This window comes from Saccharibacillus sp. JS10 (genome assembly GCF_024436065.1).
GTDB lineage: Bacteria > Bacillota > Bacilli > Paenibacillales > Paenibacillaceae > Saccharibacillus.
This window is the reverse complement of sequence record NZ_JANFNS010000008.1, coordinates 1-57671: the sequence shown is the minus strand read 5'-3', so window position 1 is coordinate 57671 and position 57671 is coordinate 1. Positions and strand designations below refer to the sequence as shown.

The window sequence follows — 57671 nt, the reverse complement described above, 5'->3', positions numbered from 1 at the left end:
CGGTATGCGAACATTTGGCAAAAGCGATCTCGCGAGACGGCGAAGGCGCAACCAAGCTGGTCGAAGTCAAAGTGACAGGTGCAGCGCATATCGATTCGGCAAGAGCGATCGCGAAGACGGTCATCGGTTCAAGTCTGGTCAAAACAGCCGTGTACGGCGCCGATGCAAATTGGGGGCGTATTATCGCGGCAGTCGGCCGTGCAGGCGTTCCGGTCAATGTAGACACGGTAGATATCAAACTTGGAAACATTCCGGTATTGGCGGCTTCTCAGCCGATTCCTTTCGATGAAGACCAAGCTTTGGAGTATTTAAAAGGCGACGACGTATTGATTACGGTGGAGCTGAATATGGGTGCGGAGCAAGCGACAGCTTGGGGCTGCGATCTGACTTACGATTATGTGCGCATTAATGCGGCATACCGGACGTAACGGAGAAGGAGGAGACGAAGGTGACGGAATACATTCATGAAGTCAGCGGATCTTCCGCTTCGGCAGAGGGAGCGGTAAAAGCTTCATTCGTGATGAAATGCGGAGGTAGCACGCTCGCGGCGTTACCCGAAGCTTTTTTCAAAGATCTAGTGCAGCTACAGCAAAGCGGCATTAAACCGGTCATCGTACACGGCGGAGGCCCGGCGATCTCGGAAAACTTGGAGAAGCTCGGGATTCCGACAGAGTTCGTCAACGGATTGCGTCGCACGACCGAAGAAGTGCTGGACGTCGTAGAAATGGTGTTGGCAGGCACGATCAACAAATTGATTGTACGCCGCATTGAGTCCGCAGGCGGGCAAGCACTCGGTTTATCGGGTTCCGACGGTTCGCTGATTATTGCGCAGCCTGTTCCCAATGCCAACGAAGTGGGTCTGGTCGGTGACGTAACGCATGTCAAAGCCAGCCTGATTAACGGCGTGCTGGATCTGGGTTATATACCGATTATCGCGCCGCTTGGCGTGGATGAAGGTGGGCAACGTTACAATATCAACGCGGATACCGCAGCAGGAGCCGTCGCTTCATTCATCGGCGCTTCGCGTATGATTGTCGTGACAGACGTTCCAGGGATTTTGAAAAGTATCGATGGCGTCAAAACGGCGTTACCTTCGGTTTCTTTTGCCGATATTGAAGAAATGATCGCAAGCGGCGAAATCTACGGGGGGATGATCCCCAAAGTGCGCGCTGCGATGAAATGTATACACGGAGAAGTGCAAGAAGTCGTCATCGTAGACGGCAGCGAACCGAAAGTCTTGCCACGCTTGTTAGCCGGTGAATCGATCGGAACGGTCATTCGACGATAAAAGCAATAGAACTCGAACCTAACGTTCCGAGAGTCGTTCGTCTGTATTCGTTCGCTAATTCGAGAAAAAGGAAGGGGCGTGTAAGCATGATGCAAGAAGAAAGTGCTTTATTCCAAACGTATGCGAGAAACCCGTTAGCTCTTGTCAAAGGAGAAGGAAGCTGGCTCTGGGACGATCAAGGCAACAAATATCTCGACTTCATGAGCGGACTTGCCGTGACGAATCTGGGACATGCACCGAAAAAAGTATCCGAGAAGCTCAAAGAACAGATCGATACGCTGTGGCATACGTCGAATTTGTTCGTGATTCCCAAGCAAGAAGAAGCCGCGAAAAAAGTTGCCGAAGTGGCGCAAGCCGATGCGGTATTCTTCTGTAACAGTGGCGCGGAATCCAACGAAGCGGCAATCAAGCTGGCACGTCGCTATTTCCAAAAAGTCAAAGGCGAAGAACGTTACGAAATCATCACGCTAGGCAAATCGTTCCACGGGCGTACTCTTGCGACGCTGACGGCAACGGGCCAAGACAAAGTCAAAGAAGGTTTTTTGCCTCTTCCAGCTGGTTTTGTCACCGTGCCTCCGCATGATATTCAAGCGATCAAAGACGCAGTCAACGAACGTACCGCTGCCGTTATGATCGAGATGGTACAAGCCGAAGGCGGCGTATACCCGCTCGAGGCGGAGTATGCGAAGCAGATCGAACAACTTTGCCGCGACAAAGGCATTTTGCTGATCGTCGACGAAGTGCAGACCGGTATGGGACGCACAGGTGCTTGGTTCGCGCATCATCGTTACGGCATTAAGCCGGATATTTTCACCGTGGCAAAAGGGATTGCTTCGGGCTTCCCCGCAGGTGCGATGATCGGGCGCGCTTATCTCAAAGAAGCATTCACAGCGGGTAGCCATGCAACGACGTTCGGCGGTACGCCGCTTGCTTCGTCCGCGATTATCGCGACGATCGAAACGATGCAAGAAGACAATTTACCAGAAAGAGCCGCGCAAATCGGGGAACAATTGATGACGCAATTGCGCGATCGTCTGAGCGGCAATCCGTTCGTCAAAGAAGTACGCGGACTCGGTCTGTTAATCGGTATTGAATGTGAAGAACCGGTTGCCGATCTCGTAGCAGCAGGGCAAAAGCATGGTCTGCTATTCGTATCGGCTGGACCGAATGTCATTCGTTTACTGCCGAATTTGTACGTGACGGAAGAAGAAGTCAATCAAGCGGTTGATATTGTCGTATCGGTGATTGAAGAAAAAGTGCCGACACCAAGCCTATAATTGTTTTTACGATTTTCGAAGCGTTCGGCGAACCGGGCTGCGATTTCCGGTGCGCCTGCGCTTCTTTTTACGGATATATTTTATTCAAGGGGGTACAATCATGGATTTGACTCAACAGATACACGCAACATCGCTCAAAGGACGCGACCTTGTCGAGCTTACCGATTATACGACGGAAGAAATTCAGTATTTGCTCGATCTTGCGATTGAACTCAAACGCAAACAAAAATCAGGAGAAACCTTCCGCCCTCTCGCTGGAAAGACGCTGGGCATGATTTTTGAAAAGTCATCGACACGTACCCGCGTATCGTTCGAAGTCGGCATGTTCCAACTGGGCGGTCACGCTCTTTTCCTCAGCAAAAACGATATTCAGCTTGGACGCGGCGAAGCGATTCCGGATACGGCTGGCGTATTGTCGCGTTACTTGGACGGCATTATGATTCGGACGTTTGGACATGAAAATGTAACGGAGCTTGCGAAATACGCGGATATTCCGGTCATTAATGCACTCAGCGATCTCGGTCATCCTTGCCAAGTGCTTGCCGATCTGCAAACGATTCAAGAACATCGCGGCGCACTGCGTGGCAAAAAACTTGCCTATATCGGTGACGGTAACAATATGGCGCATTCGCTTTTACTCGGCGGCGTGAAAATGGGGATGGACGTGAGCATTGCCAGCCCGGAAGGTTATGAATCGGATGCCGATATCGTGCGTCAAGCGCATGAGATTGCAAATCAGACAGGTTCGAAAATTGCGATTGTGCGCGATGCGCGCGAAGCAATCGAAAATGCCGATGCGGTCTACACGGATGTATGGGCGAGCATGGGCTTTGAAGAAGAACAAAAAGTACGCGAGCTTGCGTTCAAAGATTATCAAGTGAACGAAGAACTGGTACAATATGCGAAAAGCGATTATCTATTTTTACATTGTCTTCCGGCGCATCGCGGCGAAGAAGTGAGTGCTGGCGTAATCGACGGCAAAAACAGTGTCATTTTCGACGAAGCGGAAAATCGTCTGCACGCGCAAAAAGCGGTTATGGCGACTTTAATGGCTTAACCTGTTATCTGTACAACTAAAAGAGCGGAGGAATTAAGACTTATGGCAAAAGAAAAAATCGTACTCGCGTATTCCGGTGGTCTGGATACATCGATCATTTTGAAATGGCTCAAAGAAACATATGACGCAGAAATTATCGCGTTCACAGCGGATATCGGACAAAAAGAAGAATTGGACGGTCTGGAAGAAAAAGCATTGGCAACCGGAGCTTCCAAGGTGTATATCGACGATCTGCAAGCCGAATTTGCTTCGGACTTTATTTTCCCGATGTTCCAATCCGGCGCCCTGTATGAAGGTCAATACCTGCTCGGTACAAGTATTGCGCGTCCTCTGATCGCAAAACGTATGGTCGAGATCGCACGCGCAGAAGGCGCTACGATGATCGCTCACGGCGCGACAGGCAAAGGGAATGACCAAGTTCGTTTTGAACTCGGCGTAGCCGCGCTGGCTCCAGATATTAAAGTCGTCGCTCCTTGGAGACTCGACACATTCCGCGATGCGTTCCCGGGACGTGCAGAAATGATCGAGTATGCCGAAAAACACGGTATTCCGGTTACGGCTTCTGCTGCAAAACCTTACTCGACCGACCGCAACTTGCTGCATATCAGCTATGAAAGCGGAGTGTTGGAAGATCCGTGGTTCGATCCAAGCGCACCGGAAAACAAAGAGATGTTCTTGCTCAGCGCCGATCCGGAAGATGCACCGAATGAGCCGGAAATGTTGGAAATCGAATTTGAAAAAGGCAACGCGGTCGCTCTGAACGGCGAAAAGTTGAGCCCGCTTCAAGTGATGGATAAATTGAACGAACTCGGCGGCAAACATGGTATCGGACGCGTCGATATGGTCGAGAACCGTTTTGTCGGCATGAAAAGCCGCGGCGTCTACGAGACTCCAGGCGGTACGATCTTGTTCACCGCTCACCGCAAAATGGAGTCGCTGACCATGGACCGCGAAGTCATGAACTTGCGCGATTCGCTGTTGACTCGCTACAGCACGCTCGTATACAACGGATTCTGGTTCGCGCCTGAGCGCCTTGCTTTGCAGGCTCTCGTAACGGAAAGTCAGAAAAACGTAACCGGTACCGTTCGCGTGAAATTATACAAAGGCAATGTCATCGGCGCTGGCGTAAAAAGCCCAGTCAGCCTGTACAACCCAGACATCGCGACCATGGAAGCCGACCCAAGCCAAGCTTACGACCAAAACGACGCAACCGGCTTTATCAGCCTGAATGCTCTCCGACTCAAAGTGAGCAAAGGCGTCGAGCAAAACAACCAGTAAACTAAGTTCTTAGATCAAAAAGGATAAAAGAGTACAAGTAAAAAGGGCAGGGTTCCGGGGGGTTTCGTTTCGATCGCGTGTTGCCATTGGGAAGCTGGATTATATTTCAAGGAAGCTTCCCCATTGCAAAGGCGAACGCTAACTCTTCTCCACCGAAACTCCCCTCCACCCTTTGCTCTCCGCCTTTATAGGCGGCTAGGGAAGAATACCCGGCTTCTCACTCAAGCCGGGTATTCAGAGCCAGCCCTTGCCCTTGCGTAGCCAAAGATCGCCCTTCCGGACAGGACGTCGGTCGGTCGAACAGAGCCAACGAAGTGGCTCGCCTTCGACCCCGGGTCTTAGCCAGACAGTAGCCGCGCAGCGCTACGCTTCTGGCTCCGGGTCTTGGTCGAACAGAGCCGGCGAAGCGGCTCGCCTTCGACCCCCGTCTGGATAAGGCGGGCGAAGCCGCCTGCTTCCAGCCCATCTTGAAGTCCCGTGCGCGCGTCGCATCAGGCAGCGAACAGCTGCCCGCAACCACCGCCGACCGCGCCGCAAGTCAGCCGCGGCTCGCCAACGGCAGAGCAAGCGCGGCGGCAGTCACCACCACACGACCACCAAATAAAACCAACCTCCCAAAAACCGCGACCGCAAGCTCTGCCCTTTACAGGTGTCCAGAGGGCAGTCGCCCTTTGGAGCCCTCCCTCGGGGAGGGTTTGGGAGGGGAGGAGGAACAGATGAGCAAATTATGGGGAGGCCGCTTCACCAAACCGACTGACCGTTTGGTAGAAGAGTATACGGCTTCGATCAATTTCGATAAAGCACTGGCGCAAGAAGATATCCAAGGAAGTTTGGCACACGTCGCCATGCTTGGCAAATGCGGCATCATTCCGCAAAAAGACGCCGATACCATCGCAGAAGGTCTAATCAAAGTCTTGCACAAGATCGAAGCCGGGCAAGTGGAGTTTTCGGTGTCCGATGAAGATATTCATATGAATATCGAAAAGCATCTGATCCAAGAAGTCGGCCCTGTCGGCGGTAAGCTACATACCGGTCGCAGTCGGAACGATCAGGTCGCAACCGATATGCACCTTTATTTGCGCAGCCGCGTTGTTGAACTCACCGGGCTTGTCCAAGCGGTTCAACAAGCACTGATCGAACAAGCGAAGCAGCATACGGATACCATCATCCCGGGTTACACGCATCTGCAACGTGCACAGCCAATTTTGTTCGCGCATCATTTGCTTGCGTATGTCTCCATGTTCCAACGTGACGCCGAGCGTCTGATGGACAGCTATAAACGCATTAACGTGTTGCCGCTAGGCGCTGGCGCGCTTGCCGGAACGACATTCCCGATTGACCGTCATTTCGTGGCGGAGCAACTTGGATTCGACGGCGTATATGAGAACAGTCTGGATGCTGTCAGCGATCGCGACTTTATTTTAGAATTTTTGTCCGGCGCTTCGATCTTGATGATGCACATGTCGCGTCTTTGCGAAGAGTTGGTTCTATGGAGCAGCACAGAGTTCGGCTTTGTCGAATTGGATGATGCGTTCTGCACAGGCAGCAGCATTATGCCGCAGAAAAAAAATCCTGACGTTGCAGAGCTGGTTCGCGGCAAAACAGGCAGAGTGTACGGCAATCTGATGGGATTGCTGACCGTACTCAAATCGCTTCCGCTTGCGTATAACAAAGATATGCAAGAAGACAAAGAAGGCATGTTCGATACGGTAGCGACGCTTGACGGCGCGCTGCGTCTGTTCGCTCCGATGATCGCAACGATGCAAGTACGGACAGGACGTATGCGCGAAGCGGTGAACAAAGACTTTTCCAACGCGACCGATATTGCAGACTTCTTGGTTGGCAAAGGGCTTCCGTTCCGCGATGCACACGAAGTGATCGGCAAAACCGTCTTGTACTGCATCGAAAACGGCAAATATTTGCTGGATCTGACACTGGATGAATTCAAAACATTCTCCGATCTGTTCGACGATGAGATTTACGCTGTGCTTCAACCGGAAAACGTGGTGAACGCGCGTAATGTATACGGCGGTACGGCAAAACCTCAAGTTGAAGCTGCGATTGAACGCGCGGAAACGACGCTTGAACGTACGACAGAATGGTTGGACACACGTCTATAATCGATAAACAGAGGATGCGTAGCATTTACTCTCTAATCGAAATACCAAGAAACCGTATTTTTTATACAAAAATACGGTTTCTTTTTTTTGGTATCTTTCCTTTTGAAACCCTAAAGTTCTTTGCAGAAACTTAGGAATCGAGTAAAATGGTTAAAAAGCGGTCAGTTTATTCCTCACCGCTCAATTCGCATTGGTGCAGACTGTGAGGCATAACCGTACTCATGTTCAAAGAATTGTTTATCAATTTCACGATTTTAGCGACGTTTTTATTTTTCGGTAATATCTTTTTGAATCAGTTTCGTAAATCATCGTTGTCTGAACGTTCAAGCGCTTGGTTACCGTGGTTTACAGGAGTGATGATGGGGTTTGCTGGCATCTTACTGATGGAATTTTCATTCCCGGTTAGCGAACATTCGATTATCGATTTGCGGCAGACTGCGATTATTATCGCGGTTTATGTAGCAGGGATTCCTGGTGGGTTAGTGGCGAGCATTATGATTGCTTTATTTCGTTTCTTTTTCTTTGGGAATATCGGCTTGCCTTCCTATATCGGAGCTTTCAATGCGTTGGCGACTTTTGCGTTAGTGATTTTTATTATCAAAAAACTTCAATTGGAACCGAAAAGATGGGCAGCTGCTTTTGCCGTACAGTTGTTGTTATTGTCGGTCAGTTTGTATATTACGCTAGGTTCAGCTATGCTTCGCATTTTGCCGATCTATGGCATTATTATTGCAGGAACTGGACTATTTACGTTCTTGATGTTGCGACATCTTCGAAATTCGAACCAATTGTTTGCGTTTATGGAAGATGCAGCGCACCGCGATTTTTTGACTGGGCTATATAACCCGAGAGCTTTTCATCTGCTATATGATCGTCGGATTTGGGCTGCACAAAAAAATGGAGAAGAGTTTAGCTTGATATTGCTCGATATCGACCATTTCAAAAAAGTTAATGATACATACGGGCATCCCGCCGGGGATCTGGTGCTGAAGCAGCTGGGTAATATTTTGGCTTCTTGTACGCCGATAGATGGATATGCAGCTCGAAACGGAGGAGAAGAGTTCGCCATGGTGATTGACCGACGCGACGAAGAATCCTTGACGCGAATCACGGAGCGAATCCGAATCTCTGTAGAAAGCCATGATTTTATGTTAGAAGATGGGACTACGCTCAAGATCACTATTTCTCTAGGGTATGGCATATCGAGCTTTGGCTCGGTTAAAACCCTATTCCGACGTGTGGATGATGCGCTTTATCACGCGAAAAAAAGCGGCAGGAACCGTGTATGCAAAGCTGGCACCGAAATCGATCCTTCTCACGAAGTCGTCTAAATCTTATTGGATAGCGTCGTACAAAAGCCGCGTCTCCTAGGTTTAGGAAGCGCGGCTTTTTAATTTAGGCAAAGTAATATCTTTTTATTTTTTAGAGTCGTCCAGAGGCAGCCATTCCAGCACATTTTGAATCATCTTGTCCCAATAGCCCCATTCATGCTCGCCTGGGCCTTCTTCATACGTAAAGTCTAGCCCGCTGCTTTCTGCTGCTTTTTTGAACGTCAGATTGTCTTTGTACAAGAAATCTTCGGTACCGCAACATTGATACAGCTTCGGCTTCGGCGTACTTGATTTCGATACGCGATCCAGCAGATACAGCAAATCATCTTCGCTACCCCGTACTTTTTGCTCGCCGAAAATCGTATGTAACAACCCTGATCGCGGATTATCCGGATTTTCGACCATCGCTGCGATATCGACCGCTCCTGAAAGGCTAGCTCCCGCAGCAAACAGATCCGGTCTACGCAGTGCTAACTTGAATGCTCCATATCCACCCATGGATAACCCTGCCGCAAAGTTGTCTTCGCGCTCAGCAGACAGTGGGAAAAAGGAACGTGCCAATTCCGGCAATTCTTCGCTAATAAACTCCCAATATTTTTCGCCATATGCCATATCCGTATAGAAACTACGATGAACCTGCGGCATCACGATCGCGATTCCGTAAGCAGCCGCATAACGTTCGATCGAAGTTCGGCGTACCCAGATCGTATCGTCATCGGACAACCCGTGCAGCAAGTATAAAGTTTTATGAGGTCCCGGACGTTTCACATTGCTCAAACCGATTTGTGAACGTGTTTGTTGCGGCAAAATTACATTCATCGACGTACTCAGACCTAACGATTCGGAAAAAAAGTTACAAGACAACAAAGCCATGTAGTATGTACCTCCTTCAGATAAGAATCTCAAGTTTTAAAGAAAACGCTTTATTTTACTTGTTTATCATACCACTTTCGATCCATTTCTTGGGATCTTTTTTATAGGAAGAATCAGAGGGTCGAAAGACCTAAATAAACATTGCTCCTGCCCTCTGGCAAACCTATAATGAAAGAAGTAAAAAAGACCGATATATAAGCGAATGCCGCCTTGACGGAACGTTTTTTGGATTCATTTTGTAGGCGCGACGGAAGGAGGAGGCTTTTTTGTTGAAGAGATTCAGAAAGTTAAGAAAAGAAGAAGGATTTACATTGATTGAAGTGCTGGCTGCTATGCTGATTTTATCGATTGTCGCATTGGCGTTTACCGCTTATTTTGGCAATGCGTTGACGTTCGCAAAAAGCAATCAGAATCAGACGATTATGTCGAATCTGGCGCGGAACGCGCTTGTTTATATGCAGAAGCAAAACTTCACGGAATTGCAAGCTTATTTCAACTCGGGAAGTGCGACAATCGTCAAAGCAGGAAACGGTGCGACTTTACCTCGCGTTGGGATTACTCCGGAGACTTTTGCGAGTTGTGGAAGTACTTCAGAAGTGGGCATGTGCAAGTACCGTGATATTTTTATAAACAAAGATTTACAGCCAATGATGGCAGTATTGCAACCGACCGTAAATGGAATTCAGTACCGTGTTGTGATCGAATATCAGAAAGATTTGAATCGTTCTATAGATACGGGAGGGAATTTGTTGCTGCCGATCAGTGCGACGGTGACTTCGGTAACACCAGGTGCGGCAGGGCCAGGAGCCAATGGGGTGACGGTGGAGGGCTATGTTAATGCGCAATCGATTCGTTAAAGCTTTGAAACGTGAAGATGGAGTGACGCTCATCGAGTTACTTGCCGTGCTCGCATTGATGTCTATTATTTTAGGTGTGATCTCGACGACGATCTTTTTCGGATTTCGTAGTTATAATCAAGTCTCGGTCGAAAATCGGCTACGTGAAGAAAGCGATGTCGTCATGTCTTCGATTATTACGGAATTGTATGCTTTTGCACCGGATCGGGTATATCCGCTTGCGAATGGAACCGGATTTGAGATGTACCATGTCGATGAGCTAGGCAACCAACAAGAGTCCGATAAAGTGGCTGTTGTCATCGCATCGAACGGGCAATTAGAGATTCGGCGAAACACAGTCTTGAATAGTGCCAGCCCACCTGTTGATCCGTATCAAGCGACCCGAATTAGCAACGGTAGCATTATTCAGAATTTATCGTCGATTACGATCGAAGGTCAGACTGCTGGCGGGTTTAACTACTATACGACGGGATTGATCAATATCAATTTGGTCATGTCACTCGGTTCCGGTACCAAACAATCGCAGCTTCAACTGGAAAGCCGATTCGGTTTTTAAATGAAAAAAGGTAGAAAGGGGAACCGATGTGTATGAGACGTTTCCGTGGAGAAAAAGGTTCTGCGCTCGTCATGGTCATGTTCATGATGCTGATTTTGACGTTGCTCGGCGTGGCTGTATTAAGCGCAGCCGTAGGCGGGGCAAGACGTACGTTAACCCGGGAAAATGATATTCAAAGTCTACAACTGACGCAGAAGACGTTAGATGAATCGGTTGCTTTCATAGCTGAAAAGTTAGATGGAAAACAACTGAAAACAGATGCTTTAGGATCGACGCTGCAAGGCGTTTTGACTCAAATTCCGGCTTTGAATGCAAGTAATTCCACAACAGGAACAGGAGTCAAAACAGAGTTGGCGTTGGCTTCGACCCGATTGTTGTCTGCAACAAGCACGGAAGATTTTAAAAACGACGTGTTAAAAGGAAATGCTTCATATACGGTTACGTTAGTTGCTCAAAGTGAGATTAACGGCGTCACACGTACATTGAAACAAAACGTCAAAGTCAGTCTTTATCCCGAATTTTTGAACTATGCGTTCGGTTCTGAAAAAGATCTGATCCTTAATGGATCGCCTACGATCAAAGGGAATATCTACGCTGGAGACACCCTTCGAATTAGTAACGTTGCCAATTACAAATATCGTAATCAAGATTTGCAAAAGCCAAGTTTGTTCCCACGAATGAAAGAACGTGCCAATACGATACAACCTTCACAACCTCTGAAGCCTTTAGCTTTTGTACAGTCGCTCGATAACTTCGTTATTTCGGAAAACGGCTATACGCCAAGACCGGTTAACCGAGGAGCAGATGGTGCGCCGGTAAGCGGGGACATTACCGTCGCGAACGTGCGTAAAGCACTGGATATCGATCTTAGCCAAGTACGGATTCGCAACAATCAGCAGTTTATCAAAGTCGATGTCGATCAATCGTTCCGCGACAAGATCGGGCAAGCTTTGGGAATTAGCGATTCAGTTGCAATTCCGGATTATGCGGCATACTTGAACGCTGTTCCGGGTGCGCTAAAAATGCCGATCAAGCCTGTAGAACCGACTAAGCCAATTGATCCTTTATCTAGTGATAAAGCGATACAAGATCAGTATACGGCTGCTTTAAAAGTTTACGAGAAAGCTTATACCGATTATATTCAAGTTCAATTGCCTAATTATCAGACCGCTTTGAATAAGCTAACTCAAGCGCTCACCAATATGACAGGGACAGTAGTATTCAACGGCGATTTGAATGTAGATGGAGATTGGTTAAAAGGTCTGATTCAGACGCGTCGCGATGCTTCGTCTTGGCTGATCGTCAACGGCAATCTAAACGTCAACAATACGCTAGATAATGCGCCGCTTACGTTACAAGGCAGCATTTTAGTGACTGGAGCTGTAAATCTAGGCGGTAAAATCAATGTAGATTCGACTCTGCTGACATTAGGAAACACGAAGATCCAAGATGCTACCATTATCGGAATTGACGGAGCAGATGGAGTCAAAAAAGAAATCGTGTTGATTTCGAAAGGTCCGATTCTATTGAACCGAGTCGATGCCTTTAGTAAAGCGAATGTAGCACAGACTCTACGCGGATTTTTCTACACCGATGCGAAAGCCGAATTGTACGGTGTAGGTTCGAACTTCGATTTACAAGGTGGATTTTTTGCCAAAGATAACTTAACAGTCAATGCAGTAGTTGGAAATTCCACTGAAGATGCAACACGTCAAAATATTGTATTTGACGATCAAGTGCTATCAAAAACAAGTCGCTTCACTGTCGATTACAATGACAAAGTATTTGAAAGTCAGGGAATGGCACTTCCGCGAGTGGATCAAGTCAGTGTTAAAGCGGACAAAATTGAATTGCTTTCTGATTCACAAGTTGCAAGATGAATTTCATTAGATGATTAACACCAAAAGCCTCTACCGCTTATTCAGCAGTAGAGGCTTTTTTCGTGCTTATGAAGCTTGTGGATTAGTAGCGGTCACCGTCTGCCGGAGCATTTGGATCAGCAGCTTTTGCCACGATAACTTTAGTCGTTGCCGAAATTGCAGGTGATGTCGGTGTTCGTTTATAGGTCACCGTTACTAAAACTTCGCTGCCTTCTTGAAGTCCATTAACAACACCGCTTGGACTCACGACCACGTTTGCTGGTGTCGCGCTTGTCCATACCAGTTGGCTTTGAATATCCGATACAGGAATCGAAATCGGGTTTACTCTCAGTGGTGCTCCAGCAATCAGATCGAATGGAACTCCTTTTTCAACTTTTACGGTAGGAGGAAGCAATAATGCAGTGACTACAGGCTTAACTGTTACGATTCGTTCGACGACGAAGTCACCAGCAGGTGTAGTCAGTGTAGCAGCAACTTTCACCTGACCCGGAGTCGTTCCAGTTAAGGTATTTGTATTACCGTTGTTTGTAGCTGTACCTAATGCGGCATAACTTCCTGTACCTACTCCAGTTCCATCTACATTCGTCACCGTCCATTTTACCGGTTGTTTGGTTCCGGGATAATTAATCGGCAGCAGAGACGAAGTCAGGTTAATGGAATCCCCTACATAGACGGTATCTGGTGCAGTCATTCCGAAATCGAGTACCCAGATTGTTTTGGTAACGGTACGTTCGATTGGGTTATCGCCAGCGGTTCGAACGGTTACACTTACAGTCACAGGCCCCGGCGCTACCCCCTGAAGTGTTGCAGTTTTCGAAGGGGCCGTTCCTGTAGGGCTTAATACTGCATTGCCATTTCCATCGGTAATCGTCCAAACCACGCTTCCGATATTCGCATTATCTGGTGCAATGACCGTACTCAGATCGATGGTTCCGCCTTTTTTGACGGTATCGGGTCCATTGACCACTACACTCGTGAGTGTATCGACAATACTAATTTCTTTGGTAGCGCGTAACACTCGAACAGTGTTTGTTCTTGTGTTCGTAATATTCGCAGTCGCTTCGACGAGTACCGTTCCGCTTCGAACACCTTTCACAAAGAGAGATGTCGGGTCGGTTTGCGGGCTTAATTGGACATTCGTGGGATTTGCGCTGATGACCGCCCAAGTTACGTTATCGACTCGCAAATTAGAACCGTTCACAGTCGCTTTGATATCTTGAATCGTTTGTCCTACATTGATCGATGAACTGCCGCCGATCGATAAGGCCGGAGCTTCGACTGTTACAGTAGCCGTTCCTTTAACTCCGCTACCATCCGAAGCAGTAGCTGTGATAATAGCGGTTCCGGCAGTTACGCCTGTCACGCTCACCGTAGCCGACTTGCCGCCTGTTGTACCGAGCGGATACGAAAGTTTTACCGAAGGATCGCTACTCGTCCAAGTCAGCAGCGGAGTCAGATCGGTCGTACCGTCCGTCATGAGTACGTTTGGCGACAATACGGTCGAATCGCCTACCCACAGTGCTTGATCGTTTAGACTGATGCTTTTTGTTTTCACAATCGCATTGAAATAGACATCTGGGAATTGCAGGTTGCGAATTTCGCCTGGTGTTGGAATTGGTGCAGCCCCTGCAAATCCTTTTTTACCAATATAGAAGTTTGAAGCGGTTAACGAATCGGCAACTAAAGTTCCTTGTACGTTATTTGCGCCTGTCACCGCAGCAAGAGGGGCAAGTACTGTACCTCCAATGTACTTCAAGTTCAACGTTGTTTGCTTATTCAAGTTGAAGATCAAAGGTACGTTGTTTAAAACCGATTCTGCATTACCTTGAACGACTTCTACATTGTTAATAATCGTGTTGGCAGCGAGAGTAGCGCTTGTACCTGTAACATTAATGACAGCGGTCGAGCCTGTAGGTACATTAACAACGAGTCTAGTCATGCTGTCTGTCTCAGTGCCGCTAATGGTAAAGACATTCGTTTTAGGGTCGGTACCCGTTAACGTCATCGTTCCATATTGGAAATTCTTCGTGCCATTTGCAGCCATTGCTGCGTAAGAATTAGACAGATTAATCATCGATGTTTTAACTGCCGCAAAATCGAAAGCTTGATCGACTTGTTGCTTCAACGTCGTTGCGTTTCGTTTTTGAGGAATGATTGTGATTGGACCCGAATAAGTTCCGCCGTAGAAGACATTGTTTCCATTTGCGCTTAAGTTTGTAGAGAACTTCAGATCGCCGACTACGCTAATATTCGGGATTGTTGTAAGATTAATTCCGTTTGCATCAAAGATCCCGCCTACCATCACTGTGCCATTAGTGATTGAACCGCCTGATACGGTGAAACCGCCTTTTGTAATCACGGTAGGAGTGTTGTTTGTTCCGCTAATACCACTTCCAGCGTTGAAGCTTGAGAACGTAGCATTGCCATTCATAGCAGTTCTACCTGTAGCTGTGAAACCGTCAACTTTTGTCGGAGTCGTTCCTAGCGTAATAAAGCTGTAGTCTTTTAAATATTGAATAGCTGCAGCATTTGTGTCAGTTGCGTGCACGTCTTCATAAGACAATCGAGCTTGATTCAAGTTATACGTTCCTTTTTTAGTCGGAACCGTGTCCAAATGGAAGGAGAATGTACTACCGGTATTCGGTACATAAGAACTTCCACTCAGCGTATACGTAATCTTGTCGAACGTTTTGCTTAGGGTATAACCCGTCGCTAATGTTCCTGTTTTCGTCATGCCAACCGGAAGCGTACCGGAAAGCTCCAGACCTGCCGGAAGTGTCTCATTGTAGACAACATTCGAAATTTCCAAAGTTTGCAGACCATTTTCGCCAGAACGAATTTCAGTTGCTGGAATAGATTGCGGCGTCACTTTGTAAGTCATACCAACCGTGCTTCCTGTCAAAAATTCAAAGTTCGCCGGAACCGTATCAAGCGTACGTTCCGTCAACAAGTTAGCCGCTACTTTTTGCACCGTCAGATCGATTGTTTTAACAGCGGTCGCGCCTTGTTTGTCACGTGCTGTAATTTCGATCTGAATCGTACCTTCGCGAAGAAGAAGCGGGTTTGCGAATTTCTCGGTGATCACAGAACCTTTCGGCACGCTTTTTTCCGCAATTGTCATATTGTCGACATACTGCCCGTTTACTTTGAATTTAACCGTCGAGTAGACGTTCAGGTCTTTCAAATCCAGATCGTCCACTTGATAACTAAATACAAGGTCTTTCAAGTAAGAAGGCTTGGTTGTTTCCGTCGCTGTCGGTGAAATAACCGTTACGCTAGGTGCATGGTTAGAACCGATAAAAGCACGGAACATCGTATTGACGAACAACTTTTGCTCCCATTCCGGGAAACGAGTATTGGTATGACCTGTACCGGAATACGTCACATTGCCTTTAGAGTACGTGTAGTAATGGTCATAACTATCGTCGCTATCTCGTTTGAATGTAGCATTGTCGCCATCTTCGCTCACGATATTGTACCAAGGTACGACGTTTGGATCTTCAAGATCCAACATATAATACTGATCGTGTGTTTGTGCAATTTGCCCAACATAACCGGTCGTAGGGGTTGCCGACAGATTGAATGGGAATTGCGTCAACATGCCGGTATTCACAACTTTAGTTTTAGTCGAGATGTTCGGCGCACCGATACCGAAGTTGGTATACAGCCCCGTTTGTCCAGTTGTAGCTTGGAAATTGCGAATCCACGGGTTGTACTGATTGCCGATCATCGTATCGTGCGTAAACATAACGGCTTGCCCGGTACGAATAAACGCATTCACGCCTGCCGCTGCTTCATCGCTCAAAGCACTTGATGTTTGCGAATTATAGTTGTCGACGAAACCGAAAATGATCATATCGTATCTACCGTTCAATTTTGCATACGAATTCTCATTGGTTGCCGTATTGAAATCTCGGAACAGAACCGGTGTGATTTGAATATTGTAATCATTAGTTCTTAAATAAGAAGGCGTCATATTTGTGTCTTTTAGCAAGCTGCTGTTGTCATTGCCTGGCATAACTTGAAGCACGCGGATTACCGTCTGCTGGTCGCGTACTCGGAAAGCACCTTCCGCATAATCGCTTAAGCCATTGGCGTTCAGCTCCAATTTCCAGTAAACCGGACCGGAGAACGTCTGAGGAAGCTTGTAGGTCAGCACGCCTTCACGAGCAGATAAGGTCGAACTGGCTACCATGTTTTCATCCGACAAAGCGAATACTTTATCTACGCTAGCGTAGAGTTTGGCGTTAACCGGAGTATTAAAATCTCGAATATTGTTCGCATCAAAAGTAAAGGTCAACGTATCGCCGGTCGTATAGATTCTAGGCGAAGCGCCCAAAAAGTCTTGCGGCTTTGTTTTAATCGCTACGCGCGGACGTTGTTTGTACAAAGCGTTGCCGTTTTTGATATTGGTTACTACCGTACTTAATTGAGTGTCACTTACAAACAACGTGTTGCTTGGACGGGGACTAGCAGAAAAGTATTTGTTATATAAAGCATACAAATTCCCTTGAGGATTTTGCTTTTGAGCAATCGCCGTATTGAAGATGACCGGAAGCCCTTTGAGGATGTACTTACTTTCGATTTCTCCAGATTTCAGTGCCGTGATATCGTTCAAAATATTCGTTGTTTCGTGCGCTTTACGCTGATCGTCAGAAGGTCCTGTAGAGAACGTAGGCGGTAATGCTTTGCTGTAAGCGCCATTGCCGAAATAAATCGCATCGTATTTGCCGTCAAGTTCGTCGCGCATCGCAACGAATGTCTTCATTCGCATCGTATCGACGACGACATTACTGGTTCCAGCCAAAGCCGTTTTGAGTGCGTAATTGCCGTTGTCGACAATTTCTAAAATTCTGATCTGGTAAGGAGGCTCGGTATCTGCCATCGCTTTCCACACACCGAAAGGCACACTTACCAAAATAAGTGCCACAATAATACTCCAAATACCGATGTGTTTCTTTTTCACTATGATTCCTCCTCGGCTCGCCGTTAAAATGAAAACAATTGATTTATTTTTGTAAAAGGTGGGATGTTCGTTAAACCTTGTGAAAGATGAAAATAAGGAGAGGTTTTTTTCGAATACGTTGTCAAAAGTTAAAGCGTATGGTATATAATCATTTTAGGTCATAAGGCGCATATTCTCAATACTAAATGCTTAGCCGCAAAAAATAAATTGTGCGAAACCATCAATATGCACAATTTTTCGATTTTTTTCTTAAAACCTCTAAAAAAACCCTCCCGATTCTACGATATATAACAAAGACACTTTAGGTCGCGGGTCTACTTTTTATAAACCATTTGACTTAGATGTTAAATCACCCTTATTCCTTTTTCGGTCGGAACGTGCAAAGTTTGAATCCTAAATTTCAATAATTAAAGGCGGAGATGAAGCGGAAATGGCAATTATCAAAAAAAGACTTGGCGACTTGCTCGTCGAGAACGGCATTATTTCCGAAGAACAATTGCAGCAAGCGCTTGTCGAACAACGGGAAACCAAGCGCAAGCTTGGCGACCACCTGATCGCACAAGGCACGATTACGGAGCAGCAATTGATCGAAGTGTTGGAGTTCCAACTCGGCATTCCGCACGTCAGCCTATTCAAATATCAGATCGACCCTGCGATTACGCAGATCATTCCGGAAAGTATGGCAAAACGATATCAAGTGCTTCCTTTTATGAAAGAAGGCGGCAAACTGATGGTCGCGATGGCAGATCCACTCGATTATTTTGCGATCGAAGATCTGCGTATGAGTACAGGCTTCCGGATTGAACCAGCAATCTGTACGCGAGACGAACTGCAACGCGCGATTGCAAGACATTACGGTCTGCGCGATTCGATGAACCAGATGATGGGCGAACTGCCTAGCGCGGAAGAAATCGAAGAAACCGAGATTACGGATGAAGACTCGCCGATCGTAAAGCTGGTGAATCAGATGATTCAACAAGCGGCTCAGCTTCGGGCTTCCGATATTCACGTCGATCCGGGCGAAAACAATTTGGCGATTCGGTACCGTATCGACGGTTCGCTGCGAACCGAACGGATGATTCCGAAGCAGATGCAAGGCTTTATTACCGCTCGTCTGAAAATCATGGCGAAGCTCAATATTGCCGAACGTCGATTGCCACAAGACGGACGGATCAAAATGCAGGTCGATTACCGGATGATCGATATTCGGGTATCGTCGCTCCCAACCGTTCATGGCGAGAAAATCGTACTCCGGTTGCTCGATCTGACGACGGGTGTTCAGTCTATGGATAAGCTCGGCTTCGACGATCGCAATTCGGCAGTCTTCAAAGAAATGATCGAACGTCCTTACGGCATCATGCTTCTGACAGGGCCTACAGGTAGCGGTAAAACAACAACATTATATTCGGCACTCAATCACTTGAACACCGAAGAAGCGAATATTATCACCGTCGAAGATCCAGTCGAGTATCAAATCGAAGGAATCAATCAGGTGCACGTGAATCCGGCGGTCGGTCTGACGTTCGCAGCCGGCCTGCGGTCGATCTTGCGGCAAGATCCGAACATCGTCATGGTCGGGGAGATTCGGGATACCGAGACGGCAGAAATCGCGGTACGCGCTTCGCTGACGGGTCACTTGGTCTTATCCACGCTGCATACGAACGATGCGGTCAGCAGTGTGACGCGTCTTCGCGATATGGGCATTGAGCCTTACTTAATCGCTTCATCGTTGATCGGTGTAGTCGCTCAGCGTCTCGTAAGGAAAATATGCCCAGAGTGCCGAACGGAGTATACACCTTCCGAACAGGAAAAAATTCTTATGCAAAGTAACGGAGCCTTCGCCGATAAATTGTATAAGGGCAGAGGATGCGGCAATTGCAGCAGCACAGGTTATCGCGGCCGCGTTGCGATCCATGAAGTATTGCCGATGACCGACGCGATGCGTCGTCTTATCAATGAGTCGGGAAGCATCGAAGATATGCGTGAAGTTTCGAAAAATGAAGGGATGAAGTCGCTGCTTGAAGACGGCTTCCGCAAAGTTGCGATGGGGATTACAACGTTGCAAGAAGTCATGAAAGAAACCGTCGCCCATTAAAGCAAAGGGCATGTAATCAGGGCGAGGAGCTGCTTAAGATGAACGAACCAACACGGACAATCGAAGAGTTGCTGCGGCAAATGCACGCCAAAGGCGCATCCGATCTGCATATCGCAGTCGGAGCGCCGCCGAGCGTCAGAGTGCACGGTTCGCTGATGCCGCTTAGCGATGAATCAGTAACTCCGGTCGAAGCGGAAAAGATGGCAAACGATCTTCTCGGCGAAGAAAGATCAAGAGCTTTCCGTACGGAAGGCGAACTGGACTTCGCTTATGCACTACCGGGAGCCGACCGATTCCGGATTAACGTCTATCGGCAAAAAGGTTATGCGGCGATTTCGGCGCGTTCGATCCCTGAAAAGATTCCCACGATGGATCAACTTGGTTTGCCGGAGTCGCTTGCAACGTTGGCGCATCGACCGCAAGGATTGATTTTGGTTACCGGCCCTACCGGAAGCGGAAAATCGTCGACGCTTGCGGCGATGATCCAAGATGTGAATAGCAAATCGAGCAAACATATCGTAACGTTGGAAGATCCGATCGAGTTTATGCACGAGCATCGCAAATCGCTGGTGCATCAGCGGGAAGTCGGGTTGGACACGGCGAGTTTCGCAGACGGACTCAGAGCCGCGCTTCGGCAAGACCCGGATGTCATCTTGGTCGGGGAAATGCGGGATTTGGCGACGATCTCGGCAGCGATTACCGCAGCAGAGACGGGGCACTTGGTATTGGCAACGCTGCATACGACGGACGCGCCCAAAACGATTGACCGGATTATCGATGCGTTCCCTGGCGATCAACAGCCGCAAGTGCGCACGCAACTGGCTTCGGTATTGACCGCGGTGATCTCGCAGCGGTTGCTTCCGAATCGCGGCGGGCAAGGTCGCACCTGCGTGACCGAAGTGCTGATCAACACGCCGGCAGTAGCGAACTTGATTAGATCGGAAAAGATTCATCAAATACGAAGCGTCATGCAGACAGGCAAAGCGCATGGCATGCACACGCTTGAGATGAATATTCGCGAACAACTGCAACGCGGACAAGTTGATCCGATTGCAGCCAAAGAATATATGACGGAGGTGACCGCCTGATGGCACAATTTGAATATCAGGTGCGAACCGGTAGCGGCAAGCAGCTCAAAGGCAAACTCAATGCCAGCGACAAAGCCGCCGCGATGGAAGAACTCCGCAAGCGCGGACTGAAAGTATTCTCGCTCGTCGAGAAAAATAACACGGTATTGGCGAAAGAAATCTATATCGGCAATCCGGTCAAATCGATTCACTTCATTATCTACTGTAGGCAGTTTGCAACTTTGATCCGCGCCGGGATTACGATCGTGGATGCGACGACGATCTTGGCAGGGCAGACCGAAAGCAAAGCGCTCAAAAACGCGTTGATCCAAGTTGCGTCAAATCTGCTTAAAGGGATTCCGTTTTCCCAAGCGGTACAAGAGCACAAACGAATCTTCCCGACTTTGTTCGTGAGTATGGTACGGGCGGGCGAAGAAACGGGTGATTTGGAAGGTACGCTGGATCGACTAGCCGTATTTTTCGAAAAGCAACATTCGACGCGGGAAAAAGTAAAATCGGCACTGACTTATCCGGCGACGGTAGCGGTGTTGGCGATCGTATCGACAGTCTATCTGCTCTGGGCGATCGTTCCGCAGTTCATTACGATGTTCGATTCGTTCGACGCAGAGTTACCGGCGATTACAAAAGTCGTACTGGCACTCAGTAACAGCATTCAGCATGGTTGGTATTTCTGGGGACTGGGCATTTTAATTTTAGTCGTTGGATTCTTCGTGGCAAAACGAACCGAACAAGGTTCGTATTGGATCGATTATGCGAAGCTCAAAGTTCCGGTGTTCGGCAAGCTGAATCAAAAAAGTTCGATTGCACAGTTTACCCGTACTTTTTCTTCATTATACGCAAGTGCGGTTCCCGTTCTTCAATCGCTCACCATTGTCGAAGACGTAGCCGGGAACAAAGTCATCGGTAAAGTCATTCGAAATGCGGGAGACTCGCTTCGTCAAGGTCGTTCGTTGTCAGAGCCGTTAGAAAAATCTTGGGTCTTCCCGCCGCTTGTGACGCAAATGGTTGCAATCGGGGAAGAAACGGGTGCGCTAGGCGATATGCTGGGCAAAGTCGCAGACTTTTACGAGATGGACGTCGATAATACGGTCGATCGTTTGAAGTCGCTGCTGGAGCCAATCTTGATTACCTTCTTGGCGGCGGTTGTAGGTGTCATTATGGCGGCGATCATGCTGCCGATGTTCTCGTTGTATAGTAGCGTATCGGGATAATGCATATGCGGCTTTGCATGAAGCGCTCATTCAAAAATGAGATATGTGGAAAGCCGCAAAACGGGGCTTTTAAGAAGACCCGGGCAAGAACGGATGTGAACATCCGAAAAAACACACGGGAGTGAAAAAAATGAATCAAGTACAAGTAGCAGAAATGGTTGGAGAAGTAGAAGTTAAAGAAGCAGGTAAGCAAAGCTTTATGAAACGCGTATGGGCAAAAATGGGCAAAGACGAAAAAGGCTTTACTCTGATTGAGCTCTTGGCAGTACTGGTTATCATTGCAATTATCGCAGTTATTGCAATTCCTTTGATTAGCAACATCATCAACAATTCTAGAGTTAGTGCAGATGTGTCTAGTGCTCGTCAAGTTTACGATGCAGCTCGACTTTATGTAACTGGCGAGAAAAACGGAGATTTCAAAGGTGCAGGTACGATTACTGTAAAAACTCTAATCGACGCGAAATATCTTGAAACATCTGTATCTCTTCCAAGTACTAAACAAGCTCTAGATTCTGCAGCTAGTAATGTTAAATTCGCAGCTACTAGCGGCGACTTAGAGGGCGTGGTTCTCTCAGATGGTAAGGTTACTAGAGATTACACTGCTGACGAAGTGTTAAAAGCTACCCCAACGAAAGCCGGTAACAAGTAATTCGAAAATATTTTCAATAAAAACAAACCGGAAAAACCACCCGTTTTTCCGGTTTCTCTTTATGCCTTAACTTCAATCACAATCCAAAAATCGGAGGGTAACAGCGATTGGAACAACCTTTTAGTCTGGAACTCCCTTTTGCAAAGAGTGTCCTAAGCCCATGATGATCTTTCTATCGATCTACGTCACTGTCGTCGGTCTTCTATTCGGTTCTTTTTTCAACGTCGTCGGTCTTCGGGTTCCGGTCGGCGAATCTGTGGTACACCCGCCATCTCGCTGCGGCAACTGTCAGACGAGACTGGGCGCAAAAGATATGGTTCCGGTATTCAGTTATTTGTTCTCGCGTGGAAAATGCCGTCATTGCGGCGTTAAGTTCTCAGCGGTCTATCCTCTTTTCGAAGCGGCGACCGGGATTTTATTCTTATGGATGTTTCTCCGTTTTGGCTTGACGGGAGCCGCTGCGATTGGAATCGTTTTGTCCAGCTTATGCGTAATCGTCACGGTCGCGGATTTGAAATATATGCTTATTCCCAACAAAGTGCTGCTGTTTTTCGCGCCGATCCTGATCGTACTTCGGTTTGTTTTTATGGAACAGGCATGGTGGCATTATGGGCTTGGCGGACTTTTTGGAGGCGGATTGATCTTGCTGATCGTCTTGCTTACCAAAGGCGGCATGGGAATGGGAGACGTCAAATTGTTTGCGCTATGCGGGCTTGTGCTTGGAATCGGACCCGCGGTACTGGCTTTTATATTAGCTTGTGCATTCGGTACGATTGTCGGCATGATCCTGATTGGTTTGAAAGTGGTACAACGCAAGCAGCCGATTCCGTTCGGTCCGTGGCTTGCGCTTGGATCGTGTATCGCTTATCTGTACGGAACACAAATTATTAGTGGATATCTATCGCTGATCGGTTAGGAGGACATAACGGGTATGCTGGGACTCGGAAATAAAAAAGCGGGACTGACGATCGAACAGACAGGCGTCCGCTTTATTCAACTCAAAAACAACAAAACGTGGGAAATCGAAAAGAAAGCCTTTTTGCCACTAGAACCTGGAACGATTATTGAAAACCAGATTCCCGATGAAGAAAAGTTACGTTCGCAGATTCGGGATTGGGTCGAGCAAGAAGGGTTAAAAGGAAGTCACGTTGCGTTATCTATACCGCCTTCACAAGTGATTATTCGGAAAATGAATATCCCAGCAGTGAATACGAAGCAGGTACAGCAATTGGTTGCGCTTGAAGTCGAGACGGGTCTGCATTTGCCATTCGAAGAGCCGGTGTATGATTTTATTCCGGTCGGCCGCGAACAAGTGATGCAAGAAGACGGCACCGAAGAAGAAATGACGCGTGTCCTTGTATTTGCTGCGCCTAAAAACCTGATCAATGCGTACATCGGGATTTTGGAAGAAGCCGGGATCAAGACAGATAGTGTGGAAGTCTCAGCGACTGCACTCGGACGGGTAGCCGAAATCGCGCAAGGCAAACCTTTTGCCGATACGATGCTTGTACATTTGGAACATTCCCAGCTTGACGTGTATATGTTCCGCGAAGGTCATCCCGTATTTATGCGTACGATTAACTTGCTGGATTTAGCGGAAGAAACGCCGATGTTCCAGTCCGAGTCGTATTTGGCTCAAAAATCGGCGTTAGGCGAAGAAAGTTTGTCGTCGGAACAGATTCTGGAGATTACTGCCGAAGTCTCGCGTATGCTGAACTTTTATCAGTACAGCCTACATGACGGAACGGCGCGGATTACCGAAATCGTAGTCACAGGTTCGGCAGTAAGCCGCCGTCAATTGGTTGGCGAATTGGATCAAGCGCTAGCGGATATCCAGATTGAACAACTGCTGCTTGAAGAAGCACCGGGCAAAGTCGAAGACGCCTCGATCAACCTGTATCGGGTAGCGGTCGGAGCTGCGCTGCGTGATGACAAAAACAGCTTGATCGACTTGCTTCCGCGCGAAGACCGGGAAGCGAAAGTATTGCCGTATGCGCTGGCTGCTTTGTTAGTGATCTGGTTGTTGGCAGCAGCAGGCGTAGCGACCTTCTATGTAATGCAAAAAAGCGAACTGGAAAGTCTGACTCAGCAGGCGAGCAGCCTTCAATCCGATAGCGACGTGAAACAGCTTGAACTTGCAAGTCTGCAAGGCAAAGGCGGCGCACCAAGCGTCTTGATCGCAGAGCTTGAAGCAATGCGTATGGACGCAGTTGCCGTGATCGAAGAATTGGATAAAGGATTAACCCAAGGTGCGGTTGTTCGCGATATTTCATATTCGCAAAACAGCACTGTAGATTTGACCGTAGACGTGGCTAAAATCGATGATGCCGCCGCTTACTTGGCAAGGTTGAAGAGAATGTCCTTTGTGACGAATGCTTCGATTGCAAGCTTGGCTGAAGAAACAGATACCGGTAACGGAAGCATGCAAAGCGCAAGCGGGTTGTATGCCGTCGTATATAGCGTTTCGATGCAAAATGCGACTTCGGATGTAAACGGAACAGTCAATCAAGATGCCGCTGCGCAATCGGTACAATCGATAGGAGAAACGATCGCGCCTGGAGCTGCTGCTTCGGATCTTTCGACACAGGAGGAGAGCGTCAATGCTGGAACGAATCCATAATAATCGCCAAGGGCTTATATTGGGCGTAGCGGTATTGTTTTTACTGCTGCTTGTCCCGTACATGCTGATGATCCGTCCACAAGCGGACGATATTGCTTTTCAACAAGGCGAAGTGACGCGTCTGCAACAAGAAAACGAAATTTTCGGACGTAAAATCGAAGAGTTAAAAGGTGCGGGAGCCGCTGAACTTAGCGATGAAGAAGTCACGCAAAAACTTCCAAGCAGCGCTAACCAAGAGCAGATCGTAAGCGATCTGTACAAAGTAGGGCTTGCGACGAACGTGATTTTGTCCGATGCGACTTTTGCCGATAATATTCCGGGCAGCGAGTCCGCAACGAGCGAAACGCAAATTCCTGCATCGGGTTCTGTGGCTGGAGTATATGTGACGGTGAATATCCAAAGCGACTATAACGGGATCAAAGCTTGGATGAAAGCTATTCAGAATTTGCCGCGAATCACTTCGATCGAGCAATTTTCGTTCAACAAGCCTTATGTATTCAACGGATCGCTGCTTGAAGCGACGGTAACTTTCAAAGCTAGCTATTTGCCGCAAGCTCAGGCGTCAGCTGCGCCGGAAGCTACCACAGGCGATACCGGGACATCTACAGACGCAGCGACAGAGACAACACCTTAATTGTCGATGAAGTTTGCTGCGCTGGACGCTCGTATCAGTCATCGGTTATACTGAGTGTGCATGTTTGAAATGAAATAGAACATACGCCGGGGAAGCACCCCGTAAGCTTCGGAGCCGCTGGTTAGCGTGCCCGAAGCTTTTTTCAAAAAGAAGGAAATAAGAAAAACCTCCCCCCGGTTTTGCGCAGGATGGGAAATCCGGGTCTCTACTCATGGAGTAACAAATTTGTTACAATGACTACATAGAGAAAAGCTTAGATGTCTCGACCGATTGACGAACTGAAGTCGGGACTGCATATAGATAAGCCGCAACATACAGGCGGTACTCCAGAACGATGGGCGTGCGAGGGGACGCAAAATACGCTCAGGTGGCCAATCAAAACTCGGGAAGTGATACTGTGATTGATATGCAGGATGTGTGGAAAACGTATCCGAATGGAACGCATGCGCTCAAAGGGGTGTCTGTTCAGATCGACCGTAGCGAATTCGTCTATGTCGTCGGTCCTTCGGGTGCAGGTAAATCCACGTTTATGAAGTTGATGTACCGGGAAGAAGTCCCGACCAAAGGACAGATTTCCGTGAACGGATTTAATTTGGGGAAACTGAAGCAACGTAATATTCCACTGCTTCGCCGTAACATCGGAGTTATTTTTCAAGATTATCGATTGTTGCCGAAGTTAACCGCTTATGAAAATGTGGCGTTTGCGATGGAAGTGATCGAAGCCCCACGCAAGCAAATGAAAAAGCGGGTTATGGAAGTGCTGGATCTGGTCGGTCTGAAAAGCAAAGCGAACCGCGAACCGGCGCATCTGTCGGGCGGCGAACAACAGCGCGTCGCAATCGCGCGCGCGATCGTCAACAATCCTTCTGTGATTGTCGCGGACGAACCGACCGGTAACTTGGATCCGGAGACTTCTTGGGGCATCATGCAGCTGCTCGACGAGATTAATTTCCGAGGCACGACAATAGTTATGGCTACACATAACAAAGAAATTGTAAATACGATGCGCAAACGCGTACTCGCGATCGAAGACGGAAATGTCGTGCGCGACCAGTTGAGGGGAGAATACGGTTATGAATTTTAATACCCTTCTGCGGCATTTTCGCGAAGGCACGAAAAACGTATTCCGCAACGGTTGGATGTCGATCGCTTCGATCATGTCGATTATCGTATCTCTTTCTTTGCTTGGCGTAGCACTGCTTCTCGTATTGAATTTGGATCGTGCAGCGGATGAAGCCGATAAGCAAGTCGAGATCAGTGTTTATCTGAATCTCAATATCGATCAAGCCGAACGCGATAAAGTTTCGCAAGAGATTCAAGATATGCCGGAAGTACAAAATGTCACTTTTATTTCGAAAAAAGACGGCTTGGAAACGATGCGTCAGACGCTAGGCGACGCAATGGTGAAGGGGTACGAGGAAACAGGTACCAATCCTCTTCCTGATACATTCAAAGTCCAAGTCATCGAAGCTACGACCGTACCGTTTGTCGCAGATAAAATCTCAGCGCTGAACGGTGTGAATCCAGATGGACCGATCTATGATGTGGATTACGGCAAAGGAACAGCGGAACGCTTATTCCAGTGGACGCAAACGATTCGTGTTGTCGGAATTGTACTCGTGATTGCACTGGGTGTCATGGCGATGTTCTTGATCGCGAACACGATCAAAGTCACGATTATCGCTCGTCGTAGAGAGATCGCGATTATGAAGCTGGTCGGTGCGACGAACCGTTTTATCCGCTGGCCTTTCTTTATCGAAGGCGTGCTGATCGGATTGACGGGCTCTGGGATTACGCTAGCTATTTTACTTTACGGTTACTCCAGACTGGAAGTTGCCGCGTCGGGTTGGACATCGGCTTTGTTCACTTTGATTCCACTCACGGACGTCTGGATGTGGTTCAGTATTCTGCTGGTCGGGCTTGGATTTTTGATCGGAGCTTGGGGCAGTACCATATCGATTCGTAAATTTTTAAAAGTTTAATGACACTATCGTTCATTTACCATAATCCGAAAGTAAAGGATGGGAACTCGCTTTGAAAAAAACAGCTTCTGTATTTGCCGGTATTTTGTTGACTGCCGCTATCATGCAACCTGCTAACTCTTATGCAGCAGGATCGACCGACAAAATCGACCGTCAGCTGAAAGAACTTCAACAAAAACAACAAGATGCACAAGCTGAGAAAAAAGCAGCGGATGCCGATAAAAAAACAGCTGAGCGCAATAAAGATAAAACAGCAGAATATTTGGAAAAAGTTCTTGCCAATATTGAAGTCGTAGGCAATAAGCTGACGCAAGTAACAGTCGAATTGTCGGATACGGAAGCGCAGCTTGAACAAACGAAGCAAGAGCTGGAGCAAGCAAAAAAACGGATCGCTGAGCGCGAAGGATTTCTCGATACGCGCGTACGTATGATGTACACAGACGGTGCCGTTTCGTATCTGGATGTATTAATGGCTTCGGCTGATTTTAGCGACTTTTTGAGCCGTGCCGATTCGATCAAACGCATCATCGGGCAAGATCAAAATATTTTGGACGAGCAAAAGCGCGATCAAGAGATTGTCGTGCAAAAGCAGTCTGAGTTAGAAACCCAGCTTGCCAAGCAAAAAACATTATTGGCTGAAGTTCAATCTCACAAAAAAGAACTGGATGCCAAAGAAGAAGAAAAGCGCAAGCTGATTGCACAGTACGAGATTGATATCGAAGAAGCTGGCGAAATCAGTCAAGAACAAGATGCGATGTTAATCGAGTTTGCGACAAAGCGTTCGGATCTGGAGCGCGAAAAGCGTGAGATCGAAGAAGCGCAGCGTAGAGCCGCAGCCGAAGAAGCATTGCGCGTCGCTCAAGAAAAAGCACGTCAAGCCGCAGCGGCGAAAAAAGCAGAAGAGCAACGCGCTGCCGAAGCGGAAGCCGCTCGCGCCGCAGCAGCAGTAGAAGCACCGGCTAAAACCGATTATTCATACAAAGAAGACACCTCGGATTCTTCGTCGGGTTCGACTCCGTCCAGCAGCGGTGCGATGTTAACTCCAGTTAACAACTACCGCATGTCATCCGGCTTCGGGACTCGCGTGCATCCGATTACCGGTAAAGTGAAAAAGCATACCGGTGTAGATATGGCAGCGCCGCAAGGCACAGATATTCACGCTGCGGAAGGCGGCGTCGTCACTGTCGCTCAGTGGTGGAATGGTTACGGAAATACCGTCATTGTCGATCACGGGAACGGCGTATGGACGTTATACGGCCATATTCGCGAAGGCGGCATCGTCGTTTCTCCAGGTCAGACGGTAGCGCGCGGACAAAAAATTGCGGAAGTCGGTTCGACAGGAAATTCGACCGGCCCTCACTTGCACTTCGAAGTACGGATCAACGGTGAGCCTGTGAATCCAGTGCCTTACTTGGGTTGGTAAACCTATTGAATATACAGCCAAGGAGGCTTGCAGCATGGTAAAAAAACGGACAGCGGTTCTGTTGGTCGTCTTGGCATTGATTATTGGAGGAGGCGCGGTGCTCGCGTTAACTAATTTCCCAATGATCAAAGCGAGTAGTGGAGCGAACGCAAGCGCCGGTCTTAGTCAAAACGAATTGAATAAACTCAATACAGCCGTAAAGCTGATTGAAGAAAATTATTATAAAGACGTCGATCATGAGAAATTGGTGACAGGCGCTATTAACGGAATCGTAGGTTCGTTAGATGATCCTTATTCGGCGTATATGCCTGCTGAACAAGCCAGCGAATTCAACGAATCCATCGAAGGTTCGTTTACCGGAATCGGTGCGGAAGTCGAATTGAAAAATGAGCAAGTGACCGTCATTTCTCCGATTAAAGGTTCTCCTGCTGAAAAAGCGGGGATTCGCGCCAAAGACGTATTGCTGTCTGTAGACGGCGAATCGCTTGCGGGTCTTGATCTGCAAACCGCGGTTTCCAAAATCCGGGGTCCGAAAAATAGCACGGTTACGATCATGGTCAAAAGAGATGGCGTAACGGATCCGATCAAATTCGATATCAAGCGTGACGATATTGAATTGGAGACGGTCAATGCTCATGTAGCAGACGGTAATATTGGCGTTATCGAAGTCACACAGTTCTCGGCGAATACCGGAGATCGTTTCAAAGAAGAACTGGCTAAGCTTGAAAAGAAAAAAATCAAAGGCTTGGTGATCGATCTACGTAGCAACCCAGGCGGACTGCTGAATGTCGTTGTCGATATGGCAGAAGAGTTCGTACCGAAAGGTAGCGTCATCGTACAAGAAGAAAATCGTAGCGGTGCGCGCCAAGAATTCCGTTCTTCCGGCGTGGCTTCCAAAAAATCATATCCGGTTACGGTACTGATTAACGGCGGCAGCGCGAGCGCTTCGGAGATTATGGCGGGTGCGCTGAAAGAATCGGCAGGAGCCAAATTACTTGGCGAAAATTCGTTTGGTAAAGGCACGGTGCAGACCAGTATCCCGAACCGTCTAGGTGACGGTACATTATTGAAGATTACAATCGCCAAATGGCTGACGCCGGATGCTGAATGGATTCATGAAAAAGGCATCAAGCCTGACGAGAAAGTCAGTCAGCCGGATTATTTCACCGTTGCTCCGATTGATAAAGAGCAGACGTGGAAATATAATATGAATAACGACAGTATCAAGAGTGCGCAAGTCATGCTGAGCGGTCTTGGCTATGATACAAAACGTAAAGACGGCTATTTCGATGCCGAAACGAAAAAACAAGTTGAAGCATTCCAAGCTGCGAACAAGATGGTTGTTAGCGGATTTATCGATGCCAAAACAGCTACAGCTTTGGAAACGGCGATTTTGAAACATATCGCAGATCCGGCTAATGATAAGCAGTTGAATAAAGCGATTCAAGAATTGAAGAAGGAAACACTCGCTCCGGCGTCGAATTCCTAACATAGCGTTTGAACGAAGAGAAGGCGCAAGCCTTCTCTTTTGATTAGCGGCACGAAAAGGAGACATCGATGAACGAATATATACACATCATCCTATCGGGACTGCTTGAACTCATCATTCAGCCTTTTTATTGGGCAGGGCTATTACTTTTGCTGCTGTATTATCGTCGTCAAGGGATTTTGGAACGGAAACTTTTTCATATTCGCTTACATCCTTACGGGATTCCGGTTGCGCGGGCTTTGCTCGGTGGGGCAGTGGCAGGTATTGTCGTTTCGCTGATCTTGGCAGGTACCGGATTTACATTAACCGTGGAAGGCGCGGCAGCGGTATGGATCATGTCGCTTCTTTTACTGATCTTCCGAATTCGTTTTGCGAATCTGATTTATGCAGTAGGGGCACTGGGGTTGTTGCAATTCATATTGGGTTGGATTTCAGGACTTCCGGATTCCGGGCTGCTGGGGACGATCGTTCAAGCTGTAGAAGGATTGAATATTGCGGCGCTTCTTATTTTGGCGGCACTTGTGCATATCGCTGAAAGTGTGCTGATTGCTCGGCAAGGAAAAGAGTTTGCTCTACCTACCTACATACCGGGAAAACGAGGACGCCCAATCGGCGCCTACGTGCTGCGGATGCTTTGGCTAATGCCGACTTTGCTTCTTGTTCCGTCTGAGAGCGGTCTTATTACATTACCGTGGACGCCGCCGCTTTTGTCGATGCTGGGATTGCCTGAATCTATGAATTATACGCTCCTAGCTTTGCCTGTTATGGTAGGCATGTCGGAAGCGACTTGGACCTTGTTCCCCGAACGCAAAGCGACTCAAGTTGCCAAACGTGGGATTTTATTCGGTGGCGCGTTATTGATTTTGGCGGTAGTTGCTGTCTTTTGGACACCTATTGCAGCATGGATTGGAATTGCCGGAATTGTATTGCGTGAAGCCTTGATTCGCGATAGCCATCGTGAGGAAGACGGTCAAGCCGCAATCTATACCGATTCCGGACGCGGTCTGAAAATTTTGGCGGTACAACCCGATAGCCCAGCCGACGATATGAAAATTTTGCCGGGCGAGACTTTGTTGAAAGTAAACGGCAGTATGATTTCCAACCGTCAGCAGATGCACGAAGCATTGCGAATGAACTCGGCATTTTGTAAATTGGAAGTGCAAAACCGCAGTGGGGAAAGTAAATTTTTGCAGCGTCCGATCTATGCAGGCGATCATCATCAGCTTGGATTTATTTTCGCGCCGGACGATACTTCAGTTTCGGAAAAGCCAAACAAACCTCTATCGTTATTCGGATTGTGGAGTGTTCAAGCTGAGCCGCAGCGTGTTCTTGTTGAAGACACTGAAATGCCAGTTACAAGCGAAAAAGCCGAACTTTCCGATTCGCCTCGCCACAATACCGAGATTTCTCAGACAGACCGTGTGTAATCTTTTTATACCAGTAAAAAGGCGATATGTTCCTTCGGGAGTGTATCGTCTTTTTTGTTAAGCTCTTTTTTAGAAAATGGATCTGATTCTTTAGGACTAGACCTTTTTTCTTTTTATTGATAAAAAACATACACAATCTTTACAAAAACCTGCTAAACTGAAGAAACTCAAATACATACAGAGACTTTTAGACTACCTAAGAAGGAGATGAGCTATATGAGAAACCTCACTGTTAAAACTAAGATTTTATTGCTCACTCTGCTGTCGGGAGTCCTGCTGCTCGTGGTAGGTTACATGGGCTATGCCACAATGAAACAAATGGCGAATACTTCAGAAAATATGTACGCCAACAATTTGAGGTCTCTACAAGCAATTGGGCAAGTGAATTCGAATAATAGTGCGATTGAAGCTTCGGTAATGGAAATGATGTTGAATTCGGATTATACCGCTACTCAAAATTTGTCGCTGAGCATTAGCGATCGTACCGCGCGAAATGCGATGGCATATGCGGAGTTGGAGAAGATTTCTTTGAGCCCCGCAGCAAAATCGCTTTATACGGAATACAATAATTTAATGCCTGAATATTTTAATATCCGTTCACGTATTACCGATTTGGCAACTCGGAACGAAGGCGAGCAAGCTTACGCGATGTTTCAATCCGATTTACAACCGGTGCGCGAACAAGTTACGTTGATCGTCAATAAACTCAGTTCTCAATTGCTTCGAGAAGCTCAAAGCAATAACGCGTCTTCATCCGAACTCGCTCAACATTCTACATTGCTAATGATGATATGTATCGTTGTAGGAATGGTATTGATCGCAACCTTCGGCTGGTGGATTGCAAGGCTGATCTCTAAACCTCTGCGTCATATGCAGAAGATGATGCAGCGCGCTGCAAACGGCGATCTGAGTGTAACGGGTACGTATCTATTTCGCGATGAGATCGGTCAAGTTACTCAATCGTTTAACGGAATGATGCAAGGGCTTCGTGATCTGGTTCATCAAATCGATGAAAGTGCCGTCACTTTATCCGCTTCGTCGCAGCAATTAACCGCAAGTGCAGAGCAAACGACCGATGCCGCAGGGCATATCGCGACTTCTTCTTCTCAATTATCGGCTGGCTTTGAAACTCAAGCGCAGACGATTAACGGCGTCAGTGAGTTGGTCAATGATATGGAGCGCAATATGCAGCAATTGGGGCAAAACGGTCAAGAGATCGCGGTATCGGTTCGATCGGCAAACCAAGCGGCTCAAGCGGGTAGCGATGAAGTACAAAAAACGATTGGAAGATTGAATGAAATCGATCAAAGTGTAGCGCACGCGCTCGAAGTCGTAACCGGATTGCGTCAGCGCTCCGAACAGATCGGAACAGCTGCCGTATTGATCGATCAAGTTGCGCGTCAGACTAATTTGTTATCACTCAATGCTTCGATTGAAGCAGCGCGTGCGGGTGAAGCAGGTAGAGGTTTCGCAGTAGTCGCTCAAGAAATTCGCAATCTGGCAGAAAGTGCAGCTGCTTCGACGCGTACCATCAGTGAAATGATTAGTGCGATTCAAGAAGAATCGGAAGCTGCGGTTCGTTCGCTTCACGAAGGAGCGGAACGCGCAAAACTCGGTGTGGAGAGTGGCAAAGAAATATCGGATGTATTTGGGAAGATTCGCAGCTCTGTAGCCGAAGTTGGAAAAGAAACGATCGAAGCCGGTAACTTGATTGAACGCTTGACGATACAGACCGCAGAAATCGCGGATTCGATGCAAGGCGTCAACTCGATTGCCCAAGAAGGAGCTGCAGGAATCGAAGAGGTGAGTGCAGCTGGCGAAGAACAGTTATCGACGATGGAAGAAGTTCAGAGTTCAGCGAAATTTTTGTCGCAGCTTGCCGAGGCGCTACAAGTTAACTTGTCTCGTTTTACATTGGAAGCGGGAACCGATCAGACACCACTGCTGCCTGAACAAACTGCTCAGTTGGAACTGGAAGCTGAACCTACGGATCAAGCCAATGAATCTTTAAATACGGTCGCTTGATGTTTGAATGAGTTAAACAAAAGCGAGGAGCAAAAAGGAATTTCCTTTTCTGCTCCTCGCTTTTTTTTAAAATTAAGGATTAGGCGTAACTTCATCGGATTGCAATTGTCGAAGCACTGTGATCTCCACACGCCGATTTTGCTGACGACCTTGTGGAGTGGAATTGTCGCCAACTGGACGCGTATCCGCATAACCGGCATATTGGAATGTAGCCGGATTAAGCCCTTTTACATCAACAAAATACCGTAAAACGGATAAAGCACGATCACCGGACAGCTCCCAGTTATCCGCGTATCGACCGCCTGTGATCGGTTGGTTGTCGGTATGCCCTTCGATACTGATTGTGGCGTCTACGGTGCCGAATAGGCTAGAAAGTCGATCCAAAATGCCGGAAGCTCCGCTTTTGAGCCTGGCTTGCCCGACATCGAACAAAAATCGGTCGCTGAGCGTAATCGAGATGCCTTGAGGCTTATCGGCAACAAAAATCTGATCTTCTAGACCGTTTGTTGTAATATAAGAGTTAATCGTATTTAGAAAATTTGCCAATTGACGTTCTTGTTCTCGGAATTGAAGTTCGCGCGGCGTTGGCGAATTATCAGCTTCATTGGGATCGGCGCCATTTTCTGAATCTGCTGCACCTTGACCTTGTTGGTCGCCGTTACTGCCCGGAATCTGTTGACCATTTTCCTCTGTAATTTTAGGGCCGCCATCCAAGATATTATTTCCCGCTTGAAAAGTCGTTTTCAAAGAAGAAGATACGGCTTCGTATTTGTCTGTATCCACCGAACTTACCCCGTACATAATGACAAAAAAGATCAATAATAACGTGAGTAGATCGGCGTATGTAATCAACCAACGCTCTTGCTGATGTGAAGGTGCTTTGTTTCTACTCCGTCGTCGGCTCATTAGAAATCCGCTCCTACGACTTGACCGTCCGAATCCTCGTCCAGATACGTCGCCAACTTTTTGCGAACGAGATTTGGATTTTCTGCATTTTGAACCGAGAGCAATCCTTCCAGCATCATTTCCATCACTCGAACCTCCTCGTCTCCGCGCGCGCGAATTTTGGATGCGATCGGCAAGAATATCAAGTTTGCACTAGCCACTCCGTATAAGGTAGCGATAAAAGCGACAGCGATCGAAGAACCCAAGTTAGCAGGCTCAGCTAGACTACCGAGAACGCGAATTAAGCCCATCACAGTTCCGATAATGCCCATCGTCGGTGCATAACCGCCAGCGGATTCGAAAATTTTGGCATAGTTATCAAAACGATCTTGTCTTTTGTCGATTTCCAGCTCCAAAATTTGGCGAATCAGCGGTTGGTCGCTTCCGTCTACAATCAGCCCTAGACCTTCTCGCATAAATGAATCTTCATGAGTATCCGCAATTTTTTCTAAAGCTAACATACCTGAGCGTCGTGCGGTGTGCGACATTTCTGCCAAATCGTCGATCAATTGTTGCGGTTGCATCGGTTGAGGGCGAAAAGCCATTTTCAAAGCTGTAGGTACAGTGCGAAGACGTTTCCAAGGAAAACTGATCATGACTGCTGCAGCCGTTCCGCCAAAAACAATTAAAGCCGCGGCGCCTTGCAGCAACCCTCCAGCTTGTCCGCCTTCCCACAAAAATCCTCCGATCAGCGCGGCAAAACCGGCAATGATTCCGATAAGCGTCGTAATATCCATACGTCCGTTCCTCTCTGCGACAAAAGCGTGAAATAAGGGCAGGCATGCAAATTCATCTTCACAATAAATTGCATGTCAGGCATAAAAAGAGTATAATTTAATAGGAACAGGTATTCTTATTTCGTGGAAACGAAGCCAATATCCAAGTCATCTATCCGCAATTTCGCTAAAAGGAAAACAAACAGTTCTTCAATATTTCGTTCTCCATGCGAAAAAGTGGTTATGTACAATATAAAGCATCCCAACGACGTGTCAAACGAAAGCGATGCGTCGATTTTTCGTATTCTCTACTTCAATACTATCACTTCAAACGATGAGGGTGAAATAATGGCAATGAGCGATATCGTAATCAGTAATAAATCTTTTGAAATTGTCTCGGAATTTTCGCCGCAAGGCGATCAGCCGGGTGCAATTGAACAGTTGGTAGAAGGCGTTAACGCAGGTAAAAAGCATCAAACACTGCTAGGCGCAACAGGTACAGGTAAGACGTTTACGATTGCACAGACCATTGCCAAACTTAATCGTCCGACCCTTGTGATTGCGCATAACAAAACGTTGGCTGCGCAGCTCGCCAGCGAATTCAAAGAATTTCTGCCGAACAACTCCGTGGATTACTTCGTCAGTTACTACGACTACTTCCAGCCGGAAGCATACGTTCCTTCTTCGGATACCTACATCGAGAAAGATTCCAGCATCAATGAAGAAATCGATCGGCTGCGTCACTCCGCGACCAGTTCATTATTTGAACGTCGAGACGTTGTTATTGTAGCGAGCGTATCGTGTATTTACGGTCTCGGTTCGCCGCAAGAGTACGGCAATCTGCTATTGTCGCTGCGTGTGGGTATGGAAAAGTCACGTCAAGAAATCTTGTCGCGTCTGGTCGATATCCAGTATCAGCGTAACGATATTAACTTTGTACGGGGTACATTCCGTGTACGCGGCGATGTCGTCGAGATTTTCCCGGCTTCGCGCGAAGAGCATGCGGTGCGGATCGAACTTTTTGGCGACGAGATTGAGAAAATTAGCGAGATCAACGTATTAACGGGAGAAATTACCGGTGAACGTGATCATATCGCCATCTTCCCAGCTTCTCACTTTGTGACGCGCGAAGAAAAAATGAAAGTCGCGATCACCAATATCGAGCGTGAGTTGGAAGAGCGTCTTGCCGTGTTTAAAGAACAAGGCAAACTGCTGGAAGCGCAGCGCCTCGAACAGCGGACACGCTACGATCTGGAAATGATGAAAGAAGTCGGCTTCTGCTCCGGGATCGAGAACTACTCGGGACCGCTGACTTTCCGCGAGCGTGGCGCTACTCCGTTTACGCTGATGGATTACTTCCCAGATGATCTGTTGATCGTAATCGACGAATCGCACGTAACTTTGCCGCAAATTCGCGCCATGTACAACGGCGACCAAGCACGCAAAAACGTACTCGTTGATTACGGTTTTCGGTTGCCTTCGGCATTGGACAATCGCCCGCTTAAATTCGAAGAGTTTGAGCAAAAAGCGAATCAGCTGATCTATGTTTCGGCGACTCCGGGACCTTATGAAATGGAACAATGCAGTACGATGGTCGAACAGATCATTCGTCCTACCGGTCTGCTGGATCCAATTATCGAGATTCGCAAAACGGACGGACAAATCGACGACTTGATCGGCGAAATCCGTGACCGTATCGAAAAAGACGAGCGGGTACTCGTTACGACTCTTACCAAAAAGATGTCCGAGGATCTCACCGATTACCTTAAAGAAGTCGGAATCAAAGTTCGTTATCTACACTCTGATATCAAGACCCTAGAGCGGATTGCGATTTTACGCGATTTACGACTTGGCGTCTTTCATGTGTTAGTCGGTATCAACTTGCTGCGGGAAGGTCTGGATTTACCGGAAGTCTCGCTGGTCACGATTTTGGATGCCGACAAAGAAGGCTTCTTGCGTTCAGAGCGCTCGCTGATTCAGACGATTGGCCGCGCCGCGCGGAACTCGGAAGGTCGCGTTATTTTGTACGCCGATAAAATGACGGATTCGATGGATAAGGCGATTCGAGAAACCGAACGCCGCCGCGAAATCCAGATGGCATACAATGAAGCGCACGGCATCACGCCGCAAACGATCAAGAAAAAAGTACGCGACGTGATCGAAGCGACTCGCGCCGCCGACTCCAGTTCCGACTTCTTGACCGGCGTCGAAGGCAAAATGACGAAACGCGAACGCGAGAAGATGGTCGTTCGGATCGAGAAAGAAATGAAAGAAGCAGCTAAAAATCTTAACTTCGAACGTGCTGCCGAGCTTCGCGACGCCCTATTGGAGCTGCGCGCGGAGTAATCGCTTGGGCGTTGCGGAGGTCATTTTTCGGTGGCGCGGGGCGTCGGGAGGGATTGGTTTCGGTCGCTTGTTGTATTGGGGAAGCTGGATTGTAATTTTATAAGGAAGCTTCCCCAATACAAAGGCGATCGCTTACGCTCCTTCACTCAATCCCTCCCTCCGCCCGCCGCTTCGCGGCGAAAAGACTTTCCACAGCCAAAGCTCTCGCTCCACGCTGGTTGGCGATTTTTCTAAAGGAAAATAAAATAGATGACAAGTCTTTAGCTTGTCTAATAAGCTGTGAAAGAATCGAACAGCTTGGTTCGAATCCTTTAACTCACATAACAACAGCATTAAATTTCAACTCTATTTTCCTATCCTTGAGCGTACGCACGATAGGAGCGAAGGGGAAGGTAGGTTCTTGAAGAAGCGGAGCGTTCGCCTTTGAATTCGGATTTTACCCTAACAAAGGTTCAATCAAAAAAATCCGAATTCAACAAGCGATCGTAAGGAACCTACCGCACCCGCAGTGTCTCCCAAAAGTTAGCGCAGTTAACACTTTGAAATTTTACACGCAACATAAAAATAGAAACATTTAGATGTGGAGGTTGAGGCCGGTGGCAAGCGAAAATATCGTAATCAAAGGTGCCAGAGCACACAACTTAAAAAATATCGACGTCACAATCCCACGGGATCGTTTCGTCGTCCTCACGGGTCTGAGCGGCTCGGGGAAATCATCGCTTGCGTTTGATACCATTTACGCCGAAGGACAACGCCGTTATGTCGAATCTTTATCCGCCTATGCGCGTCAATTCCTCGGTCAAATGGAAAAGCCGGACGTCGATTCTATCGACGGGCTTTCTCCGGCGATCTCAATCGACCAGAAAACAACAAGCCGTAACCCACGTTCCACAGTCGGAACCGTTACCGAGATCTATGACTATCTGCGTCTGCTATTTGCGCGAATCGGTAAGCCGCATTGTCCGGATCATGGCGTAGAAATCACCTCGCAAACGGTTGAGCAGATGGTTGACCGAATTATGCAGTTTCCGGAGAAAACACGTCTGCAAATTTTAGCTCCCGTTATTTCGGGCAAAAAAGGCGAACACAAAAGTTTGTTTACCGAAGTATCCAAGCAAGGTTTTGTCCGTGTACGCGTAGACGGCGAACTTCGCGACTTGTCCGAAAGTATTCAATTGGAGAAAAATAAAAAGCATACGATTGAGATCGTCGTTGACCGCATCGTTATTAAAGAAGATGTGCAGACGCGACTTGCCGATTCGATCGAGACGGCGCTCAAGCTGTCTGGTGGTCAACTGCTCGTCGATATTATGGGACAGGAAGAACTGCGTTTTAGTTCGAACTTTGCTTGCCCGATCTGCGGATTCAGTATGGAAGAATTGGCACCGCGGATGTTCTCGTTTAACAGCCCGTTCGGTGCTTGCCCAGACTGTGACGGTCTAGGTCTGAAAATGGTTGTCGATCCTGATCTGCTCGTACCCGACGAACGTAAATCGATTGCAGAAGGAGCTTTTGCGGCTTGGAGCGGTGGGCTGTCTAACTACTATCCGCAGTTTTTGGCTGCAATGTGCGAGCATTACAAGATTCCAACCGATGTTCCGGTATCGGAACTAACAGCGGATCAAAAGAACAAAATTTTGTACGGTACAGACGGACAAAAGGTAAAGTTCCGTTACGAAGGTGACTTTGGTCGCAGCAAAGAAGTGACCGTAGCTTTCGAAGGAATCATCCCGAACTTAGAGCGTCGTTACCGCGATACGTCTTCAGACAGTATGCGTGAATATATTGAAGGATTTATGGGAACGAAGCCTTGCGGAACCTGCAAAGGTCAGCGTTTGAAGCGAGAAGTGCTTGCCGTTACCATAGGCGGCGTTAATATTTCGCATGTCACAGATTTATCGATCTCCAAAGCAACCGAGTTTTTCAATGCGTTGGAGCTTAGCGAAAAAGATCGTTCGATCGCGAATTTGATTTTAAAAGAAGTATGCAGTCGTCTGGGCTTCCTCGAAAACGTAGGTCTGACCTATCTGACACTTAGCCGAGCAGCCGGTACGTTATCCGGCGGCGAAGCACAGCGTATTCGTCTCGCTACGCAAATCGGCTCCAGTCTGATGGGCGTACTGTATATTCTCGATGAGCCAAGTATCGGATTGCATCAACGCGATAATGATCGATTGATCAAAACGCTGCTTCATATGCGTGATCTGGGTAATACTTTAATCGTAGTTGAGCACGACGAAGATACAATGCTTGCCTGCGATTATATTATCGATATCGGGCCTGGTGCAGGGGTACACGGCGGACAAGTCATCGCCGAAGGTACTCCGCAAGAAGTGATGGATAATCCGAATTCGCTGACGGGTCAGTACCTAAGTGGACGTCGCTTTATCCCAGTTCCATTAGAGCGTCGTCAACCGGGCGAACGTTGGTTGGAGATTCGGGGCGCAAAAGAAAACAATCTGAACAACGTGAATGTCAAAATTCCGATTGGACTATTTTCCGCAGTCACAGGCGTATCGGGTTCCGGTAAGTCTTCGCTCGTCAACGGCGTGCTGCACAAAGCATTGGCTCGCGACCTCAACCGTGCACGCGTAAAACCGGGCAAGCACAAAGAAATTCGGGGTCTGGAATATATCGATAAGGTCGTAGATGTGGATCAATCGCCAATTGGCAGAACACCACGTTCTAACCCCGCAACTTATACCGGTGTGTTCGATAATATCCGAGATTTGTTTGCGACAACCAATGAAGCCAAAGTACGGGGTTATCAAAAAGGACGCTTCAGTTTCAATACAAAAGGCGGACGCTGCGAAGCTTGCCGAGGCGACGGGATTATCAAGATCGAAATGCACTTTTTACCGGATATCTACGTTCCATGCGAAGTGTGCAAAGGCAAACGTTACAACCGCGAAACACTAGAAGTAAAATATAAAAACAAAAATATCGCCGACGTGCTGGAGATGACGATCGAAGACGCGGTCGAATTTTTCCAAAATGTACCGAAGATCAGCCGCAAACTGCAAACTTTGCTTGATGTCGGTCTAGGTTATGTCAAAATGGGACAACCTGCGACAACATTGTCGGGCGGCGAAGCGCAGCGCGTGAAGCTTGCTTCTGAGTTGCATCGTCGTAGCACAGGTAAAACCATCTATATCCTTGACGAGCCGACAACCGGATTGCATGTAGACGATATCGATCGTTTGCTCACTGTACTCCATCGTTTAGTTGAGTCCGGTGATACGGTACTTGTTATTGAGCATAACTTGGATGTGATTAAAACTGCCGATTATCTGATCGATATGGGACCGGAAGGCGGTAGCGGCGGCGGCGACGTTGTCGGAACCGGAACACCGGAACAAGTAGCGAAAGTGAAAGGCTCTTACACCGGTCATTACCTGGCTCCTATTCTTGAGCGCGATACCGAGCGTACCCGCCGCGAAGCGGAACCTCAAGCCCAACCTTCAGGCGATTAAAATTCCACGTATTTCTTTGAACCAAACTTAAGTAACAAGCGACTGCTCGGCAGTCGCTTCTTTTTTATCCTTACCTCTACATAAAAAGAAGAAATGAATAGATCTAACGTATTCAATGTAACTTCTCCACCATCATCAAATAAATTCTTCTTTTTTCAACTAAATTCATCTAAAATAAAACAAACAAGTGGAATAAAAAACCATATTGTACAATTTTAATTTCAATCTGTCTATTTTGATCTAGCGACTCGCTTGATAGTTGTGGTAAGGTGGGAAAGATTGTGCCGGTTATCCGGACATGCGAAGAAAGAAGGGTATCGACGGGATGAAAAAATCAAGTAAAAAAGCGGCTTATATGCTGCTATCAGGGGTTATCGGGCTTGGAAGTTTGGGCATTATGCCAGTATCGGAAGCTCAAGCGGCAACTGTGAAATCAAGCCAATCCACCCCGAAAACGATTCCTCAAATTATTGCTCAAGTCTCACCTTCCGTCGTTGGAATCGTTGGTCAAGTTCCTGCTGATTATATGGACGAATGGGCAGATGCCGAGAATAGCGAAGATGGAACTCAATTTGCACATGGTTCCGGCGTTGTGATTCGTTCGAATGGTTGGATTGTTACCAACGCCCACGTCGTCGATCAGATGGAAAATATGCGCGTTGTGACATCCGAAGGCAAAACATACCCGGTACGCGAAGTTTATAGCGACTCGCTTAGCGATATTGCGTTGATTCGAATCAATGTGACTGGATTTAAGCCAGCACGTTTTGTCTCGGCCACGACCAAAACAAGAGTGGGCGATCCGGTAATCGCGATCGGAACTCCAGTGTCGTTAACTTTACGAAATTCCGCGACGACAGGCATTATCAGTGGTCTGAATCGGGCAGCGGGAGCGGCATATCGATTGATCCAGACAGATGCTACGATTAACCCCGGGAATAGCGGCGGCCCTTTGATCAATATGCGCGGTGAAATCCTCGGAATCAACTCGATGAAAATAGCAGCGGTTGATATCGACAACACAGGGTTTACGATTCCGGCAGATACCGTGCAATATGTTTTGAAGCAATTGTTTGAACAAGGCGAAGTGATTCGAGCGGGTCTGGGCGTCGAGCTCGAAGAAAGCTTGGCGGCGTCGGCAGGGCTTCCTTCTGACGATCCATTGACCGTAATGGATGTGTACACAAATCGTGCCAAAAAAGCCGGTATTCAAGAAGGCGATTTGTTATACAGTGTAGCCGGGCATCGGATTCATACCGTAATCGAGTTAAATGAATTGATGAAAAAATATAAGCCGGGACAAACGGTACGTGTATTTATGCAGTCTGGCGGCGATATTGTCGAACGTAAATTAGTATTGTCCAAAGAATAAAAGTATTGGATATAACCACGTTGTAGTCGGCAAAGCCACAACGAACAAGGAGGAAAAAAATTGAGATTGGCGAGAAAAGGACTAGGGCTTTTGCTTGTTCTGCTGCTGACGATCGGAGTCGCTGTGCCTGCTTTTGCGGCAACGAAAACGACTTTGAAGCTCGAAGTACGGATCGGCAGTACAACGGCAGTCATCAACGGCGAAAAACAAAAAATCGAAAAGCCTTACCAGCAAAAAGGAACCACTTTAGTGCCGTTGGGTGTTTTTCATCGCGCTTTTGGCACGACAAGCCGTTTGGAAGCGAACAATACCGTTCGAGTATCAGGCGGTTCGTCGCGTGCAACCTTTACAATCGGGAGTCAAATCGCTTGGATTAACGGTAAAAAATCGACCCTTACAGCAGCGCCTGTGATGAAAAACGGAACGTTAATGGTGCCGATGCGCCTTGTGACAGACATGCTTAAAGCTAAAGTCAACGTGAACCAAGGGACGATCGTGGTTACATTCGTTTCTGCTACAGGGATCCCGGGAAAAGAACCTACTGACCAAGAAAAAACGCCATTGCCGCGAGTGGGTAACAGCTATGCGAATTGGTCAATTGATTACCCGGAAGATGCAGTAGCGCAAGCTGATGATGATGGATTATCTTCCACAATCATGAACTTGGACGGATCGTATATACTACGAATTTATACTTGGGATAGGGATAAAGAACGTAAAGTCGATCTCTCGCCATCGGATATGTTAGAGCAAATGGAGCGGGAAACCGTGGCTGAAAAAGAAACGATCATCGACTCAAGAATCGTTTCGGATACAAAATTCCCTTATGCTAAACTGGTTGTTCGTGATGTCGACGGCGTCTTGTGGGAACTTCGTCGCTATTCATATCAAGGGCATATCTACTCCGTGTATATGGGCGACTCCTTACTCGAAGATTATCGAGAATTCGAACAATGGCAGCCTTTGTTAGATTCTTTCCGCCCAATCTTCGCTACAAAAGGAGTCAAAACCGAAGATTTATCTACAGCTAAAGACGGCTATAACGAAGTGTCCGCTTACGAGTATGGCGTTACTTTACAAGTACCTGCGAATTGGACATCTACAGGAGAAGGACAGATGGAATATGAAGCCGAAGACGGTTCTTTCCTTTCTCTACATGTGACGACGGCAGCAGGTTCTGGAGCCAATACGTTGCCACAGTGGCATGAACTTTTACAAAAACGTACCGATGAATTTTTCTTGAAAGAATACGCAGAGCGGGTTTCCTCTGAAAAAGTGAAAGCTTCGGATACAGATGCACAAGCCGAGAGAGTCACATTCAATCTGGGCAGCGGCAATCAACATTGGAGTTGGCTTGTATTCAAAGAAAATGGCTACTTCTATGTAATTCGCTACTCGGCACCGGAAGGCGCTTATCAAGAAGAAGTATTCCGCAAAATCATTAATTCGATTCAGATTGATTTTGAAGTCGTACCGGAAACTTTCGGCAAGCTGGGGCAGATTTCGTATCTTAAAGATACGTCGCTCACCGCTACACAAAGCGTAGACGATCTGATCCTGCCTACTCCTGCCTACTGGACGACTCAGCCGACCGATTCTTCTGAAGTGGACTTGAGTTATTTCTTGCCCGGCGGATCTTTCCGTTTAACGACTGTTGATGCAGGTATTGAAGCCGCAGCAGCCCAAAAAATTCGGGATTACGAAGATCAGAAATTGGACGACAAAACGCTAAACGTGGCAACGCCAGAGCGCACTACGGTCGCAGGTGTCCCGGCAATACGTATCACTTCGACCGGAACCGACGAAAATCCGTATCAAGCCGAAGATTGGTATTTCCGTCGCGGTAACCTTACGTATTGGATTCATGTCCAACTCGATCAAGGAACAGCAACGCCGCAGCAACTCAGCAAGATTCAACAAACCATTCAATCGATTAGCTTTGCTTCCAAATAACACAATTGAATAAGACTGATCCGAGAATATTGCGGTCAGTCTTTTTGTTTTTTAGCTTACGGTTTGAAAAAGGAGCGTTTGATATGCAGCCTACGTTTTGGGAAAAGATCAGATTAGCTTTTTACTATAACGATGCGATTTGGCACAATGTTTTTTTGACGATTATTTATGTGATTTCGGCATTTTCCGTTCTAGCTCTGCTTCGATTGTTAGGTCGCCAAATCACTCGAAAGCGCAATGATCCGTATACGACTTCCGAGTCTTCTCGCAAAAGCGGCTCGAATATCTTTATGACTTGGGGAGCGATCACTTTACCGCTTTTAGGTTTTCCGGTTGCTTTGTTTTTGATTTTATCCATTACGCTCGGTAGTGCCGGCAACGCCAAAGTCGAACCCGGAGTCTTATCATATGAACAAAACGGTACTAATACCTCTGTCATGATCGTTACTAAATACATAGCCAACTCGACAGGGCAAGGCATTACGACGGGAAGCAGCAAATCGTATGTGTACGCGATCGATACCGATCAAGGAGCAAAGCTATGGAAAACAAAGATTGGACGCGCGTATTCTCCATTTTTGTTCGGACAGACGAAAGATCGGATTGTTTTGTTTGATGGTTCGCAGCCTGTGATCTTAAACAAAACAGACGGTAAACGTATTGCGGATGCTGCTAGCTTGTCCGTATCAGATACGCCGCTAAAAGGTCAGTTTCCCAAAGAAGCCCAGCGTTATGCTTGGGATGAATCGAATCAGCAGCTTCTTTTCCAGGGATTAGACGGCGGAGTCTATCGATTAGATCCAAACACACTTACCGGGCAAGCGGACAGCTCGAATACTTTAGCGAAGCTACTTGAACAAAATGCCGATAAGCAATCGCAGCGTGATGCCAGAATCGGTTTAATTTCATCGGGTCAAAAAGACGGGCTTTATAGACTGCTGTTGAACGAAGAAGATGCACAGCAATTGCGTGAAGGGACGTATGGAGCCGATCCGTTTGCTTCGCCTACGGTAGAAGATGTGCGTCTGCGATTATATAAAGGGTCGCTGCTTCGTCAAGGATCGCCTGAAGCCGCGGATTTGGAGACGTTATCCGATCTGGTATTTTTAAAAGGAAATTTCCTGAGTGATTGGCGCTCGAACTTAGAAAAAGCATCAGATCCATACAAGGTGAGTGATTTCGCTGGGCAAGAAGAATCGGATACCGCAAGGGAATTGCTACGATTAAATTCTTCATCACAAGCACCGTTCCATTATGTAGATCAGTCTAACGGACACGACATTTTCGTTATCCAGCATGATGCTGTGCTTGCAGGAGACTCAACCAAGCTGCTCAGTGCAGTCGATCTGACAGATGCAAAAAGATTATGGAACGTAGATACGAAGTTGCAGTTGATCGACAACTATAGCGAATCTGAAGATACCTTGACGTTGATTGGACAAACTAGCGGAAATTCGTATTTGTTTACCGTATCTTTGCAAGATGGGGAAAGTCTCGGTTACGATTTTGAGTACGATCGATCGTTAAAATTTTAAAAAAAGCTTGAATGCTTGTAGGCATGATTAGTAGAGTCTGTTAAAATAACTAAGATAAAGTGGCAAGTCAGACTTTTTTGTTGGTCATCATTCCCGCGGGGCACGCTCCGGCGGGATTTTTGTCGGATTATACGCATAGGACTTATTCATCGTAGATTGATCAATTATAGAACAGCGGCTTCTTACGAAAAAATGGCGAGGCTGCACGGAGGGAATTTATTTTTATGAGCGTGAATGGATTAACAAGACAAGACGTTGAGCTACTGGCACCTGCGGGTGATTGGGATTGTATGCGTGCTGCCGTAGCCAACGGTGCGGACGCTGTCTTTTTTGGAGTAGAGAAATTTAATGCGCGTGCACGGGCGAACAACTTCAGAATGGACGAACTGCCTGAAATCATGGGCTTTTTGCATAGTTATGGCGTAAAAGGGTTTTTGACGTTTAATATTTTGGTTTTTGAAAACGAGTTGGAAGATGCGCGTCAATTGATCGATGCTTGCGTGATCGCCGGCGTGGATGCAGTAATCGTGCAAGACTTGGGCTTAGTCAAAATGATTCGCGAAATTTCGCCGGACTTCCCGATTCACGGTTCGACGCAAATGACGATTACTTCGCCGGAAGCGGTTGAGTTTACGAAACCTTTCAACATGGAACGTGTCGTGCTTGGACGCGAAAACAACTTGAAACAAATTCAAAAAATCGGCGATCAAGCGAAGCTTCCGATGGAAGTCTTTGTTCACGGTGCGCTTTGCGTATCGTATTCGGGTCAATGCCTGACTTCGGAAATGTGGGGCGGACGTTCGGCAAACCGCGGCGAATGCGCGCAAGCTTGCCGTTTGCCGTATGACCTGATGGTCGATGGCGAACACAAACCGATGGGCGATATCGCGTACCTATTGTCGCCAAAAGATTTGGCAGCGATCGATATTATGCCTGAACTGATCGAAGCCGGCGTAACCTCGTTCAAAATCGAAGGACGTCTGAAAACGCCGGAGTACGTAGCGAACGTAGTCAGCAAATACAATGCGGCGATCAACCGTTATTTTGACGGTGACAACTCGAAGCCTTCGGAAGAAGAAGTTCGCGAACTTCAACAAAGCTTCTCGCGTGGGCTGACGCACGGTTTCTTGGATGGCACGAATAACAAGCAACTCGTAGAAGGCACGTTCCCGAAAAGCCGGGGCGTATATCTGGGACGCGTCGAGCAAATTTTGCGCGATGGCGTAGTTTGCCGTATCGAAGCTCCGCTTAAACGCGGCGACGGTATCGTATTCGACGCAGGAGACCCAACGAAAAAAGAAGAAGGCGGACGTGTCTACGATGTGCGCCGCAAAGGCGTGAAGCTTGAAGGCGAAGCCGGTCAAGGTTGGGTCATCGATATCGTGCCGGGTCGTAATGACGTCGATTTGCGCCGTCTTCATGTGGGCGATCGCATTTGGAAAACGAACGATCCGGCGCTGGACCGTAGATTGCGCCAGACGTACGAGACCGACAAACCTTACCGTGTGTTCCCTCTGAACGTCAAAGTTATGGGTAACCCGGGTCAGCCGCTGGTTTCGATCTGGACCGACGTCGACAAAGGGACGACCGTACGCGTCGAATCCGAAATGGAACTGGAACTTGCCAAAAAGCGTCCGCTCGGCTACGAAATTTTGGAAGAGCAATTCGGTCGCCTCGGCGGTACCGTGTACCAATTGGAAGAACTGGATGTGCAATTGCACGGTGACGTGATCGTGCCGATGCGCGAATTGAACGCGATGCGCCGCCGCGCCGTAGACGAACTCGCGGGCGAGCGTCCGAAGCCGCCGGTGTATGTTCACCGCGACATTAACGTACACGGCGATGACTCCCGTACGGCGAAGCCGATCGAGCGCTCCGAAGCGCGCATCACGGCATTGTGCCGTAGCTTGCCGCAAGTCGAAGCGGCACTTGAAGCCGGCGTCGAAATGATCTACGCCGACTTCGAATTCATCAAGCAATTCCCAGCGGCTGTCGCAGCTGTACGTGCCGCAGGCAAAAAGATCGCATTGGCTACGCCGCGTATCCATATGCCGGGAGAAAACGGCTACCACGTTAATATTTTACGTTTGCAGCCGGATGCTGTGCTCGTCCGTAATACAGGTGCCCTGTATTACTACCTGCGCCACCGCATGGAGAATCCGGAAGCGGCGCATCCGGAACTGATCGGTGATTTCTCGCTGAATATCGCGAATCACAAAGCCGTAGATCTGTTCGTCGAAGCCGGTCTTGACCGCGTAACGCCGTCTTACGACTTGAATATTCAGCAGATGGTTGATCTGCTGGGTCGTTCGCAAACGGATAAGATGGAGATTGTTATCCATCAGCATATGCCAATGTTCCATACCGAACATTGCGTATACTGCACGTTCATGAGCGAAGGCACAGACTACACGAACTGTGGTCGCCCATGCGAAGAACAACGCGCTTCGCTGCGTGACCGGATCGGCATGTCTCACCCGGTTCGCGTCGACGAAGGCTGCCGCAACACGGTCTACAACGCAATCGAACAATCCGGTGCCGAGTACCTGAACGAGTTCCTCGATGCAGGCGTACCAAGCTACCGTATCGAGTTCCTCGAAGAAACACCGGAACAAGTACACGAAGTTATCGATCTGTACACCCGTGCCCTAAACGGACAAATCAGCGGCTCCGAAGTATGGCGCAAGCTGAAAGCTACGAACCAACTGGGCGTAACGCGTGGGCAGTTGGTGAAATAATAACGATCCACAAAACCATACAGCATTATGTACAAAAAAGAGGTTCGCATCCCAGATGCCGAACCTCTTTTTTGATCTTCTTTCCGTACTTCGCCGTTGTCTACTTAATTTTGTACTTGTGTCCTTATCCCTTCCCCCCACACCCACCAAAAAGTAACTGGCGTAGGGAGAAATTCAGTGAGCAACGCCTTTGAACAAAAAAGCCAGCGATTCGATTTTTCGAATCGCTGGCTTTTGCAGTGAAACAGCGTTACGAACGAATTTCTCCCGCAGCCCCGCTCCCCCAGTACCTTTTTCTACATCCACAAATACCAAATCAGCCAACTCAAGAATGCCCCAATCCAAGACACGTTACCAAACACCGCGACAATCTTCCGTTCATTCCATCCGTATTTCAGGCTGTAATGATAATGGATTGGCGTCATACGGAAAATTCGTTTTTTCGTCCGTTTATAGTAAGCGACTTGAATAATAACCGAAAATTGCTCCGCAAAATAAATAATGAACAACAGCGGCACCAAAATTTCGACTTTCTCAATCACCGCCATCAGCGAGAGCGAACCTCCGATAGCCAGCGACCCCGTATCGCCCATGAAAGCTTTTGCCGGATATTTATTGTACAAGAACAACCCCAGCAGCGCGCCCACCATCACCAGCGAGAACAACTTGATCGCCGGCTCGTCCGAGATCACGAAGAAGAACAAATACGTCGGAATCGCGACAATAATAAGCAATCCGTCAAGACCGTCCGTAAAGTTAATCGCATTCGCGGAACCGACGATAAACAGCAGCATAATGATGAAGTACACGGCTGAAGGAAGGACCCAGACAAATCCGCCCGGGAACGCAATCGTCGAATCAACGCCGAAGCTATTCATCGCAATTAATAGAACCGTAATCGTAAATGCAAATTGCATAACCAGCTTCGCTTTGCCTGAAATGCCTTGCGGATCTTGGAACGCCGCTTTTTTGAAGTCATCGCTGAACCCGACAATACCGAACAAGACGAAGCAAACGGCAAGGAGCCACATCAGCGGTGTCGGTTGTGCGATAAGCGCGACCAAAACTCCGATCATAAAGACCATACCCGCCATCAGCGGAGTGCCTTTTTTAGCTTGGTGATCGGGTGGGAGTTCTTTTCGGATCGGTTGCAACCAGCCTATGCGGCGCAGCGTGCGAATCCAGACCGGCGTGAACAAAGCGACAAGAGCAAACGAAAGTACAGCAGTAATCAACGTGTAAAAATTCATGGGTTTCCTTATTCTCCAATCGATGTTTCAAATTTTGAAGCACTATTCACTTGTTAAGCCTAAAAGTAAAGTTACTTTCGATTAAGATTTAACAAGGTACAATATCGGTTAATAATAGACTTAAAGGTTATGTAACTTCCTTATTTTAAGCAATTTGCACGTTCGCTACAAGAGAAGTGTACACAATTTGGCTTTTTCCTTAGTCGCAAGATAAAATAGGAATCAACCAAGCAAGCTTCATAGCCCCTTTTCTTTTTAAACGAAAACGGCGCAGCGGACGCAGCGAAGGGTTACGTTTTAACCTACATATTCGAATTTATTTATTTTTAGGAGGACATTTAAATGAACACGAAAAAAATTCGCAAAGCTATTATTCCGGCTGCTGGTCTAGGGACACGTTTTTTGCCCGCTACGAAAGCTATGCCGAAAGAAATGTTACCGATCGTCGATAAACCCACGATTCAATATATTGTAGAAGAAGCAGTTAAATCCGGCATCGAAGATATTATCATTGTTACAGGTAAAGAAAAACGCGCGATTGAAGATCACTTCGATACTTCGTTTGAACTGGAACATAACTTGGAAGAAAACGAAAAATGGGAAATGCTCGAAGAGGTGCGCAACGCGGCGAATATGGCAGATATTCACTACATTCGTCAAAAAGAACCGAAAGGTCTCGGTCATGCGATCTGGTGCGCGCGTAAGTTTATCGGCGACGAGCCGTTTGCCGTACTGCTCGGTGACGATATTGTTGAATCCGATACGCCTTGCTTGAAGCAAATGCTGGATGTATTCGACAAACACCAAGCTTCCGTCGTCGGCGTTCAAGAAGTGCCGTGGGAAGACGTGTTCCGTTACGGGATTGTGGACAGCGAAGCGATCGAAGGCGAAGACCGTACATTCAAAGCTAACGGCCTAGTCGAGAAACCGAAGCAAGAAGATGCTCCTTCGAACCTCGCGATCATGGGACGTTATATTTTGACTCCTGAAATCTTTGATATTTTGGAAAACCAACCGACCGGCGCAGGCGGCGAGATTCAATTGACCGATGCGATTGCGACACTTGGCGATACTCAAGACGTTCTCGCGTATAACTTTGAAGGTCAACGTCATGACGTTGGCGTAAAGATCGGATTTATCGAGACAACGATTCATTACGCGTTGCAAAACGAAGATATGCGCGAGCCGCTTATGGCTTATATGAAAAAAGCTTTGGCTGAAGCGGAATAAATTGTACGATGCTAAAAAGCGAACCAAGCCCGGTCTTTGACCGGGTTTTTGTTTGTGTGTTTATCGTGTTCGCATCTTATCCGAAGCACGTCAAAATAAATACATTTCGCCGTGTTCGTATCTTATCCAAACAGAGTATAATAACTCTATTCTACTCTGTTCGTATCCATGCGAACAAAAAATTGACACGCTCCTACACGTAGCATAGACTTAGGTTGGAACAGCCTGCTCAAAGCCTTCAAAGGCAATACGTTCGACACTCCACAAGCCGAAAAATCGGTTGCGAATCGGTCAACGCTTTGGCAGGCGAATTAGGCGGATGGAGGAGTCCAAGTGAATCACCTTTTCCAGACATGGCGACATGTCTTTAAGCTCGACCCGGATCGGGAGTTGTCCGACGAACAACTGGAAGCCGTTTGTTTGTCCGGCAGCGATGCGATATTAGTCGGAGGATCGAGCGGCGTCACTTATGAAAATACAGTCGATTTAATGTCACGTATTCGCCGTTACGAATTGCCGTGCGCCCAGGAAGTTTCGACTTTGGATTCGGTCGTTCCCGGATTTGATCTGTATTTGATTCCGATGATCTTGAATACGAACCAAGCGGAATGGATTACCGGGCATCATCGCTCGGGACTCGAAAGCTACGGCGAGATCATCCCGTGGGATATGGTCGCCACCGAAGGATATATCGTGCTTAATCCAAGCTCGACCGTAGCGAAGTTAACAGGTGCCGATTGTGAGCTGGATGCTCGCGCCGCTGCTGCTTGTGCACGGATTGCCGATAAGCTGATGCGACTTCCGATTGTATATGTGGAATATAGCGGTACATATGGTGACCTTGATCTAGTCCGCGAGGTTCGCCGCGTCACCGAAGAAGCTACCGTGTTTTACGGCGGAGGCGTCCGCGATTATTTAACCGCAAAAGATGCCGCGAAAGTCGCCGATGTTGTCGTCGTGGGCAATATCGTGTATGACGATCTGACTGCCGCTCTTGAGACCGTTCAAGGCGTACATGAAGCTACCTCTTAATTTTTGTCTCGACACTATTCCGGAATGCGCCACGTTGCGCATTCCTTATGTCTTTTTCTCTACATTATCCAAGCGCACGAAAGGAGCATCATCATGTCTTTTAATCTTCAAGAATCGATTGCAAGACTTAACCCTCAGCAACGCAAAGCCGCACTCAAAACAGACGGACCTTTGCTGATTATGGCTGGAGCCGGTAGTGGCAAAACGCGAGTTCTCACCCACCGTATCGCCCACTTAATCCAAGCCAAAAAAACAGCACCGTGGGGGATTCTAGCGATCACCTTTACAAATAAAGCCGCACGAGAAATGCAAGAGCGTGTTTCGGCACTTGTCGGCGCAGAAGGTCGAGAAATCTGGGTCTCCACGTTCCACTCCATGTGCGTACGGATTTTGCGCAGAGACATTGAACGTATCGGATTCTCATCCAGCTTCTCCATTCTCGATTCCGGCGATCAGTTGTCCGTTATCCGCAACTGCATGAAAGACTTGAACCTCGACACCAAAAAGTTCGAACCCAAAGCCGTTCAAGCGCTTATCAGCGCAGCCAAAAACGAACTGATTACTCCGAAAATGTACGAGCAAAAAGCAAGCGGAGATTTTATGGATTCGATCGCTTCAAAAGTCTACGGTATGTACCAGAAGCGTTTGCGTAGCAACAACTCACTCGATTTCGATGATCTGATCATGAAGACGATCGAACTATTTAACGAAATACCTGAAGTACTCGACTTTTATCAAAAAAAATTCCGTTATATCCATGTCGACGAATATCAAGATACCAACCGTGCGCAATATATGCTTTGCCGGATGCTGGCGGATAAACACCATCAGATCTGCGTCGTCGGCGATAGCGATCAGTCGATCTACCGTTGGCGCGGGGCGGATATTACGAATATCTTGAACTTCGAAAAAGATTATCCCGAAGCCGAGACGATCTTGCTTGAGCAAAACTATCGTTCGACCGCCAACATTCTGAATGCAGCCAATAGCGTCATCGGACGCAATACAGGACGCAAACCGAAAAACCTGTGGACCGACCAAGAAGGCGGCGCGAATATTCGCGTTTTCCGCGGGAGTACCGAGCATGACGAGGCATACTTCGTAACCGGCGAGATTCACAAGAATATCAAGAAAAAAATGAATTACAAAGAACACGCCATCTTGTACCGCACGAACGCACAGTCCCGGGTAATCGAGGAAGTGTTGATCAAGTCGGATATTCCTTATCAGATTGTCGGCGGCATCAAGTTCTATGATCGCAAAGAGATCAAAGACTTGCTCGCTTATCTAAAACTCCTTTCTAATCCGGATGACGATATCAGTTTGGTTCGCGTTATCAATGTACCGAAGCGCGGTATCGGCGATACGACTGTAGCGAAGCTTGCAGCAGCAGCAACGGAACGCGGCGTTTCGATGTTCAAAATTCTCGAAGTCGTCGACGATCTAGGTTTTGCCGGACGCACGCGCAACGCGCTGGTTGAGTTTTACGATATGATCGTGTCTCTGCATCGGATGGTTGATTATTCGTCCGTGACCGAGCTGACCGAGAAAATTTTGGAGATGAGTCAATACCGCATCGAATTGCAAAAAGAAAACACGCTCGAATCCAAAGCTCGCGTCGAGAATATCGACGAGTTTTTGTCGGTAACGCTTGAATTCGAAGCACGTACCGAAGATAAATCGCTTGTCACTTTCCTGACCGACCTTGCACTGATTGCCGATATCGATTCAATGGGCGATAAAAAAGAAGAAGTAGCCGACGACGCCGTTATTTTGATGACCATGCACAGCGCCAAAGGTCTGGAGTTCCCGGTTGTCTTCATTATCGGTATGGAAGAAGGCGTATTCCCGCACAGCCGTGCTTTTGTCGATAACGATGAGTTGGAAGAAGAACGCAGATTGGCTTATGTCGGAATCACGCGTGCGGAAAAGCAACTGTATCTGTCTTGCGCGCAAATGCGGACGTTGTTCGGTCGCACTACAGCCAATCCGCCTTCACGTTTCTTGCAAGAAATACCGGCTGAATTGCTCGAAGATACGGGTGTGAATCCGGATCGGTACCGCCGAGGCGGAGATCCAGATAAAGGCTATGGCAACTCCAGAGGCGGAGGCAGAAGTTTCGGAGGAAGTTCCTCATCCGGCGGATTCGGAGGACGCGGAGGTCGATCCAGTGCAAGCTCGGCACCAACAGGCATGGGTCGCCCAGCAGTCGCTCCGCGCTCATCGGGTGTAACCGTAACTCCTGCAGGCGGCAAACCGGTTTCAGCTGCCAAAAGCACAAACAGCACTAGCGATTTTCAGGTTGGCGATAAAGTCGCTCACGGCAAATGGGGAGAAGGCACGATTGTCTCGATCAAAGGGAGCGGCAACGACACCGAACTCAATATCGCTTTTAAAGCGCCGGTTGGCATCAAACGATTGTTGGCAGGCTTCGCTCCGATCACCAAAGTATAATCTAACGTCGCACATCAAAAATCCAAGTGAAAAAGGATGGGAAAACGATGGACGCTATGCACGAGATGGAAGAGTTGGTTCAGCAGCTCAATCGCTACAGTTATCATTATTACACGCTGGATCAACCGATCGTCAGCGACAAAGAATACGATGTGCTTTATGATCGTTTGATTCAACTCGAAGCGGAGAGCGGGCTTGTATTGCCCGATTCTCCGACGCTTCGCGTAGGCGGTGAGTTATTAAAAGGCTTTACGCCGCACCGCCATTTGTCTCCGTTATGGAGCCTGGACAAAGCACAAAATGAAAGTGAATTGAATACATGGAGTGCGCGTACACTCAAATTATGGACAGACTACAACACCAAAAATCCCGATAATCCTTTACCTGAGCTTCAATACGCGCTGGAACTGAAATTCGACGGATTGACGCTGAACCTGACCTATACAGACGGCAAACTGGTACAAGCCGCAACGCGCGGTAACGGAACAGTCGGCGAAGGCATTTTAGAGCAGATTAAAACGATTCGTTCGGTTCCGCTATCTATTCCCTATAAAGAAGGTACGATCGAAGTCCAAGGCGAAGGCATCATGAATCTGTCCGCGCTGGAAACGTACAATAAAACGGCGCTTGAACCGTTGAAAAATGCTCGAAATGCAGCAGCGGGCGCGTTACGCAATCTCAATCCCAAAGTAACGGCGAGCCGGAAATTGAGTGCTTTCTTCTATAATATTGGATACAGTGACGCCAAAGAGTTTACGAGCCACGTCGAGATGATGGACTTTTTGCGTGAGAATCAGTTTAAAGTAAATCCTTATATTTTCTATTTCAACAATTTCGAAGATGTAATGGAGCAGTTACATGATATTGCAAAACGTCGTCATGAATTGGATTATCTAATCGATGGCGCGGTCATTAAGATTGTCGATATGCGTACACGCGGTGCACTCGGTTATACTGGAAAATTTCCGCGTTGGTCGGTTGCCTACAAATTCGAAGCGGAAGAAACGACGACGGTCTTGGAGTCTGTATCCTGGGAAGTCGGACGTACCGGGAAAATTACGCCGATCGCTCGATTGGAAGCCGTCGAATTAGCGGGCGTAACCGTCAAAAACTGCACACTCAACAATATTGGGGACATCGAACGCAAAAACTTGAAGTTTGCTTTGGGAAGCCGCGTATTTATCCGTCGGTCCAACGATGTCATTCCGGAAATTTTGGGCAAAGTAACCGAAGAGAATGACGGAGCCGAAATTTTGTATCCAGAAAAATGCCCGGCATGTGAGTTCCCTCTTGTTCAACGGGGCGCGCATCTGTTTTGTGAAAACCGTCTGTCTTGTAAACCGCAGGCGATCGGACGGATTACGCATTTTGCTTCGCGTGACGCGATGGATATCGAGACTTTCAGTATTAAAACAGCTACACAACTCTACGATGAGCTTCATGTACGTGAACCTGCCGATCTTTATGAACTGGAGCAGGAGTCTTTGGTTAAGCTTGAACGCTTCGGCGAGCGGAAAGCGACTAATCTGCTTGAAGCTTTAGAGCAAAGCAAAACGCGTGACTTGGCTTCGTTCTTATTTGCTTTAGGAATCCCGAATACCGGTAAGTCGACAACCAAAATGTTGGCCGAGCATTATCGGGATTTGGATAAAGTCATTGATTCTACAGTAGAAGAGTTAATCGAACTACCGGATGTCGGCGGAATCGTCGCAGAAAGTATCGTGACTTTCTTTAATGATCCGTTTATGCGTGCAGGGATCGAGAAAATGCGCAATCTAGGCGTAGAGCCTGCTGTTCCGGCAGAACCGATTGCCATTAAGCAAGATTCCTACTTTAGCGGTAAAACGGTTGTACTTACAGGCACGCTGCATCAACTTACGCGCGACGAAGCCGCAGCGAAGTTAGAAGCTCTGGGAGCTAAAGTCTCCGGTAGTGTGTCTAAAAAGACAGATATCGTGGTTGCCGGAGAAAAAGCAGGCAGTAAGCTGACGAAAGCTCAGCAACTCGGCATCGAAGTGATCGAAGATGAAGATCGTTTTGTACAGCTTCTGAATGAGTAAATGAAGAGGTCGGAATTTCCGGCCTTTTTTCTTTTAAAAAAACCTTGCCTTATGTCTAAGTAGGTGATAAGATATTTCTTGTCGCTTCTGACAGACAATCAACATCATCAAATATCAGGTTATGAAATTTGAAAAATAGTTGTTGACAAAGAAGTTGGCGAGTGATAAGATATAAAACGTTCGGCAAACAAGTTGCCGACCGCAAGTTCTTTGAAAACTGAACAGTGAGTGAGAAATGAGAATCAAGTAACCCAGCCGGGCGATATGATTAGTAGTTTCCTCGACAAGCAGAAATCTTTTGGATTGAAGCGAAATCGTGAATAGAGAACACAAGAGAATGAAAATTCTCGCCAACGTTATACAATGAGCACATCGTGCTTTCTTATTAAAGCCGATCTTCGGATCGCAACTTAATGGAGAGTTTGATCCTGGCTCAGGACG

Annotated in this window: 39 protein-coding genes (1 of these 39 running past the window's edge); 33 read left to right on the top strand and 6 right to left on the bottom strand. The window is 47.6% G+C overall.

Annotated elements, in window-relative coordinates:
- The 7 genes from argJ to NOM90_RS18115 all read left to right on the top strand — a co-directional run.
- Positions 1 to 428: the 3' portion of a bifunctional glutamate N-acetyltransferase/amino-acid acetyltransferase ArgJ gene (argJ, locus tag NOM90_RS18145; protein ID WP_255944020.1), read on the top strand. The gene continues 802 nt to the left of window position 1, outside the view; the window shows 428 of its 1230 coding nt (coding positions 803-1230); its start codon lies off the left edge, out of view; it ends in the stop codon at positions 426 to 428.
- Positions 429 to 520: 92 nt separating this feature from the next.
- Complete coding sequence (gene argB / locus NOM90_RS18140; RefSeq protein WP_255944088.1) at positions 521 to 1288, top strand: acetylglutamate kinase; 768 nt, start codon at positions 521 to 523, stop codon at positions 1286 to 1288.
- Positions 1289 to 1377: 89 nt separating this feature from the next.
- Positions 1378 to 2565 (top strand): aspartate aminotransferase family protein, encoded by a 1188-nt coding sequence (locus NOM90_RS18135; protein ID WP_255944086.1) that lies wholly within the window; start codon positions 1378 to 1380, stop codon positions 2563 to 2565.
- Between the two features lie 100 nt (positions 2566 to 2665).
- The gene (argF, locus tag NOM90_RS18130; protein ID WP_255944019.1) at positions 2666 to 3622 is read left to right on the top strand and encodes an ornithine carbamoyltransferase; all 957 of its coding nucleotides are present in this window, start codon (positions 2666 to 2668) and stop codon (positions 3620 to 3622) included.
- Positions 3623 to 3664: 42 nt separating this feature from the next.
- Positions 3665 to 4900 carry an argininosuccinate synthase gene (locus NOM90_RS18125; protein ID WP_255944018.1) on the top strand — a complete coding sequence of 412 codons (1236 nt, stop codon included), beginning with the start codon at positions 3665 to 3667 and terminating at the stop codon, positions 4898 to 4900.
- A gap of 716 nt (positions 4901 to 5616) precedes the next feature.
- Positions 5617 to 7020: an argininosuccinate lyase gene (argH, locus tag NOM90_RS18120; protein WP_255944017.1), complete on the top strand. Its 1404-nt coding sequence runs from the start codon at positions 5617 to 5619 to the stop codon at positions 7018 to 7020.
- A gap of 221 nt (positions 7021 to 7241) precedes the next feature.
- The gene (locus NOM90_RS18115; protein WP_255944016.1) at positions 7242 to 8351 is read left to right on the top strand and encodes a diguanylate cyclase; all 1110 of its coding nucleotides are present in this window, start codon (positions 7242 to 7244) and stop codon (positions 8349 to 8351) included.
- Positions 8352 to 8435: 84 nt separating this feature from the next.
- On the opposite strand, the gene NOM90_RS18110 is transcribed toward NOM90_RS18115, so the two are convergent.
- On the bottom strand, positions 8436 to 9224 hold the full coding sequence (locus NOM90_RS18110; protein WP_255944015.1) for an alpha/beta hydrolase: 789 nt from the start codon (positions 9222 to 9224) through the stop codon (positions 8436 to 8438).
- A gap of 269 nt (positions 9225 to 9493) precedes the next feature.
- Here NOM90_RS18110 and NOM90_RS18105 point away from each other — a divergent pair, with 269 nt between their 5' ends.
- The 3 genes from NOM90_RS18105 to NOM90_RS18095 are packed head-to-tail and all read left to right on the top strand — an operon-like array spanning position 9494 to position 12517.
- The gene (locus NOM90_RS18105; RefSeq protein WP_255944013.1) at positions 9494 to 10081 is read left to right on the top strand and encodes a prepilin-type N-terminal cleavage/methylation domain-containing protein; all 588 of its coding nucleotides are present in this window, start codon (positions 9494 to 9496) and stop codon (positions 10079 to 10081) included.
- Entirely contained in the window at positions 10062 to 10637 is a 576-nt protein-coding gene (locus tag NOM90_RS18100; RefSeq protein ID WP_255944011.1) for a prepilin-type N-terminal cleavage/methylation domain-containing protein, read from the top strand. The genes NOM90_RS18105 and NOM90_RS18100 overlap by 20 nt, the downstream gene beginning before the upstream one ends.
- A 32-nt stretch (positions 10638 to 10669) precedes the next feature.
- Complete coding sequence (locus NOM90_RS18095; RefSeq protein ID WP_255944010.1) at positions 10670 to 12517, top strand: hypothetical protein; 1848 nt, start codon at positions 10670 to 10672, stop codon at positions 12515 to 12517.
- A gap of 82 nt (positions 12518 to 12599) precedes the next feature.
- On the opposite strand, the gene NOM90_RS18090 is transcribed toward NOM90_RS18095, so the two are convergent.
- Entirely contained in the window at positions 12600 to 17483 is a 4884-nt protein-coding gene (locus NOM90_RS18090) for a choice-of-anchor A family protein (protein WP_255944008.1), read from the bottom strand.
- A gap of 430 nt (positions 17484 to 17913) precedes the next feature.
- Between NOM90_RS18090 and gspE the strand changes: the two genes are divergently transcribed.
- The 13 genes from gspE (at position 17914) to NOM90_RS18025 (ending at position 34126) form a co-directional block, all read left to right on the top strand.
- Complete coding sequence (gene gspE, locus NOM90_RS18085; protein ID WP_255944006.1) at positions 17914 to 19578, top strand: type II secretion system ATPase GspE; 1665 nt, start codon at positions 17914 to 17916, stop codon at positions 19576 to 19578.
- Positions 19579 to 19616: 38 nt separating this feature from the next.
- Entirely contained in the window at positions 19617 to 20666 is a 1050-nt protein-coding gene (locus NOM90_RS18080) for a type IV pilus twitching motility protein PilT (RefSeq protein ID WP_255944005.1), read from the top strand.
- Positions 20666 to 21877, top strand: coding sequence for a type II secretion system F family protein (locus NOM90_RS18075; protein ID WP_255944004.1), 1212 nt, complete (start codon positions 20666 to 20668; stop codon positions 21875 to 21877). Before NOM90_RS18080 ends, NOM90_RS18075 begins: the two co-directional genes overlap by 1 nt.
- A 130-nt stretch (positions 21878 to 22007) precedes the next feature.
- Positions 22008 to 22526, top strand: coding sequence for a prepilin-type N-terminal cleavage/methylation domain-containing protein (locus tag NOM90_RS18070; protein WP_255944003.1), 519 nt, complete (start codon positions 22008 to 22010; stop codon positions 22524 to 22526).
- 160 nt (positions 22527 to 22686) lie between these two features.
- The gene (locus NOM90_RS18065) at positions 22687 to 23442 is read left to right on the top strand and encodes a prepilin peptidase (RefSeq protein WP_255944002.1); all 756 of its coding nucleotides are present in this window, start codon (positions 22687 to 22689) and stop codon (positions 23440 to 23442) included.
- 15 nt (positions 23443 to 23457) lie between these two features.
- Entirely contained in the window at positions 23458 to 25146 is a 1689-nt protein-coding gene (gene pilM / locus NOM90_RS18060) for a pilus assembly protein PilM (protein ID WP_255944001.1), read from the top strand.
- On the top strand, positions 25127 to 25780 hold the full coding sequence (gspM, locus tag NOM90_RS18055; protein ID WP_255944000.1) for a type II secretion system protein GspM: 654 nt from the start codon (positions 25127 to 25129) through the stop codon (positions 25778 to 25780). Before pilM ends, gspM begins: the two co-directional genes overlap by 20 nt.
- A gap of 397 nt (positions 25781 to 26177) precedes the next feature.
- Entirely contained in the window at positions 26178 to 26864 is a 687-nt protein-coding gene (ftsE, locus tag NOM90_RS18050) for a cell division ATP-binding protein FtsE (RefSeq protein ID WP_255943999.1), read from the top strand.
- Positions 26854 to 27762, top strand: a complete 909-nt coding sequence (gene ftsX / locus NOM90_RS18045; protein WP_255943998.1) for a permease-like cell division protein FtsX — start codon at positions 26854 to 26856, stop codon at positions 27760 to 27762. The genes ftsE and ftsX overlap by 11 nt, the downstream gene beginning before the upstream one ends.
- Before the next feature lie 52 nt (positions 27763 to 27814).
- Entirely contained in the window at positions 27815 to 29185 is a 1371-nt protein-coding gene (locus NOM90_RS18040; RefSeq protein WP_255943997.1) for a M23 family metallopeptidase, read from the top strand.
- A 34-nt stretch (positions 29186 to 29219) separates the two neighbouring features.
- Positions 29220 to 30674: a S41 family peptidase gene (locus NOM90_RS18035; RefSeq protein WP_255943996.1), complete on the top strand. Its 1455-nt coding sequence runs from the start codon at positions 29220 to 29222 to the stop codon at positions 30672 to 30674.
- 68 nt (positions 30675 to 30742) lie between these two features.
- On the top strand, positions 30743 to 32101 hold the full coding sequence (locus tag NOM90_RS18030) for a PDZ domain-containing protein (protein ID WP_255943995.1): 1359 nt from the start codon (positions 30743 to 30745) through the stop codon (positions 32099 to 32101).
- Between the two features lie 216 nt (positions 32102 to 32317).
- A complete protein-coding gene (locus NOM90_RS18025; RefSeq protein ID WP_255943994.1) occupies positions 32318 to 34126 on the top strand; it encodes a methyl-accepting chemotaxis protein in 1809 nt (602 codons plus the stop codon).
- 72 nt (positions 34127 to 34198) lie between these two features.
- Here NOM90_RS18025 and NOM90_RS18020 read toward each other — a convergent pair whose 3' ends face one another.
- Together NOM90_RS18020 and NOM90_RS18015 are read right to left on the bottom strand one after the other, a co-directional pair.
- Positions 34199 to 35032 carry an OmpA/MotB family protein gene (locus tag NOM90_RS18020; RefSeq protein WP_255943993.1) on the bottom strand — a complete coding sequence of 278 codons (834 nt, stop codon included), beginning with the start codon at positions 35030 to 35032 and terminating at the stop codon, positions 34199 to 34201.
- Positions 35032 to 35808, bottom strand: coding sequence for a flagellar motor protein (locus NOM90_RS18015; RefSeq protein ID WP_255943992.1), 777 nt, complete (start codon positions 35806 to 35808; stop codon positions 35032 to 35034). Before NOM90_RS18015 ends, NOM90_RS18020 begins: the two co-directional genes overlap by 1 nt.
- Positions 35809 to 36141: 333 nt before the next feature.
- On the opposite strand from NOM90_RS18015, the gene uvrB reads away from it, so the two are divergent.
- The 6 genes from uvrB to NOM90_RS17985 all read left to right on the top strand — a co-directional run bounded on the left by uvrB (position 36142) and on the right by NOM90_RS17985 (position 49204).
- Positions 36142 to 38133 carry an excinuclease ABC subunit UvrB gene (uvrB, locus tag NOM90_RS18010; protein WP_255944084.1) on the top strand — a complete coding sequence of 664 codons (1992 nt, stop codon included), beginning with the start codon at positions 36142 to 36144 and terminating at the stop codon, positions 38131 to 38133.
- Between the two features lie 596 nt (positions 38134 to 38729).
- Positions 38730 to 41606, top strand: a complete 2877-nt coding sequence (gene uvrA / locus NOM90_RS18005) for an excinuclease ABC subunit UvrA (protein WP_255943990.1) — start codon at positions 38730 to 38732, stop codon at positions 41604 to 41606.
- Between the two features lie 325 nt (positions 41607 to 41931).
- Complete coding sequence (locus NOM90_RS18000; protein WP_255943988.1) at positions 41932 to 42978, top strand: S1C family serine protease; 1047 nt, start codon at positions 41932 to 41934, stop codon at positions 42976 to 42978.
- Between the two features lie 66 nt (positions 42979 to 43044).
- Positions 43045 to 44931: a stalk domain-containing protein gene (locus tag NOM90_RS17995; protein ID WP_255943986.1), complete on the top strand. Its 1887-nt coding sequence runs from the start codon at positions 43045 to 43047 to the stop codon at positions 44929 to 44931.
- Between the two features lie 83 nt (positions 44932 to 45014).
- Positions 45015 to 46466 (top strand): PA2928 family protein, encoded by a 1452-nt coding sequence (locus NOM90_RS17990; protein WP_255943985.1) that lies wholly within the window; start codon positions 45015 to 45017, stop codon positions 46464 to 46466.
- A 224-nt stretch (positions 46467 to 46690) separates the two neighbouring features.
- Positions 46691 to 49204 carry a U32 family peptidase gene (locus NOM90_RS17985; protein ID WP_255943982.1) on the top strand — a complete coding sequence of 838 codons (2514 nt, stop codon included), beginning with the start codon at positions 46691 to 46693 and terminating at the stop codon, positions 49202 to 49204.
- Positions 49205 to 49378: 174 nt separating this feature from the next.
- Here NOM90_RS17985 and NOM90_RS17980 read toward each other — a convergent pair whose 3' ends face one another.
- Positions 49379 to 49528, bottom strand: a complete 150-nt coding sequence (locus NOM90_RS17980; protein ID WP_255943980.1) for a hypothetical protein — start codon at positions 49526 to 49528, stop codon at positions 49379 to 49381.
- Positions 49501 to 50454 carry a phospho-N-acetylmuramoyl-pentapeptide-transferase gene (mraY, locus tag NOM90_RS17975; protein WP_255943978.1) on the bottom strand — a complete coding sequence of 318 codons (954 nt, stop codon included), beginning with the start codon at positions 50452 to 50454 and terminating at the stop codon, positions 49501 to 49503. The genes NOM90_RS17980 and mraY overlap by 28 nt, the downstream gene beginning before the upstream one ends.
- Positions 50455 to 50796: 342 nt before the next feature.
- On the opposite strand from mraY, the gene galU reads away from it, so the two are divergent.
- The 4 genes from galU to ligA all read left to right on the top strand — a co-directional run bounded on the left by galU (position 50797) and on the right by ligA (position 57230).
- Positions 50797 to 51684: a UTP--glucose-1-phosphate uridylyltransferase GalU gene (galU, locus tag NOM90_RS17970; protein WP_255943977.1), complete on the top strand. Its 888-nt coding sequence runs from the start codon at positions 50797 to 50799 to the stop codon at positions 51682 to 51684.
- 333 nt (positions 51685 to 52017) lie between these two features.
- Complete coding sequence (gene pcrB, locus NOM90_RS17965) at positions 52018 to 52716, top strand: heptaprenylglyceryl phosphate synthase (RefSeq protein WP_255943975.1); 699 nt, start codon at positions 52018 to 52020, stop codon at positions 52714 to 52716.
- 90 nt (positions 52717 to 52806) lie between these two features.
- The gene (gene pcrA, locus NOM90_RS17960; RefSeq protein WP_255944082.1) at positions 52807 to 55170 is read left to right on the top strand and encodes a DNA helicase PcrA; all 2364 of its coding nucleotides are present in this window, start codon (positions 52807 to 52809) and stop codon (positions 55168 to 55170) included.
- Between the two features lie 47 nt (positions 55171 to 55217).
- Positions 55218 to 57230: an NAD-dependent DNA ligase LigA gene (gene ligA / locus NOM90_RS17955; RefSeq protein ID WP_255943974.1), complete on the top strand. Its 2013-nt coding sequence runs from the start codon at positions 55218 to 55220 to the stop codon at positions 57228 to 57230.
- Positions 57231 to 57671 lie beyond the last annotated feature (441 nt).

Excerpts from the sequence above, each read along its gene's own strand:
- argF (WP_255944019.1), top strand. The coding sequence starts at position 2,666 with ATGGATTTGACTCAACAGATACACGCAACATCGCTCAAAGGACGCGAC.
- NOM90_RS18115 (WP_255944016.1), top strand. The coding sequence starts at position 7,242 with ATGTTCAAAGAATTGTTTATCAATTTCACGATTTTAGCGACGTTTTTA.
- NOM90_RS18025 (WP_255943994.1), top strand. The coding sequence starts at position 32,318 with ATGAGAAACCTCACTGTTAAAACTAAGATTTTATTGCTCACTCTGCTG.
- NOM90_RS18095 (WP_255944010.1), top strand. The coding sequence starts at position 10,670 with ATGAGACGTTTCCGTGGAGAAAAAGGTTCTGCGCTCGTCATGGTCATG.
- NOM90_RS18135 (WP_255944086.1), top strand. The coding sequence starts at position 1,378 with ATGCAAGAAGAAAGTGCTTTATTCCAAACGTATGCGAGAAACCCGTTA.
- NOM90_RS18015 (WP_255943992.1), bottom strand. The coding sequence starts at position 35,808 with ATGGATATTACGACGCTTATCGGAATCATTGCCGGTTTTGCCGCGCTG.
- NOM90_RS18100 (WP_255944011.1), top strand. The coding sequence starts at position 10,062 with ATGCGCAATCGATTCGTTAAAGCTTTGAAACGTGAAGATGGAGTGACG.
- ftsX (WP_255943998.1), top strand. The coding sequence starts at position 26,854 with ATGAATTTTAATACCCTTCTGCGGCATTTTCGCGAAGGCACGAAAAAC.
- NOM90_RS18080 (WP_255944005.1), top strand. The coding sequence starts at position 19,617 with ATGAACGAACCAACACGGACAATCGAAGAGTTGCTGCGGCAAATGCAC.
- NOM90_RS18035 (WP_255943996.1), top strand. The coding sequence starts at position 29,220 with ATGGTAAAAAAACGGACAGCGGTTCTGTTGGTCGTCTTGGCATTGATT.
- ligA (WP_255943974.1), top strand. The coding sequence starts at position 55,218 with ATGGACGCTATGCACGAGATGGAAGAGTTGGTTCAGCAGCTCAATCGC.
- uvrB (WP_255944084.1), top strand. The coding sequence starts at position 36,142 with ATGAGCGATATCGTAATCAGTAATAAATCTTTTGAAATTGTCTCGGAA.
- galU (WP_255943977.1), top strand. The coding sequence starts at position 50,797 with ATGAACACGAAAAAAATTCGCAAAGCTATTATTCCGGCTGCTGGTCTA.
- mraY (WP_255943978.1), bottom strand. The coding sequence starts at position 50,454 with ATGAATTTTTACACGTTGATTACTGCTGTACTTTCGTTTGCTCTTGTC.
- gspE (WP_255944006.1), top strand. The coding sequence starts at position 17,914 with ATGGCAATTATCAAAAAAAGACTTGGCGACTTGCTCGTCGAGAACGGC.
- NOM90_RS18000 (WP_255943988.1), top strand. The coding sequence starts at position 41,932 with ATGAAAAAATCAAGTAAAAAAGCGGCTTATATGCTGCTATCAGGGGTT.
- argH (WP_255944017.1), top strand. The coding sequence starts at position 5,617 with ATGAGCAAATTATGGGGAGGCCGCTTCACCAAACCGACTGACCGTTTG.
- NOM90_RS17990 (WP_255943985.1), top strand. The coding sequence starts at position 45,015 with ATGCAGCCTACGTTTTGGGAAAAGATCAGATTAGCTTTTTACTATAAC.
- NOM90_RS18070 (WP_255944003.1), top strand. The coding sequence starts at position 22,008 with ATGAATCAAGTACAAGTAGCAGAAATGGTTGGAGAAGTAGAAGTTAAA.
- NOM90_RS18110 (WP_255944015.1), bottom strand. The coding sequence starts at position 9,224 with ATGGCTTTGTTGTCTTGTAACTTTTTTTCCGAATCGTTAGGTCTGAGT.
- argB (WP_255944088.1), top strand. The coding sequence starts at position 521 with ATGAAATGCGGAGGTAGCACGCTCGCGGCGTTACCCGAAGCTTTTTTC.
- NOM90_RS18125 (WP_255944018.1), top strand. The coding sequence starts at position 3,665 with ATGGCAAAAGAAAAAATCGTACTCGCGTATTCCGGTGGTCTGGATACA.
- pilM (WP_255944001.1), top strand. The coding sequence starts at position 23,458 with ATGCTGGGACTCGGAAATAAAAAAGCGGGACTGACGATCGAACAGACA.
- NOM90_RS18020 (WP_255943993.1), bottom strand. The coding sequence starts at position 35,032 with ATGAGCCGACGACGGAGTAGAAACAAAGCACCTTCACATCAGCAAGAG.
- NOM90_RS18030 (WP_255943995.1), top strand. The coding sequence starts at position 30,743 with ATGAACGAATATATACACATCATCCTATCGGGACTGCTTGAACTCATC.
- NOM90_RS18065 (WP_255944002.1), top strand. The coding sequence starts at position 22,687 with ATGATGATCTTTCTATCGATCTACGTCACTGTCGTCGGTCTTCTATTC.
- NOM90_RS18075 (WP_255944004.1), top strand. The coding sequence starts at position 20,666 with ATGGCACAATTTGAATATCAGGTGCGAACCGGTAGCGGCAAGCAGCTC.
- NOM90_RS17985 (WP_255943982.1), top strand. The coding sequence starts at position 46,691 with ATGAGCGTGAATGGATTAACAAGACAAGACGTTGAGCTACTGGCACCT.
- gspM (WP_255944000.1), top strand. The coding sequence starts at position 25,127 with ATGCTGGAACGAATCCATAATAATCGCCAAGGGCTTATATTGGGCGTA.